Origin of the sequence: Streptomyces hoynatensis (genome assembly GCF_003626535.1) — a bacterium.
GTDB lineage: Bacteria > Actinomycetota > Actinomycetes > Streptomycetales > Streptomycetaceae > Streptomyces > Streptomyces hoynatensis.
Map to the genome: position 1 here is coordinate 1 of NZ_RBAL01000024.1, position 56,709 is coordinate 56,709.

The 56,709-nt window shown below is 73.5% G+C and carries 47 protein-coding genes and 2 pseudogenes; 27 read left to right on the forward strand and 22 right to left on the reverse strand.

Translation table 11 applies throughout. From position 1 onward, the window contains the following. A pseudogene (locus D7294_RS27415) lies at nucleotides 1-102 on the forward strand (IS5/IS1182 family transposase); the annotation flags it as partial. A 1,159-nt stretch (nucleotides 103-1,261) separates the two neighbouring features. Next, nucleotides 1,262-2,044 carry a hypothetical protein gene (locus tag D7294_RS32090; RefSeq protein ID WP_158674704.1) on the forward strand — a complete coding sequence of 261 codons (783 nt, stop codon included), beginning with the start codon at nucleotides 1,262-1,264 and terminating at the stop codon, nucleotides 2,042-2,044. Nucleotides 2,045-2,212: 168 nt separating this feature from the next. Here the strand turns inward: D7294_RS32090 and D7294_RS34110 are convergent, their stop codons facing one another. Both D7294_RS34110 and D7294_RS27420 read right to left on the reverse strand, forming a co-directional pair. Beyond that, nucleotides 2,213-2,344, reverse strand: a complete 132-nt coding sequence (locus tag D7294_RS34110) for a DUF7848 domain-containing protein (protein ID WP_479681734.1) — start codon at nucleotides 2,342-2,344, stop codon at nucleotides 2,213-2,215. Nucleotides 2,345-2,813: 469 nt separating this feature from the next. After that, nucleotides 2,814-3,299: a hypothetical protein gene (locus tag D7294_RS27420; RefSeq protein ID WP_338325698.1), complete on the reverse strand. Its 486-nt coding sequence runs from the start codon at nucleotides 3,297-3,299 to the stop codon at nucleotides 2,814-2,816. 262 nt (nucleotides 3,300-3,561) lie between these two features. Between D7294_RS27420 and D7294_RS27425 the strand changes: the two genes are divergently transcribed. After that, a complete protein-coding gene (locus D7294_RS27425) occupies nucleotides 3,562-3,801 on the forward strand; it encodes a ribbon-helix-helix protein, CopG family (protein WP_120684556.1) in 240 nt (79 codons plus the stop codon). Then, entirely contained in the window at nucleotides 3,798-4,232 is a 435-nt protein-coding gene (locus D7294_RS27430) for a PIN domain-containing protein (RefSeq protein WP_120684492.1), read from the forward strand. Before D7294_RS27425 ends, D7294_RS27430 begins: the two co-directional genes overlap by 4 nt. Before the next feature lie 632 nt (nucleotides 4,233-4,864). Here the strand turns inward: D7294_RS27430 and D7294_RS27435 are convergent. The 3 genes from D7294_RS27435 to D7294_RS27445 form a co-directional block, all read right to left on the reverse strand. Then, nucleotides 4,865-5,224 carry a hypothetical protein gene (locus D7294_RS27435; RefSeq protein ID WP_120684493.1) on the reverse strand — a complete coding sequence of 120 codons (360 nt, stop codon included), beginning with the start codon at nucleotides 5,222-5,224 and terminating at the stop codon, nucleotides 4,865-4,867. Then, a complete protein-coding gene (locus D7294_RS27440) occupies nucleotides 5,224-5,805 on the reverse strand; it encodes a DUF6232 family protein (protein WP_120684494.1) in 582 nt (193 codons plus the stop codon). Before D7294_RS27440 ends, D7294_RS27435 begins: the two co-directional genes overlap by 1 nt. Nucleotides 5,806-6,134: 329 nt before the next feature. After that, entirely contained in the window at nucleotides 6,135-7,709 is a 1,575-nt protein-coding gene (locus D7294_RS27445; protein WP_120684495.1) for an MFS transporter, read from the reverse strand. 116 nt (nucleotides 7,710-7,825) lie between these two features. Between D7294_RS27445 and D7294_RS27450 the strand changes: the two genes are divergently transcribed. Together D7294_RS27450 and D7294_RS27455 are read left to right on the forward strand one after the other, a co-directional pair. Then, on the forward strand, nucleotides 7,826-8,746 hold the full coding sequence (locus D7294_RS27450) for a TetR/AcrR family transcriptional regulator C-terminal domain-containing protein (RefSeq protein WP_120684496.1): 921 nt from the start codon (nucleotides 7,826-7,828) through the stop codon (nucleotides 8,744-8,746). A gap of 126 nt (nucleotides 8,747-8,872) precedes the next feature. Further along, nucleotides 8,873-9,055 carry a superinfection immunity protein gene (locus tag D7294_RS27455; RefSeq protein ID WP_120684497.1) on the forward strand — a complete coding sequence of 61 codons (183 nt, stop codon included), beginning with the start codon at nucleotides 8,873-8,875 and terminating at the stop codon, nucleotides 9,053-9,055. A 122-nt stretch (nucleotides 9,056-9,177) separates the two neighbouring features. Here D7294_RS27455 and D7294_RS34055 read toward each other — a convergent pair. Further along, nucleotides 9,178-9,636, reverse strand: a pseudogene (locus D7294_RS34055) (alpha/beta hydrolase family protein); the annotation flags it as partial. Between the two features lie 107 nt (nucleotides 9,637-9,743). Here D7294_RS34055 and D7294_RS33490 point away from each other — a divergent pair. The 4 genes from D7294_RS33490 to D7294_RS27485 all read left to right on the forward strand — a co-directional run bounded on the left by D7294_RS33490 (nucleotide 9,744) and on the right by D7294_RS27485 (nucleotide 13,448). Beyond that, entirely contained in the window at nucleotides 9,744-10,310 is a 567-nt protein-coding gene (locus D7294_RS33490; RefSeq protein WP_241562666.1) for a histidine kinase, read from the forward strand. Between the two features lie 268 nt (nucleotides 10,311-10,578). Continuing rightward, nucleotides 10,579-11,256: an LPXTG cell wall anchor domain-containing protein gene (locus D7294_RS27475; RefSeq protein ID WP_120684498.1), complete on the forward strand. Its 678-nt coding sequence runs from the start codon at nucleotides 10,579-10,581 to the stop codon at nucleotides 11,254-11,256. A 258-nt stretch (nucleotides 11,257-11,514) separates the two neighbouring features. Then, nucleotides 11,515-12,195 carry a response regulator transcription factor gene (locus tag D7294_RS27480; RefSeq protein ID WP_120684499.1) on the forward strand — a complete coding sequence of 227 codons (681 nt, stop codon included), beginning with the start codon at nucleotides 11,515-11,517 and terminating at the stop codon, nucleotides 12,193-12,195. Nucleotides 12,196-12,203: 8 nt separating this feature from the next. Beyond that, nucleotides 12,204-13,448 (forward strand): sensor histidine kinase, encoded by a 1,245-nt coding sequence (locus tag D7294_RS27485; protein ID WP_241562667.1) that lies wholly within the window; start codon nucleotides 12,204-12,206, stop codon nucleotides 13,446-13,448. Here the strand turns inward: D7294_RS27485 and D7294_RS27490 are convergent. The 4 genes from D7294_RS27490 to D7294_RS27505 all read right to left on the reverse strand — a co-directional run bounded on the left by D7294_RS27490 (nucleotide 13,429) and on the right by D7294_RS27505 (nucleotide 18,683). After that, on the reverse strand, nucleotides 13,429-15,072 hold the full coding sequence (locus tag D7294_RS27490) for an aromatic amino acid lyase (RefSeq protein WP_174248458.1): 1,644 nt from the start codon (nucleotides 15,070-15,072) through the stop codon (nucleotides 13,429-13,431). The genes D7294_RS27485 and D7294_RS27490 overlap by 20 nt on opposite strands. Nucleotides 15,073-15,095: 23 nt before the next feature. Beyond that, a complete protein-coding gene (locus tag D7294_RS27495; RefSeq protein ID WP_120684501.1) occupies nucleotides 15,096-16,631 on the reverse strand; it encodes a class I adenylate-forming enzyme family protein in 1,536 nt (511 codons plus the stop codon). Continuing rightward, on the reverse strand, nucleotides 16,624-18,168 hold the full coding sequence (locus D7294_RS27500) for an NAD(P)-binding domain-containing protein (protein WP_120684502.1): 1,545 nt from the start codon (nucleotides 18,166-18,168) through the stop codon (nucleotides 16,624-16,626). The genes D7294_RS27495 and D7294_RS27500 overlap by 8 nt, the downstream gene beginning before the upstream one ends. 230 nt (nucleotides 18,169-18,398) lie before the next feature. Continuing rightward, nucleotides 18,399-18,683: a hypothetical protein gene (locus tag D7294_RS27505; RefSeq protein WP_120684503.1), complete on the reverse strand. Its 285-nt coding sequence runs from the start codon at nucleotides 18,681-18,683 to the stop codon at nucleotides 18,399-18,401. A gap of 882 nt (nucleotides 18,684-19,565) precedes the next feature. Here D7294_RS27505 and D7294_RS27510 point away from each other — a divergent pair. Then, nucleotides 19,566-21,650, forward strand: a complete 2,085-nt coding sequence (locus D7294_RS27510; protein WP_120684504.1) for a type I restriction-modification system subunit M/S — start codon at nucleotides 19,566-19,568, stop codon at nucleotides 21,648-21,650. A 103-nt stretch (nucleotides 21,651-21,753) separates the two neighbouring features. On the opposite strand, the gene D7294_RS27515 is transcribed toward D7294_RS27510, so the two are convergent. After that, nucleotides 21,754-22,158, reverse strand: coding sequence for a DUF5997 family protein (locus D7294_RS27515; protein WP_120684505.1), 405 nt, complete (start codon nucleotides 22,156-22,158; stop codon nucleotides 21,754-21,756). A gap of 190 nt (nucleotides 22,159-22,348) precedes the next feature. Between D7294_RS27515 and D7294_RS27520 the strand changes: the two genes are divergently transcribed. Then, nucleotides 22,349-23,185 carry a LysR substrate-binding domain-containing protein gene (locus D7294_RS27520; RefSeq protein ID WP_120684506.1) on the forward strand — a complete coding sequence of 279 codons (837 nt, stop codon included), beginning with the start codon at nucleotides 22,349-22,351 and terminating at the stop codon, nucleotides 23,183-23,185. A gap of 157 nt (nucleotides 23,186-23,342) precedes the next feature. On the opposite strand, the gene D7294_RS27525 is transcribed toward D7294_RS27520, so the two are convergent. From D7294_RS27525 to D7294_RS27535, 3 genes are all read right to left on the reverse strand, one after another. Further along, nucleotides 23,343-24,269 (reverse strand): formylglycine-generating enzyme family protein, encoded by a 927-nt coding sequence (locus D7294_RS27525; RefSeq protein ID WP_120684507.1) that lies wholly within the window; start codon nucleotides 24,267-24,269, stop codon nucleotides 23,343-23,345. 477 nt (nucleotides 24,270-24,746) lie between these two features. Then, complete coding sequence (locus tag D7294_RS27530; protein ID WP_174248459.1) at nucleotides 24,747-26,168, reverse strand: alkaline phosphatase family protein; 1,422 nt, start codon at nucleotides 26,166-26,168, stop codon at nucleotides 24,747-24,749. A gap of 467 nt (nucleotides 26,169-26,635) precedes the next feature. Further along, on the reverse strand, nucleotides 26,636-28,708 hold the full coding sequence (locus D7294_RS27535) for a S9 family peptidase (RefSeq protein WP_120684509.1): 2,073 nt from the start codon (nucleotides 28,706-28,708) through the stop codon (nucleotides 26,636-26,638). Between the two features lie 197 nt (nucleotides 28,709-28,905). Between D7294_RS27535 and D7294_RS27540 the strand changes: the two genes are divergently transcribed. Then, nucleotides 28,906-29,211 carry a hypothetical protein gene (locus D7294_RS27540; protein ID WP_120684510.1) on the forward strand — a complete coding sequence of 102 codons (306 nt, stop codon included), beginning with the start codon at nucleotides 28,906-28,908 and terminating at the stop codon, nucleotides 29,209-29,211. Nucleotides 29,212-29,590: 379 nt separating this feature from the next. Further along, a complete protein-coding gene (locus D7294_RS27545) occupies nucleotides 29,591-29,956 on the forward strand; it encodes a PH domain-containing protein (protein WP_120684511.1) in 366 nt (121 codons plus the stop codon). 226 nt (nucleotides 29,957-30,182) lie between these two features. On the opposite strand, the gene D7294_RS27550 is transcribed toward D7294_RS27545, so the two are convergent. Continuing rightward, a complete protein-coding gene (locus tag D7294_RS27550; protein WP_120684512.1) occupies nucleotides 30,183-31,202 on the reverse strand; it encodes a glutathione S-transferase family protein in 1,020 nt (339 codons plus the stop codon). Nucleotides 31,203-31,615: 413 nt separating this feature from the next. Between D7294_RS27550 and D7294_RS27555 the strand changes: the two genes are divergently transcribed. From D7294_RS27555 to D7294_RS27565, 3 genes are all read left to right on the forward strand, one after another. Further along, nucleotides 31,616-33,364, forward strand: coding sequence for a multicopper oxidase family protein (locus D7294_RS27555; protein ID WP_120684513.1), 1,749 nt, complete (start codon nucleotides 31,616-31,618; stop codon nucleotides 33,362-33,364). A 252-nt stretch (nucleotides 33,365-33,616) separates the two neighbouring features. Next, nucleotides 33,617-34,276, forward strand: a complete 660-nt coding sequence (locus tag D7294_RS27560; RefSeq protein WP_120684514.1) for a sensor domain-containing protein — start codon at nucleotides 33,617-33,619, stop codon at nucleotides 34,274-34,276. A gap of 411 nt (nucleotides 34,277-34,687) precedes the next feature. Beyond that, nucleotides 34,688-35,266 carry a hypothetical protein gene (locus D7294_RS27565; RefSeq protein ID WP_120684515.1) on the forward strand — a complete coding sequence of 193 codons (579 nt, stop codon included), beginning with the start codon at nucleotides 34,688-34,690 and terminating at the stop codon, nucleotides 35,264-35,266. Nucleotides 35,267-35,492: 226 nt separating this feature from the next. Here D7294_RS27565 and D7294_RS27570 read toward each other — a convergent pair whose 3' ends face one another. Next, nucleotides 35,493-36,521 carry an aldo/keto reductase gene (locus D7294_RS27570; RefSeq protein WP_120684516.1) on the reverse strand — a complete coding sequence of 343 codons (1,029 nt, stop codon included), beginning with the start codon at nucleotides 36,519-36,521 and terminating at the stop codon, nucleotides 35,493-35,495. 141 nt (nucleotides 36,522-36,662) lie between these two features. Here D7294_RS27570 and D7294_RS27575 point away from each other — a divergent pair, with 141 nt between their 5' ends. Both D7294_RS27575 and D7294_RS27580 read left to right on the forward strand, forming a co-directional pair. Further along, entirely contained in the window at nucleotides 36,663-37,232 is a 570-nt protein-coding gene (locus D7294_RS27575; RefSeq protein ID WP_120684517.1) for a TetR/AcrR family transcriptional regulator, read from the forward strand. Between the two features lie 167 nt (nucleotides 37,233-37,399). Beyond that, a complete protein-coding gene (locus D7294_RS27580) occupies nucleotides 37,400-37,885 on the forward strand; it encodes a hypothetical protein (protein WP_120684518.1) in 486 nt (161 codons plus the stop codon). 104 nt (nucleotides 37,886-37,989) lie between these two features. Here D7294_RS27580 and D7294_RS27585 read toward each other — a convergent pair whose 3' ends face one another. Then, nucleotides 37,990-38,781: a VOC family protein gene (locus tag D7294_RS27585; protein ID WP_120684519.1), complete on the reverse strand. Its 792-nt coding sequence runs from the start codon at nucleotides 38,779-38,781 to the stop codon at nucleotides 37,990-37,992. A gap of 227 nt (nucleotides 38,782-39,008) precedes the next feature. Between D7294_RS27585 and D7294_RS27590 the strand changes: the two genes are divergently transcribed. Beyond that, nucleotides 39,009-39,998, forward strand: a complete 990-nt coding sequence (locus D7294_RS27590; RefSeq protein ID WP_422070750.1) for a glycosyltransferase family 2 protein — start codon at nucleotides 39,009-39,011, stop codon at nucleotides 39,996-39,998. Between the two features lie 2 nt (nucleotides 39,999-40,000). Beyond that, entirely contained in the window at nucleotides 40,001-41,368 is a 1,368-nt protein-coding gene (locus D7294_RS27595; RefSeq protein WP_120684521.1) for a polysialyltransferase family glycosyltransferase, read from the forward strand. A 242-nt stretch (nucleotides 41,369-41,610) separates the two neighbouring features. Here the strand turns inward: D7294_RS27595 and D7294_RS27600 are convergent, their stop codons facing one another. Together D7294_RS27600 and D7294_RS27605 are read right to left on the reverse strand one after the other, a co-directional pair. Next, the gene (locus tag D7294_RS27600; protein WP_120684522.1) at nucleotides 41,611-42,693 is read right to left on the reverse strand and encodes an acyltransferase; all 1,083 of its coding nucleotides are present in this window, start codon (nucleotides 42,691-42,693) and stop codon (nucleotides 41,611-41,613) included. A gap of 146 nt (nucleotides 42,694-42,839) precedes the next feature. Next, nucleotides 42,840-43,772 carry a SanA/YdcF family protein gene (locus D7294_RS27605; protein WP_338325699.1) on the reverse strand — a complete coding sequence of 311 codons (933 nt, stop codon included), beginning with the start codon at nucleotides 43,770-43,772 and terminating at the stop codon, nucleotides 42,840-42,842. A gap of 152 nt (nucleotides 43,773-43,924) precedes the next feature. Between D7294_RS27605 and D7294_RS27610 the strand changes: the two genes are divergently transcribed. From D7294_RS27610 to D7294_RS27635, 6 genes are all read left to right on the forward strand, one after another. Continuing rightward, the gene (locus tag D7294_RS27610) at nucleotides 43,925-44,659 is read left to right on the forward strand and encodes a sulfite exporter TauE/SafE family protein (RefSeq protein ID WP_241562668.1); all 735 of its coding nucleotides are present in this window, start codon (nucleotides 43,925-43,927) and stop codon (nucleotides 44,657-44,659) included. 73 nt (nucleotides 44,660-44,732) lie between these two features. Further along, entirely contained in the window at nucleotides 44,733-46,250 is a 1,518-nt protein-coding gene (locus D7294_RS27615; RefSeq protein WP_120684524.1) for an ATP-dependent DNA ligase, read from the forward strand. A 291-nt stretch (nucleotides 46,251-46,541) separates the two neighbouring features. Further along, nucleotides 46,542-47,012, forward strand: a complete 471-nt coding sequence (locus D7294_RS27620) for a hypothetical protein (protein WP_120684525.1) — start codon at nucleotides 46,542-46,544, stop codon at nucleotides 47,010-47,012. A gap of 90 nt (nucleotides 47,013-47,102) precedes the next feature. After that, nucleotides 47,103-48,212 (forward strand): L,D-transpeptidase family protein, encoded by a 1,110-nt coding sequence (locus tag D7294_RS27625; RefSeq protein ID WP_120684526.1) that lies wholly within the window; start codon nucleotides 47,103-47,105, stop codon nucleotides 48,210-48,212. Nucleotides 48,213-48,273: 61 nt separating this feature from the next. Continuing rightward, complete coding sequence (locus D7294_RS27630) at nucleotides 48,274-49,257, forward strand: ketopantoate reductase family protein (RefSeq protein ID WP_120684527.1); 984 nt, start codon at nucleotides 48,274-48,276, stop codon at nucleotides 49,255-49,257. Between the two features lie 122 nt (nucleotides 49,258-49,379). After that, nucleotides 49,380-50,669, forward strand: coding sequence for a GNAT family N-acetyltransferase (locus tag D7294_RS27635; RefSeq protein WP_158674705.1), 1,290 nt, complete (start codon nucleotides 49,380-49,382; stop codon nucleotides 50,667-50,669). Nucleotides 50,670-50,770: 101 nt separating this feature from the next. Here D7294_RS27635 and D7294_RS27640 read toward each other — a convergent pair whose 3' ends face one another. The 3 genes from D7294_RS27640 to D7294_RS27650 form a co-directional block, all read right to left on the reverse strand. Continuing rightward, nucleotides 50,771-51,649, reverse strand: coding sequence for a class I SAM-dependent methyltransferase (locus tag D7294_RS27640; RefSeq protein ID WP_120684529.1), 879 nt, complete (start codon nucleotides 51,647-51,649; stop codon nucleotides 50,771-50,773). Beyond that, the gene (locus tag D7294_RS27645) at nucleotides 51,646-55,398 is read right to left on the reverse strand and encodes a substrate-binding domain-containing protein (protein ID WP_120684530.1); all 3,753 of its coding nucleotides are present in this window, start codon (nucleotides 55,396-55,398) and stop codon (nucleotides 51,646-51,648) included. Before D7294_RS27645 ends, D7294_RS27640 begins: the two co-directional genes overlap by 4 nt. Before the next feature lie 180 nt (nucleotides 55,399-55,578). Then, nucleotides 55,579-56,550: a pectate lyase family protein gene (locus tag D7294_RS27650; protein WP_120684531.1), complete on the reverse strand. Its 972-nt coding sequence runs from the start codon at nucleotides 56,548-56,550 to the stop codon at nucleotides 55,579-55,581. Nucleotides 56,551-56,709 lie beyond the last annotated feature (159 nt).

Here is a 56,709-nt window from a genome sequence, read left to right on the forward strand (position 1 = left end):
ATGAAGACCTGGAAGATCCTCCGTGACTGCCGCCGCCGTGGCAACGGTGTCTACTGGGCGGCCATCGGCGTCGCCCACATGCACAACCTCGCCCACGGCTGACCCCTTACGAGACAACCTTTAGAGGCCGCTTGGGGCCTGTCTGGGCCGGTGATTCCCAAGCTCAGAGCGCGAGTTCGATTCTCGTCGCCCGCTCCACGACGAAGGCCCAGGTCAGGGACTAGCTCCCCAGCCTGGGCCATTGTGTTGTCCAGACCGATCTATGGTCCCGGCAGCAAATCCGTACCCTGAGCGTCGACGTCGAGCGGCGACCTGACAGTGTCGCTTACGGTCCCGGTGCTGGTAGATCATGGTGGCCTACTGCCTGACCGGCTAGCCTGCATGCTGGGGGACTGCGAGCACGGTTCCGCCCCGCACCATGCAGTGGGTGGCCGACGGGGCGTGAGGTCGATGGCAGACCACCCATCAGCGACGAACGACTCCCGGATGTCGACACTGCGCCGGAACTCAAAGCAGCTCACCACCGATAGAGTGCGAGAACATATCAGGCACTGCTCCCAGGAGGTGACGAGTCTTGTTCGGCCGGCGATCCAGGTTGAGCCACAGGCAGCCCGAGAGCGATTGGGGTGCCAGTATCAGCGACTCGTCAACCCCTAAGCGGCCACCTTCTCGACGCCGCAACGCGGTACTAAATCTCTACGACGCACCCGTCTACCGCGACTGGATCTTCTGGATGACCATCCTGTGGGGCGCGGCTACGGCGTTTTCCTCTCCTCCGGAGGAGGAGCCTGAGAGTATTCCCATCTGGTTGAACACCGTTCTTGCGACAATTGCCATCATGGCATGTCTCGGCGTCTTACCAGCATGGCTTCGTCTCCTACTGCGACGGTGGTGGATCTCAAGGCGTCAAAAGAAGCTGATGGCGGCTCCCTCCCCCTACGCACCATCGCAAGACTCGAACCTCGTTCCTCGGCCGGGAACACCACCACGCCAACTGCCACACCCGAATCTCGCCCGCACCACACCAAGGCAGGTAATGCAGGTGGCGGAGCATGAGCGCGATAAAGCACCTCAAGGGCAAAGCCCTACCACAGGGGCGCACTCTGAGGAGATGCGGGCGGCACCGATTCCAAACACATCGCAGACCACTAATCTCACTGCCGACGTATTTTCGATATCTCGTGCGACGTTCCCCTATCCAATCTCGCGAGTCGTCCGCAGATTGGAACTGGCACATACTTCGCGAGACAAGTACGAGGCCATGCTCGATGCCGCGGAGACCCTGGCCATCACCGTGAGCGTGACTACAGCAGCCTTGCTGCGTTTCGAGAGAACAAAACTGCCCCAACCTCCCGGGGCTCCGTTCACGGTGGCAGACGACCTTCTTTCGCAACTGCGGAGCTCATACCTGAATAAAGGTGCGATGTTTGGCACTTGGACAAGCTTCCTCGAAGCGGTGGCCCGCAAAGGGGCAGGTCTGACTCATGCACCTTCCGCACTGCGGGAATTTCTTCGCGGCGCTCATGGATCCCACACCGCCATCGGCTCACTCCATAACTTGCGCAACGAGCGCAACAGAGCTAGCCATGGGGACAGACCGCGGAGCGAGGAGGAGGCGGCTCTCCGAGTAAGCGAGCACTTGCCTTTTCTGCGCAGCGCTCTGGAGATTTTTCAGCCCCTGCAGCAACTGCCGTGGCTGTACATCGCCTCCACTGCGTACTCACCGAAGTTCGGCACGTTCGATGTGACCGCGCTGCACGTCATGGGTGATCATCCAGATTTCGAGCGCAGACGCTTCACGTGGTCACAGCCCGTCGGAAACGGACTGTTCTACGTGCTCACTCCAGAAGGAGCTCTTCCCCTTTCTCCCTTCGTCAGTCGACCCTTCTGCCAGCAGTGCATGCAGCTTGAGATCTGTTACACATATCGCGTAGCAAAACAGAACGACAGCGCTCAGTCAAAAAGCTTTGACCGGGGTCACGAAATCCTTGTTGATGACTTGGGTGCGGAGATTCGCGATTTGCCTGACAAGAGAGGCGCATAGGGGAGAGCAGCGACCGGCGATCAGCGCTTCGTCCGCACGACCATGGATCGGTCAAACTCAAACGATCGCTATGAATGATGCAGTTGCGGGATCAACCGGTCATCATCGTCCAAAAACGTGGCTGGGGGGGGTCTCACGACTGCTAGGCACCGCGCAGACCGCCGGAGGTCATTCCGTCGTGAGCTTGAAGCGACGGTGCGACGTGTTCAGCCGTGTGTGCCGCAAGGCCCACATCTTGACCGGTTCCGGCTCGTTGTCCACGACCTCGGACTCCGCCTGGCAGGTGAGGCGCTGGAACACGGAAGACCGTCCGAGGCGTTCCCTCGGTCGTCTCCTCGGTAAGCGTCCGTTCAGCGGCCTTGATGATCGCCCTCGGAGTCATCGCCTCACCCCTGCTCGGCCGCTCGGTGCCCCGGCATCCTCTCTGTGAAGCTCACGGTCAGCGTGTTGGTAGATCAGCGCTTCATCCGACGCCTGCCCGGCCTGCACCGTCCCCTGCGTGCCAGATACGTGCCAGAACGAGCGGGGAACCACGGTCACCAGCAGTCGCGAAGAGACGCGCGGCGGAACAGACCTAAGCGGCATCCGTGCAGGTCAGAGCCCATATCTGGCCGACCTGCTCCGATGATTCCCAAGCTCAGAGCGCGAGTTCGATTCTCGTCGCCCGCTCCAACGCTTAAGGCCCAGGTCAGGGACATGATCCCCAACCTGGGCCGTTGTGTTGTCCAGACCGATTGACGAGCCGCGTGCCAAATCGCCCGGCGGTGGGTCAGCTTGGCTCCCCGTCCGCGGGCAGCGGAAGCGGTTCGTGGTGATGCCACAACAGGTGTTTGTCGTCATGGCGCAGTTCCGCGTCGCCCCACTCGACGCGTACCACACCCCGTTCGATCGAACAGGCGTAGGCGAGGAGAACCAGCCGGGTGTCCGGGCTGATCCGGAGAAGATCCCGGTGAACCTCAGCCTCCTGAAGCTCCTCCAGCCCCAGATCCAACTCTGCCTGCACGGGCTCCGGGCCGTGCCGGCGAATCAGGTCGGCCCGGAAGCCCGTCGCGCGGCGGAGATGCGCCTCCGTTACGGGCACGTCCTTCTTTGCGTATCGGAGGGGGTAGAGAAGATGGCCTGCGACGATCATGACCGTTCGCCCCTGGAGACGGACAGGGGCTGCCTCCGGCAGATTCTCCAGGCCGGCGGTCAACTCCTCGTATTGCGCGGCGTACAGGCCGTGCCCGTATGCCTCCAGAGTCTCTGTCCCCACTCCCTGGTGTCCGTGCTTGGCCCGCTGGTGGGCTCGGACCAGACATCGCGGTATTTCGCGCGCCAGCGGTTCCGTCAAATCGTTGAAGATCTTGCGCGCCCACGTCACAGCAGGGCCTTGGTCCACATCGGCCTTCCCTCCCGCACACCGACACTGTCAGGGACATACCACTTCATGTATGACTTTGACGGTCGGCGTCGCCAGCGACAAGAGCGCGCCTCTCCGCCTCGAAGCGCAGATATGGTTCAGGTACCATAACCATATGGCCTTGAAGAAGACGACCGTGATGGTCGACGAGGAAGATCTCGCGCTGATCAAGGAAGCCGCCGCGCGCGAGGGCCGGCCCGAGTCGGAGTACTTCCGGGAGGCCTTCCACGTTGCGGCCCTGCGTACCCGGCGCTGGGACGACGACTGGGACATCCCCCGCCTGGACTTCGGCGGTCCGGTCACCGACGAGGACATCAACCGAGCGGTGTCGGACGGCGTGGCGGACGCCGAATGATCGTCGTCGGCGACACGTCCGGCCTGGTCGCCGCGCTCAACACCTCAGACCCCGAGCACAAGTCGGCCCGCACCGCCTTGCGCCAAGCCGCGCTCACCATCGTGTCGCCGCTGGTAATCCTGGAGATCGAACACATCACCACGCGCAACGTCGGCCGCAAGGCGGCGCATACCGTCAACGACTGGTTGTTGGCACAGGAGCGGACCGGCCGGGTTTCCGTTCCCGGGCTGTCCGCCGACGCCCTGCGCAAGGCCCGAAAGGTCCAAGACCGCTACGCGGCCCTGCGACTCGACCTCACCGACGCGGTGAACGTGGTCCTGGCCGAGGCTTACGAGACCGAGGCCATCCTGACCCTCGACCGCCGCGACTTCAGGTCCATCGCCCCACTCACCGGCAACCACGCCTTCCGGCTGCTGCCCGACGACCTGTAGCTGCCCGAAGCCGCCGTGCCGGACGCGTGCCAGAACGCTCAGGAAACCGCGGTCAATCACGGGCACTGCCAAGCCCACAGAGCACCCGATCGAGGTCGCGTTTACGCAGGTCAGGTCGTACGCCCGGCCGATTCGTACGGTGATTCCCAAGCCCAGAGCGCGAGTTCGATTCTCGTCGCCCGCTCCAACGGTAACGGCCCGGGTCAGGGACATGATCCCCAACCCGGGCCGTTGTGTTGTCAAGGTTCCTTCGTGCTTGCATGCCCGCGGCGATCCGGGATTCCGCCGCCGCGTTCGGCACCGAGATCGTCCTGCCCCTCGGCCGCCGGGGCTTCGGAGCCGTCACTTCGCTCAGCGGTGCTCACGCCTTTCGGCTGCTGCCCGACGGCCTGTGGGGCCGCCCGGTCTCGTATCGGAAGCGTGCCGGAAGCGTGCCGGAACGGGCGGGGAGCCGCGGTCAGTGGGGCCCGGCCGAACCGCCTTCCGGGCGGGCGGCCGAGGCGGCGTTCGTACAGGCCGCGGGCGTATGGCGGCCGTGCGGGCAGGGGGCCGGAGGCGTGTGGACCGGTCGGTCGGCGGTCTTGGATGCCCCTCGTGCGGTCACGGGACGCCGCGGATTCGGCGGTCGGGGGTCACTTTGCGCCCAGGAGTGACAGGACCTTGTTGACGGCCTCGACGATCGGTGCGCCCAGAGCGCCGATGGTCGAGGCGATGCCCGCCACGGCGAGCAGGGCGCGGTGCCGTTCCCTGGGTGGGACGTCCGCCTCGGCGCGCAGGGCCGGCAGCGAGTCGTCGAGAGCCTCGGCGCTGACCGGCGGCACCTGGGCGCGGAGTTCGGCGATCAGGGTGAGGAGTTCGCCCAGGGCCTCCTGGACGGCCGGGGGCAGCTCCTGGGCGGGGGTGACTCGCTTGTCGATGCCGACGTTGCCCGAGCCGCCGTGCATCGTGACGTGGTCGCCGCTGCCGAAGTAGTAGTGCTGGTCTCCGCTCATCAGCTCGCCATCCCCACGTTGCCGGTGCCGCCGTACATGTTGACGTTGTCTCCGAAGTAGTAGTGCTTGGGACTGATCGTGACGGTGTCCACCCGCACCCGGAAGTTCGCCTCCGGGTTTTCGATCGACTCGGAGATCTGCCAAGCGAGTTGGCGAAGTTGGTCCGGTCGCCGGCCTGCCACCACGGCGGTGGAGGCGCCGGAGGTCTCGACGGCCAGGACGAAGCGTGCGGGCGCGGCGAGCACTCCCACCATGTCCACGAAGGAGTAGATCAGCGCCACGACCGCGACGAACGTGACCAAGGCGATGAGGTCGGCGGAGCCATTGTCCTGGCTGCTTCCGAAGCCGCCGGACTGGTCGATCACCGCGGCGAGCAGCCCCAGGAAGAGCCCCAGCGCCGCGATGATCAGCAGCCGTCTCATGAAGCGCGTCACGGCCTCCCCGCGCCGGGGGTGGAGGGTCAGCGTGTAGACCCGGGTGATGTTGTGCAGCGGGTAGTAGGCGCCTCCGACCCAGAGCAACCGTTTACTGACTCGCAGGTCGACGCCGATGAACGGCCCTGCCGAGGCCGCGGGGGCCACGTCGGGGTACCGACCGGCGGCGGGCGGAGGGCCGGCCGGTGGCGGTGGAGGACCGCCGGGCGGCGGGGGCGGGGCGGCCGGCGGGGGCGGGATCCTGGATGCCGATTCGGAGTCGGTCGACCCGTCCCAGGGCCGCCCCGCGGAGTCTGCTGAGGTCACGCGAGCCCCCTCCGGTCAGTTCTGCCGCGTGAAGTCCATCCACCTGATCGAGCTCGCTGAGGTGAGCAGTTTCGCCAGGAAATTGTGCGGTGAGTTGACGCTTCGTCACATGGTTTATGCCGTGCCGGTTCGGGGCCAGGCGACTCGGGTTCGCTTTCCCGGGGAGACAGTCAGTGCACGCCTGTGGCGGCGCGTTCTCCCGACCCGTTTTCCTGCAAGGGCTTGGAGGGGCCAGCGCCCCTCAGCATGGTGAGGGAGAAGGTGCCCGCTCCTGCCATGCCGGCCGCGGCCCCGGCCGCCGCGAGGCTCATCCCGTGCGTGAAGGCGTCCCGGGCGGCGCTCAGCACCGCGTGCGCGGTCCCGGCCGACAAGCGGTCCGCCACCGCGATCGCGCCGCCCAGCGTCTCGCCGAGGGGTTCGGCCTGCGGCCCGCCGGCGAGCCCGCCGGCCGGGAGGGCGTCGGCCATGTCCCGGTGGTAGACGGCCGCGCCGATGGAACCGAGGAGGGCCATGCCCAGGGCTCCCCCGAGTTCCTGGCCCGATTCGAGCACGGCCGCGGCCGAGCCCGCGCGGTGCGGCGGGGCGGCGCCCAGGGCCAGTTCGTTGGCGAGCGTCATGGCGGCGACCAGGCCGCCCGCGTAGCAGCACGCTCCGGCGAGGGCGAACCAGAGGGGCGAGTCGGTGCGCACCTGGCTCAGCCACAGGAACCCGAAGGCGGAGAGGAAGAAGCCGCCGCCCATGACGTAGGCGCGATCGACGCGCTGGGCGAGCACCGCGCCGGCCGGGGCGGTGACGGCCACCCCCACGACGGGAATCAGGCTCCACAGCGCGGCGTCGAGCGGGCTCAGGCCGAGCACCGACTGGAGGTACTGGGTGAGGAAGACGGCCATGCCGACCGTGGCGAACATCGCGAGGAGGTTCGCCAACGCCGGGCCCCCGAAAGCGCGTTGACGCAGCAGGCCGAGGTCGATCAGGGGGTGCGCGAGGCCCTTCTGGCGGCGCAGGAACACGGCGCCGAGGAGGAGTCCCAGGACGATGCCGAGGGCGGGCAGCGACTCGTAGCCGTGCCGGGCCCACTCCTTGATGCCGTAGATCGTCAGGAGGACGGCGGCGAGGGAAAGCGCGGCGCTCGGCAGGTCGAAGCGGCCGGGCTCGGCCGACCTGAACTCCGGCACCAGGAAGGGCACCAACGCCAACAGCAGCAGCATCGCGGGCAGGTTGATCAGGAAGACCGAGCCCCACCAGAAGTGTTCGAGCAGCAGGCCGCTGACCACGGGGCCGAGCGAGATGCCCGCGGTCATGACGGTCGTCCACAGGGTCACCGCCTGCCCGCGCTGCCTGGCGTCGCGGAACAGGTTGCGGATCAGCGCGAGGGTGGACGGCATCAGCGCGGCACCGCCGAGACCCAGCAGGCCGCGCACCGCGATGAGTTGCTCGGCCGAGCGGGCGTAGGCGGCGGCGACCGAGGCCGCGGCGAAGACGGCCGCGCCGGCCAGCACCAGCCGGCGCCGGCCGATCCGGTCGCCGAGCGCGCCCATGGGGATGAGCAGCCCGGCGAGGACGAAGCCGTACATGTCGAGAATCCACAGCTGCTGTGTGGCGCCGGGCTCCAGGTCCCGGCTGATGGAGGGGGCGGCGAAGTAGAGGACCGAGACGTCCATGGACACGAGGAGCAGGGGAAGCATCAGCACCCCGAGGGCTGTCCATTCCTTGCGGCCCGCGTGGGGGCCGGGTGCGTTCTCCATGACTCCGCAGGAAACCGCCGCCCCGCTTACGCCGCTCACAGGTGCCTAGTGCACCCCGCCCTGTACCCGCGTCAAGCAGGCATGACACGCGCCGGGTGCGCTAGTACGGTGCGGGCATGGCCGCCGATCCGCCCTACCTCCGCATCGCCGACGACATCCGCCGTCGCATCGCCTCGGGTGAGCTCGCTCCCGGCGACCGCGTCCCGTCCACCCGGCGCCTCACCCGGGAGTGGGGCGTCGCGATGGCGACCGCGACCAAGGCGCTCGCCAGGCTGAACCAGGAGGGGCTGGTGCGCGCGGTGCCCGGCGTCGGAACGGTGGTCACGGAGTCGGGTCCCGACCGGCGCCGGCCCTCGGGCGGGCGCCTCACCCGCGAACGCCTCGTCCGCGTCGCGCTCGCCCTGGCGGACGCGGAGGGGCTCGAGGCGCTCTCCATGCGGCGGCTGGCGAACGAGTTGGGCCTGTCCACCATGGCGCTCTACCGCCACGTCCCCAGCAGGGGCGAACTGGTCCGGCTGATGTCGGAGGCGGTGTTCGGCGCGGCGCCGCCCGAGCCCCGCACCCCCGGCTGGCGTGACCGACTGGCGGCGGAGGCACGGTGGTTGTGGGATCTGTACCGGCGGCATCCCTGGCTGGCACGGGCCATGGCCTCCCTCACCCGGCCGGTGGCCGCGCCCCACGCGATGCGGTACACCGAGCGGGTGCTCGGCGCCCTCAGCGGTCTGGGGCTGACGACGCACCAGATGCTCCACATCCACCTCTCGCTCCTCGGCTATGTCCAAGGCATCGCGATGGCCGTGGAGAGGGAGACGCAGGCCCGGCAGGACACCGGCATGACCGCCGAAGAGTGGCTCGCGTCCCACGAGCCGCGGGCGGAGGCGATCCAGACCGCCGAGTCCTTCCCGGTCCTGTCCGCGCTCTTCGCGCGGGACGCGTTCGACCTCGAACTCGGCGCGCTCTTCGCCTTCGGCCTGGACAGCATGCTGGACGGGTTCGCCTCCCTGATCGCGCGGTCCCGGGCGGCACCCGCCGGGTGAGGGCCCGGGATGCGGACGGGAGTCTCGCAGGGTGAGCACGTACGGCGCTTTCCGTGCCTTCCCCCTTACGGAAGGTAAGCCGCGCGGATACGCTGGGCCGGGGGCGGCGCATCTCAGGGGGCGCACATGGAGATCAGGACGTTCTTGGTACTCGGGGCCGTGCTCTACTTCGTGCCGACGGCCGTCGCGTTCGCTCGCGGCGTCCGCAACGCGGGCTCGGTCCTTGTCGTCAACCTGTTCCTGGGGTGGACCTTCCTGGGGTGGGTGGTGGCCCTCGCCATGGCCGCACGGTCGGTGGAGCGGTCCTAACGTCGAGCCGTGCCGTTCCGCCCACCACCCGTTCGCGTCGGCTGCGGGCCTGCCGCGGGACGGAACGGCCGGGAACCGCGGCCCGGGGCGGGCCCGTTGGCACGCCGGTGGCCGGACGGTTCTCACGGTGCCACGGGGAGTCCCGCGCAGCCGCGGTCGATCCGGCTCGCGACCACCGCGCCGTCGACGGGCCTCCCCAGGTCGGTGTACCGGACCGGGTTCGCGTCGTAGGCGCCGATCGGGCCGAGCACGGCGGCCCGCACCTCCGCCGCGGAGGTGCCCAGGCCGTACGCCTCGTCGTGGGAGGCGATCCACGCCGCCGGCCGCGCGAACCGGCTCTCGGCGGCGTCGGCACGCCCGTCGTCGAACGCGGCCAGGGTGAACTCCGGGCTCGCGACGCTGTCCAGGAACATCCGTTCCACCCGGTCGGGGAACTCGCTGCGGTACACCGCGCCGAGCCAGGTGCCCCAGGAGATGTCGAGGAAGCTGATCCGCCGCTCGCCCAGTGCGCTCCGCACCCGGTCCAGGTCCCGGGCCACGTTTCCGGTGGTCAGTTCGCCGAGGAAGGCCGGATCGGATGCCCCGCAGGCCCGGTCGCGGCCACCTGCGCCTCGGCGGGTCTCCCTCGCGGCGCCGGCCGCGCTCCTGCTGCTCGCGACCGGATGGAGCCTGCGCGAGGCGCGCCCCGATGCTCGAACCGGCCGATGCCCTCCGGGCGCCCGCCGCCGGGCCGGGGAACGGCAGCCTCGATCCGGCGGCCGGGGAAGGGGCCGGTGAGGGGGCCCGGGAAGGGGCCGGTGAGGAGGCCGGGGAGGGGGCCGGTGAGAGGGAGCGCGACCAGCGGGCGGCCCTCGCGGTGGCCGCACAACGCGGGCGGATCAGCCGGGAGTTGCACGATGTCGTCGCGCACGGCCTGTCCGTCATGGTGATCCAGGCGCAGGGCGGGGCCGCCGCGCTCCACAGCCGGCCCGCCGATCCCCGGGCCGCGCTGGAGGCGGTCGTGACGATCGGCCGCGACGGCGGACGGCGGCGGGCGGGCCGGGAAGGTGGCGGCGGAAAGGGCGTCGAAAGAAACGGCGTCTGCGCGGCCCTGCGCGCCGGGGCGAGTGGCTTCCTGCTGAAGGACACCCTCGCGCCCGACCTGCTCTCCGCCGTCCGCGTGGTGGTCCGCGGCGACGAGGTGGTGGCGCCGAGCGTGACCCGCCGGCTGCTCGAAGGGCACGTACGCGCCGGGGCGGCCGACGAGCCGCGGTGAGCCCCGGTGAGCCCCGGTGAGCCCCGGTGAGCCCCGGCGGACGCCCCGGCGCGCGGGGGCGTCCGGCGCGCGGGGGCGTCCGGCGCGCGGGGGCGTTCGGCGCCCTTATCCGCCGCTTATTCGGATTGTTATCGCGAATCTTCGGACAACCGGCGCCCATCGGGACCGATGCGACGGAAGGCCGCTTGCCAACTCGCCCGGTCTGGCTGAAAGCTGACCCTCCCCTCCGCGTTGTTCCGTCCTTCCTTGGCCGAAAGCAGAAGAATCCATGCGCACTCCGCAAGTGCTCGGCGCCGCGGCCGCGGCCGCCGTCGGCATACTCGCCTTCGCTCCCGCCGCCCTGGCGACTCCGCCCGGGGACAACGGCACGGTGAAGATCCACGACGCGACCACCGACGAGGAGTTGCCCAGGAACGAACCGCATGTGTGCACGTTCTACCTCCAGAGCTTCGGCTTCGACGCCGGGCAGGAGGTCAGCTGGACGATCACCGAGGTGCCGCCGACCGGGAGCGGCGACACGGTGGCGGAGAGCGGCGCCCTGGTGCTGGACGGGGAGGGACAGGGCCGCTCCGACGACCTCGCCCTGCCCCCCGGCCACTACAGGCTGACCTGGCAGTTCGAGGGCGAGAACGGGGCCGCCAAGCACAAGGTGTTCTGGTCGGACTGCGCGGACGGGGAGGAGCCCCCGGCGGAAGGGGAGGAGCCCCCCGCCGAGGACGCGCCGGGCGACGAGGAGACCGGAGGCGAGGAGGCCGGCGGGACCACCCCGGACGGCGAGGCGGAGGAGCCCGTCGCGGAGGAGACCGCGGCGGCGGAGCCGGGCGGCGACCTCGCCGAGACCGGCGCCGGCCTCCCGGCGACGCCGATGGTCGCCGGCGCCGCCGTCCTGCTCGCCGCCGGCGGCTACCTGGTGGTGCGCCGCCGGCAGGCGGCCTCGCGCCGCTGAGCCGCCGCCCCGCCGGCCCCGGGCCCACCCCGAGCCGGCCGGCGGGGCGCTACCCCACCCGCTCGGCCGGTGACGGGCGGGGGCGCAGCGGCACGGCGCCCCCGCCCACGCGATACCCCCCGCCCGCGCGGTACGCCCCCGCCCGCCCGTGCCCCGCCCCGCGGCCTTCCCCGCCGCCCCAGGACGCGTTCCCCTCCCGCAACCGCCGTGGCTGCTGGGGTGGTTGACAGTGGCCGTGGGGGCGAGGGGAATAAGAGCATGACACTGGGACGCGCGCGGGAGCCCTGGCGGCTGCTGCTGGTCGAGGACGATCCCGAGCTGGTGGCCATGCTCTCCGAGGCGCTGCGGGAGGAGGGGTACGCGGTCGACGTCGCGGCCGACGGGCAGCGGGGGCTGCATCTCGCGCTGACCAGGCAGTACGACGTGCTCCTCGTCGATCGGCGGCTGCCGGTGGTGGACGGCCTCGACCTGGTGGGCCGGCTGCGGGCGCGCGCGGTCAGGACGCCGGTGCTGCTGCTGACCGCGATGGGCACCGTGCACGACCGGGTCGACGGGCTGGACGCAGGCGCCGACGACTACCTGGCCAAGCCGTTCGACCTGGACGAGCTCGGCGCCCGGCTGCGGGCGTTGTGCCGGCGGGCGCGGGACGTCACCGACGTCCTGCGGATCGGTTCAGGTCACCTGTACGTCGGCCGCCGCGAGGTCGAGCTGGCCGACGGCGAGCGCGTGGCCCTCGCGGCGCGGGAGTTCTCGCTGCTGTGGGTGCTCGCCTCGCGGCCCGGCACCGTGTACTCGCGGGCCGCGCTGCGCCGGATGGTGTTCCAGGAGGCGCCCGCGCCCTCCATCGTCGATACCTACGTCTACTATCTGCGCCGCAAGCTCGGCCGGCAGGTGGTGCACACCGTCCGCGGACTCGGCTACCGGCTGGGGGCGTTATGAGACCTTCGGTGGAGGCGGAACGGGCGGCGGTGCGCCGGGCCCGGCTGCGGATCGCCGTGTTCACCAGCGCGATCATCACGCTGCTCGTCGCGGTCGTCGGCGGGGTGGCCGGCACGGTGATGACCCACGCGCAGCACGAGCAGGTGTGGCGGGAGCTGCGCTACGACGCGGCGCGCGGCGGGCTGTCGAGCCCGTCGGGGTGCACCTGGCTGTACGCGCCCGGCGTGACCCCGCTGACGTACGCCCCCGCAGGCTTCCCGTTGCGCGCCGACCTGGAGCGCGTGCGCCGGACCCACGAGGCCGCGGAGCGCACCGTGCGGCGGGACGGCACGGTCTACCTGGTGCGTACGCAGATCAGGGTGGACGGGACGCTGGTGCAGGCGGTGTTCGACATGCGCTTCCAGCTGGCCGACCGCAGGCACCTGTGGTACGCGCTGGGCGTCGCCGAGGTCGTGGGGCTGATCGCGGCGGCCGCCGCGGGGGCGGTCCTCGGGCGGCTTGCGGTGTCCCCGCTGGCCGAGGCGCTGGCCCGGCAGCGCCGGTTCGTCACGGACGCGAGCCACGAACTGCGCACCCCCGTCACCCAGGTGTACACGCGGGCGCAGCTGCTGTCGCGGCAGGCGGCGGCCCAGGAGCTGCCGGCCCAGCACCGGGACGGGCTGTCGCGGCTGGTCGGCTCGGCCGGGCGGCTCGGCGAGGTGCTCGACGACCTGCTGCTGTCCGCGAGCCTGGCGGCGGGCCCGGCCCGCCCGCCGGAACGCCGGCCGGTCGACCTCCTGGCGCTGGCCCGTTCCGTGGTCGAGGAGGAGGCGGACCGGACGCGGGACGGCGGCCTGACGGTCGTGGTGGACGGTCCGCCGCCTCCGCTGCTCGTCGACGGCATCGAGTCCGCGCTGCGCCGCGCCGTCGGCGAGCTGCTGTCCAACGCGATCCGCCACACCCCGGCCGGCGGGCGGATCGAGGTCGCCCTCGCGCGGGCCGGGGGCGCGGTCGAGTTGACCGTCACGGACACCGGGCCCGGCTTCGACGCCGCCGAGGCGAGCCGGCTGTTCGAGCGGTTCCACTCGGGCGGCTCCAGCGGCAGGTACGGTCTTGGGCTCGCGCTGCTGCGGGAGGTCATCACGCACCACGGCGGCACGGTGGCCGCCGCCGGCCGCCCGGGGCGCGGGGCCAGGTTCACCGTCCGGCTCCCGGAGAGCGGTGCCCCCTCGGCCCCGGTCCTGGCCCGCCGGGTCAGGGCAGTGCGGACGTGACCAGCAGGCGTGCCGCGGCGCGCACATCCGCGTCCAGGGGGCGGTCGGGGTCGACCGGGGGGATCGCGTCGGCGAGGGCGTCCAGGAGCGCGCCGCAGCGGGGCGCGGTGGGGCGCCTGGCCCCGACGTGGACGGCCTGGCGCAGGCCGAGGGCCAGCGAGCCGCACAGCAGGCCGAGCAACTCGGCCATGTCGTAGGCGCGCAGGGCGGCCTGGGTGCCGAAGGGGACGACGTCCTGGTTGTGCAGGTTCGTCGGCAGGCTCTGCATCCCGGCCGGCGTCGCGGCGCGGCGGATCTCCGCGACGAACGCGGTGGTCGCCAGTTGCACGCCCTGCAGGCCGTGCTGGACGCCGGGGGTGGTGGCCAGCATCGGCGGCAGTCCGCCGTTGCGCGCCGGGTCCACCAGGAGGTCCAGCTGGCGTTCCGCGAGGTTGCCCAGCTGGGCGGTGACGGAGGCGAGCAGGTCGGCGGCGAACGCGTCGGGCTGGCCGAAGAAGTTCCCGCCGTGCACCACCTTCCCCTCCCCCGCCTCCGGCGCCTCGCCCGGTGCGCCTGTCTCCCCCGTTGCGCCTGCCTCCCCCGTCGCGCCTGCCTCGCCCGTTACGCCTGCCTCGCCCGTCGCGCCTGCCTCGCCCGTTACGCCTGCCTCGCCCGTTACGCCCGGGAAGAACAGCGGGTTGTCGCTGACGCCGCCGAGGTCCGCGGCGACCACGCCGTCGACGTAACGCAGCGCGTCCTCGGCCGCGCCGAGGAGCTGGGGGGCGCAGCGGATGCTGTACGGCTCCTGAAGCGGCCGGGTGCCGGAGGGCGTGGTGCCGGCGAGGGTACGCCGCATGCGCGCGCCCACCTCGATCGCGCCGGGGTGGCCGTAGGCGCGCAGCAGGTCGGCGTCGAGGAAGCCGGGATCGCAGCCGAGGAGGTCGGCCAGCAGGCAGGTGAGCGCGGCCAGCGAGCGGTGCGCGGCGCGGACGGCGTCCCGGGCCAGTGCCGTGGCCGCGGTGGTGACGGAGGTGCCGTTGACGAGGGCGAGCGCGTCGCGCCCGTCCAGGGAGAGCGGGCGCAGCCCGGCGGCGGTCAGCGCCTCGGCGGCCGGCATCCGGACGCCGTCCAGGTAGGCGTGTCCCCGGCCGCGCAGCGCCTGCGTGGCGTAGGCGAGCGGGATCAGGTCGCCGCTGGCGCCGACGGAGCCGTAGCGGGGCACGGCGGGCGAGAAGGTGGTGGCGAACATCGCGGCGAGCCGCTCGACGACCTCGACGGAGACGCCGGAGAGGCCCTGGGCGAGGGACCAGGTGCGCAACAGCAGGGCGGCGCGGGCGATTTCCTGCGGCAGGTCGGGGCCCTGTCCCGCGCCCAGGTGCGCCAGGGTGTTGTCGCACTGGTCGGCCTCGTCCGCGCGGCCCGCGTAGCCGACGAGCGCGCCGAACCCCGTGGTGGCGCCGTAGATGCTGCGCCCCTCGCCGCCCTCGCCGCCCCCGCCCTGCCGGAGGGCGCGGAAGCGGCGGCGGCCCCGGTCGACGCGCGCGCGGACCTCGTCGTCCACGGCGACGGCCAGCGGGGCCGCCGCGCGGCCCAGGGCGGCGGCCTCCAGGGGGCCGGTGAGCGAGACGGTGTCCTTGGTCAGCACACGGCCAACGTAGGCGGGGAATCTCAGAGCGCTCTGAAATCCGTGCCGGCGGCCGGGCGGGCGACGCCCGCGGGCGGGGCGGGGGCTCGTCCGCCGCCCTCGGCGAGCCGCCGCTTGTCGGGCTTTCCCGCGGGCGTGAGCGGCACCTGGTCGATGAGGGTGAGGCGGGCGGGCGCGCAGGCCGCGCCGAGGTGCGCCGTCACCAGCTCGCGCAGTTCGCCCAGGCCGGGGGCGCGGCCCGCGGCGGGCACCACGAAGGCGTGCACCGCCTCCCCGGTGTCCTCGTCGGGGACGGCGGCCACGTACGCCTCGGCCACCGCGGGGTGAGTGGCGAGCACCCGCTCGATGGGGCCGGCGTAGTGCACGTTGGCGTTGACGATGACCACGTCGCGGACGCGGCCGGTGAGCCACAGCCGGCCCTCGGCGTCGAGGTGGCCGAGGTCGCGGGTGCGGACCCAGCCGTCGGTGAATACCTCGGCGGTGAGGCCGGGTTCGCGCCAGTAGCCCGCGCTCTGCGCCGGGGTCCTGACGAAGAGCTCGCCGTCGGCCCCGGGCGGGAGGGGGCGGCCCGCGGGGTCCCTGACCTCCAGGTCGACGGGCGGCACGCCCAGCGAACCCGGCTCGTCCGCCGGGGTGGCCATGGAGATGGTGCCGGTCTCGGTCTGCCCGTACCCGTGGAAGACGACCGGCCCGAGCACCTCCGCGGCCTCGCGCAGCCGCCCCGGCGCCAGCGGGGAACCTGACAGCATCAGCGCGCGCAGCCCGCCGAGGTCCACGGGGGACTCGCGCTGGCTCGCCACGAGCTTCGTCAGCCGGGCCACGGTGATGACGCTCGCGCTCGCCCGGAGCCGTACGAGGGCCTCGGGGAAGGCCGGCGGGTCGGCGGTGACCAGGACCCCGCCGGCGGCGAGCGTGAGCAGCCCGTACTCCATCATCACCTGGCTCGCCAGGCTGCCGAACACGAGGAACCGGTCCAGGCGGGTGGCGAGTTCGCGGATGGCGGGCGGCCAGTCCCCCGGCCGCAGCGTCCAGGCCGCGGTCATCGCCGCGTAGGTCTGGGCGCAGGCCTTGGGGAGGCCGGTGCTGCCGCTGGTGTGGATGAGCCGGGCCACGTCCCCCGGCCGCGCCGTGATCACCGGCCGCGCGCCGTCGTCCGCGCACGCCAGCAACTCGCCGAGGGCGAGCACGGACCTGGCACGTGCGGGGGGCGGGGCGCCGGCTCTCTCCGGCAGGCCGTCGGGGCGGTCGGTGACCACGAACGCGACGTCCGCGAGCAGTTGGTCCTGCTGAGCGGCGGTCAGGCCGGGCCGCAGCCCGACGACGCGGGCGCCGGCGACGTGGGCCGCGATGACGGCGGCGAACGCGTCGGGGCTCACCCCGAGCAGCAGCGCGACGCCGTCACCGGGCCGGACGCCGTGCCGCCGCAGGCCGCGCGTGACCCGCCGCACGGCCCCGAGGAGTTCCGCGCCGGACACGGTCCGGCCGGCGTGCTCGAACACCGGGCGGTCGCCCGCCGCGTCGAGCAGATCGAGCACGCCGCCGGGGAACTGCTCAGCCAAGGGTGGCTCGCAGGAACTCGACGAGCGGCTGCCGGTGGACCTCGGGGATGTCCCAGTCGTTCTCCAGGTTCTCCGCGAGGTGGTGGGTGCCGGCCAGGACGCCGTCGCGGTAGTGGCGGACCACGGGGTGGAGGTAGGTGGAGTCCATGGCGTGCTCGACGTCGTTCTCGGTCACGCGCGGGACGTTGACGTCGAACGGGTCGACCGCGTCGTGGCCCGAGCCGTACTCCAGGTCGACGACGAACCGGTGTGCGGCGGCGCCGAGGCCGCCGTCGGTGACGTAGTCGAGCGGGACCTCCTCCAGGTAACGGGCCTGGTCACCGTCCACCTCGACCACGTCGCCGAGGACCCCGAACTGCTGCCAGAGGCCCGAGGAGCGGTTGACGCGGGCGATGAGGGCGTCGGCGATCGCCTCGGGTTCCGCGGCCAGCCGCTCGGCCGGCCAGGGCGTGTCGTGATGGCGGGAGCCGAGGATGCGGTGCAGGGCACGGGCGCCGTAGCGGTAGCCGTGGATGAAGCCGTTGGTCCCCTTCTTGAAGTCGCGCTGCTGGGTCAGCGTGCCGGCGAAGTACAGGCCCGGCACGTTCACCGACTCGTAGGCGGAGGTCTGCCCGGGGAACCGGTCGTCGATGACGAGCGCGGGGCGGCAGGTCTCGTCGAAGATCGTGGTGTCGAGACGGAAGCCGGTGCACAGGATGATGCGGTCGTAGTGGAGCACCCGGAGCCGTTCCGTGGTCCTGGCGTAACGGAACTCGACCCGGAACCCGCCGCCGGCGGTCTTCTCGATGTTCTCCACGGTGCCGTCCAGGACCGCGTTCTGCGATTTGAGCTGGTAGCTGTCCAAGAAGTTGTTGTTCACCGCGCGCAGATGACCGACGAAGTGTGTCTGCCAGGCCATCTTGACCGAGTGCGGGCCCGCGACGTGGATGACCGCGGCCTTCTCCATGAGGGAGTCGGCGGTCTCGAACGCGGAGTTGCCCTTGCCGACGACCAGCACCCGCTGGTTGGTGAAGGACGCCGGGTCGGTGGCGAACTCGTCGTAGCGCTCGGCGAGTTCGATGCCCGGAATGTCCGGCACCCGGAGCCGGGAGACGCCGGTCGCCACGACGACGCGCCGGGCCTGCCAGGTCCGTCCCGAGTCGTCGAGAACGGAGAACCCGTCGTCCGTCCGGGAGATCCGGACGACCTCGGTCCCGTACTCGGCGCGGATGCCCGAGCGCTCGGCGAAGTCGGCCAGATAGCGGACGAAGTCGTCGGCGGCGGGGAAGTAGCGCTCGCTGTACCGGGCGAAGCGCAGTTCCGGGTCGTCGGTGAGCAGTGAGTTCCAGTCCATGCGGAGGTTGAGCTCCGGATCGGTGAATCCGGTGTTCACCTTGTTGATCGAGATCAGCTGGCGATGCCTGGGGTACGTGGTGAAGAACGTCCCCGGCCCGTTTCCCCGTTCCAGGACGACGTAGTCGCGTCCCTCGCGTTCCAGCAGAGCGGCGAGCTGAAGTCCGGCCGGTCCGGCCCCGATGATCAGGTAATCGCGCACCATGAACCGGACGGTAGCGGCGCGATATCAGAAGCCTCTGAGAACCGCACACGCCCCCACAGGCACCGGCCGGCGCCGGGCCGGGCGGGGGCCAGCGGCACGGGGTGTTGCCGGGGCGAGCCGGCGGCGGCGTTTGCCGACCGGGTGCCGACGTAGGCGTCAATGCCCGCCGCGGCTTCCTGCCGAGGTGCGCCGGCGAGCTTCCGACGCAATTGCACGAGGAGCGCCAACGGTCAGGCTTCGTCCAAATTCATCAACACAGCGCCGGCCACTCGTGCGTCGGGCGGCTCGGCGACGCCCCCTTCGATCATCGCCGCGACTCGATCGGGCAACCGCGCCACCGAATCGCCCATGATGTCCGGCAACCCGGGGTAGCCAGGAAGCCCAAGCTCCTCACTGACCCGACTCCATTGCCGCACTGCGTCGCGCTCGGCCAGGTCCAGCCGTTCGGGCCCTCCCGGCGGGAACAGATCCGAATCCGCGGACCATTCCGGGGAGGAACGAGCACCGTAATCCACCCCCGGCACACTCATCGGGCTTGGCGACGGCCCGGAGAGTTCGGCAGAGGGACGGCGCATACGGCACCGGGGGCGTGCGGCGTGATTCGGCCGACCCACGCAAAGAAATGCCGCAGCTCGGGCAAAAGTTGAAGCGGTCGGAGACTTCCTCACCACACCCGCACGATGACATCGCCGCGTCCCCTTCACGATCCTCAGCCGCAGCAGCCGCGCCCGAGCCCACCACCTCTCACCCCTCAACCTTCGGATGTGCCGTACACCCCTGTGCGAGGTGTTCCGGGCGGGCCAAACGGCGCGACACCTCCTCCTGAGAGCGGCCGAGACCGCGGCGCGAGCCGCACGACCGTTCCGCGCGGACGAGTGCCGCCGCCGGCCGGCAACCCGACCTGCCACGTCGGCGTGTACGCACCGGCGGACTGTGACCTGCCGCACACCTTACGGCGTTTCGCCCGCCGCCCGGCGGGCCCCTCTCGGCCCACCCCCTGTCCCCAAGCAGCGCGATCGACATCGTGAGACCGCGCAGCAACACTGCGCGCTTCCCGCGCCGCCGCCAGAGCGGAAGCTCACCCACATCGGGATGCCATCGATCGCTGCTAAGTTCTGCCCACCACCTTCCCTACGACGCCGACTGCGGCTCCCACGACGCGAGTTGCCGAGTCGAGGGGAGTAGGGCGGTGGATTGCGCAGCATCACTGCGCGCATGACGCCTTGGATGCGAAGACAGGGGGCACCACGAAGTGAAGTCGTTAATCGAACTGCTTGCCAAAGCGATGCAGAGCACGGGGACAACGCTGCGACTGTGCCTGCTGATGCTGGCTGCCGCAGCGGCGTACGCCATCAGCCAGCTGCAGTAGGCCGGCCCGAAGCGAGGAGATCAGAACCATGGAGACGGAAAGCCAGGCCGCGCACGCCGCACACGTCGTCGACCGGCTGTGGCGTGCGTACGCGCCCTACCAGCGGGGCCGGAACACGTCCGACGACGTCGCGTCCATGCTCGCCATCCTGGTACTTGCAGGCTTCGTCGAGTCGGCGGGTGAGTCGGGGGACACGTTCGTCACGTTGTGGAGGCGAGCCGTCGAGGAGGCCCGCATCGGTCTCTCGCCGCTGAAGGACCTGCGCACCGCGCTGAAGAGCGCCGGCCGGCATCCCCGCTTCCCCGTGCGCAACGCGCGCTACTTCGACGCCGGGGTCCTCGGCCTCGACGAGGGACCGGAGGACGCGCCCTGGATGGCCGCATTCCTCACGGCGTTGTGGAGGCCTCCGACGGTGACCGAGGCCGGGTTGCCCGAGGTGTGCGAACTCCTTCTCGAGCGCCACGCTCAGGAGGGCACTTCCTCCGCCGGCGAGTTTTACACGCCGCGAGCCGTCGCGCGTTTGATCACCGCGTTGGCGTCCCCGCGCCCCGGAGACCGGATGCTCGATCCGGCGTGCGGGTCCGGCAGTCTGCTCGCGGCCGCTGCGCAGCGCACGCGCCGCGCCGGCCGCGTGGATGGCGACTCGTACGAGGCGTACGCCACGGACCGCGGCAATCCTCGGCTGGCGATGATGAACCTGGCCATCCACGGCGTCGAAGGACCGGTCGTACACGCCGCGGACCCGGTGTCGTTGTTCCGGAGCCGGGGCGGCAGCCCTGCCGACCGGGTGGTAAGCAACCCACCGTTCAACCAGCGCATCGAGGAGGTGGACATCGTTCGCTGGCCCTTCGGGGTGCCACCTCGGTCCAACGCCAATTTCGCCTGGCTCCAGCTCGCGTGGGCCCGGCTGAGCACAGACGGGATCGCCGTATTGATCATGCCGCCGCGAGCCGCCTGGTCCGAGGGCAGCGAGGCGGCAATCCGGGCAAACATGATCAGGAATGGCACGCTCCTCAGCATCATTTCTCTGCCGGCACATCTTTTCGCTCATACCGCGATACCCGTGCACGTCTGGGTGCTGGCCCGCGACAAGTCCCACCACCTCCCGGCCGACGCGAGGCGTTCCGTTCTCTTCATCGACGCCAGTCGGCTCGGCACACGTGCGCCGCGGCAACGAAACACGCTGACCGCGGCGGATGTGGAGCGCATCAGCGGGCGGCTGCACGCATGGCGGCGATCTCCCCGGTCGACGCCCGACGAGCCAGGGTTTTCCCGGTCGGTCTCGCACGAAGAGATCCTCCGAAACGAGGCAAGTCTTGACCCCAGGCTGTATGTCGACGCCGAGTCTGCCGGGCCGAGGACGGCGCCGGAAATGAGTCGCCTGCTCGACGAGCTGATTCGACACGACCAGACGGCGTCAGGTTCGAGCGCCGACCTCTGGCAAAGCCTCGACAAGTGCGCCCAGTTGGTCCGCGACGCAGTCGGCCTTCCGCGCCTGCCGCTCCGGAGGATCGTCGAGGGCCCCGTGGGTGGGGATGCCGACGACCAGACGCCGGGTGAATTCCTGGCGGGGCCTTCCGGGAGCCTTATCCGTGCCGAAGAATACGTGGATTCCGGAGGCATTCCCGTGGTCATGCCCAAGGACCTGACGGGCGATGACTTCAGCACGGAGAGCATCAGATACATCACCGAAGAGAAGGCCCATGGGCTGGGCCGCTACCGCCTGAGGCCCGGCGATGTGGTGCTGGCACGCCGCGGCGAGCTGGGGCGGTGTGCCGTCGTCCGGGAGGAACAGGTCGGCTGGGTCTGCGGTACCGGCTGCTTCGTGCTTCGGCCCCCGGCATGGCTCAACGCGCACTACCTCGTGGCGTACCTCCGTGGCCGGGAGGCACGCACGTGGCTTGAGGCCCACTCCACGGGGAGCATGACCATGAAAACGATCTCTCTCAAGGTGCTGGGGGAATTGCCGGTCGCGCTGCCTGATCTCGGCACACAGCAGGCGATCGCCCGGGCGATGAAGCAGCTGGACGAACGCGAGCGGCTGCTGCGAGAGCAGCTGGCCCTCACTCGCGAGATCCGCGGCGGCGCAGTCCACGGGCTCTTTTCGGGCTGACGCTCGCCGCGCGATTCTGCCTCGCCCGGTTCGGGCCCGAGGAACTCGGTGGCAACCACGGGCGAGGCGAGGCGGCGTAGTCGGCGGGGCGTCGCGGGGCGCGTCAGGGCCGGGGGTGGTGTGGGTCCGCCGCGCGGGCGGCCTTCTTTTCCTTGAGGCGCGCCGCTTCCTTTCTGACCTCGGCCTGGGTGGCGCGTTCCTGCTGGAGCCACTCGGGGAGTTCCCGTTTCAGCGCGTCGATCTGCTCCGTGGTGAGGGCCTCGGTGACTCCGCCGCGGGCGAGGCCCGCGATGGAGACGCCGAGCCGCGCCGCGACCACCTGCCGGGGGTGCGGGCCGTTGCGCCGCAGGTTCAGCAGCCACTCGGGGGGATCGGCCTGCAGCGCGCTCAGCTCGCTACGCGAGACGAGACCCTCCTGAAACTCGGCGGGGGTGGCCGGGAGGTACACGCCCAGCTTCTTGGCCGCCGTCGCGGGCTTCATCGTCTGGTCGGTCCGGTGCGAGGTCATGGGCCAAGGGTAACGAGCGCGCCCGAAGCCGACCGAAGCCGATCCGATGTGGCCCGAAGCGCTCTGAAGCGGTCTGAAGCGGAACTGTGGCGTCCGATCTGGTCCGATGCCGTCCGAGGCGGCGCGGGGCGGTCCGAGGGGGAACGGTGCCGTCCGAGGCGGTCGGATGCGGAGCGGATAGCCTGGCGAGGTGACAGACGCGGAGCAGCCCCCGTCGTTCCGGCTCGCCTACGTCCCGGGCGTGACGCCGGCGAAGTGGGTGCGGATCTGGGGCGAGCGGCTGCCCGGGGTTCCGCTGCACCTGCTGCGGACCACGGCGGCCGAGGCCCCGGGCCTGCTGCGGGACCGCGGGGCGGATGCGGGCCTCCTCAGGCTGCCGGCCGACCGGGCGGACCTCGCGGCGATCCCGCTCTACACCGAGACGACGGTGGTCGTGGTGCCGAAGGACCACGTGGTGGCGGCCGCCGACGAGGTGTCCGCCGGGGACCTCGCCGACGAGGTCCTGCTGCACCCCCTCGACGACACCCTCGACTGGGAACGCCCGCCGGGACGCGCCGCCCTCGAACGGCCCGCGACGACCGCGGATGCGATCGAGCTGGTGGCGGCGGGGGTGGGGCTGCTCGTCGTCCCGCAGTCGCTGGCCCGGCTGCACCACCGCAGGGATCTCACCTACCGGCCGCTGGCCGGGGCCCCCGAGTCGACCGTCGCCCTCTCCTGGCCGGAGGAGGAAACCACCGACCTGGTCGAGGAGTTCATCGGCATCGTCCGCGGCCGGACCGCGAACAGCTCCCGGGGCCGGCAGGCGTCGCCGCGGCCGAAGCTCAAGGCGAGGGAGAAGGCGAGGGCCAAGCGCGAGCGCGCGGAAGGAGGCGCGGGGCGGGGCGGCGCCGCGACGGGGAACGCGTCCGGGACGTCGGGCGGCAAGGCGTCCGGCAGGACGGGGGGCGCTGCGGGCGGCGGGAGTCCGCGGCGCCGATCCGGCGGAGCCGGGGGCGGCGGACGCGGCAAGCCCCGCCGCCGCTCGTAATTGCCCACGGGGCGCATCCGTGGCGCGGGGCGTGCGCCGGGTACGCGGTGGGGCGCAGGCGGGGGCGCGTGCGCTGCGGTGAGACGCAGTTGCGGTCGGTGGTGGCCGGGGGCGCGCAGCGGCGTGCCGGCGCGTTCGGCGGCGCTCGTGGCGCCGGTCAGGCGGCCACGCGGAAGCCGATGTTTCCGGTGGAGGAGTCAGGGGTGTTCGAACTGCGGGCGGCCACCCGGTAACGGTTGCAGTAGGAGTCGTGGCAGAGGTAGGAGCCGCCCCGCATCACGCGGGCAGCACCGGGCGTGAACCAGTCCGCGCACCACTCCCAGACGTTGCCGACCACGTTGTACAGGCCGTGGCCGTTGGGGCGGAAGGACTTCACCGGGGCCGTTCCCAGATAGCCGTCCTCGCCGGTGTTGTGGGTGGGGAACTCCCCCTGCCAGATGTTGCACATGTGGCGTCCGTGGGGGGTCAGCTCGTCGCCCCACGGGTAACGCCGCTGCTCCAGGCCGCCGCGTGCCGCGTACTCCCACTCGGCCTCGGTGGGCAGGCGGGTGCCCGACCAGGCGCAGTACGCCTGGGCATCGTTCCAGGAGACGTGGACGACGGGGTGGTTGGCGCGGGTGGCCGAGGAGGAGCCGGGGCCTTCCGGCTGCCGCCAGGTCGCGTCCGCGACCGCCCGCCACCAGGGAACGTTCGGCACCGGCTCGGAGGCGGCGGCGAGTTCCGGGGGCAGCAGGCCCTGGAAGACGAAGGAGAAGCCGAAGCGCTCGGCCTCGGTGACGTAGCCGGTGGCCTTCACGAACGTCGCGAACTGGGCGTTGGTGACCGTGGTGGCCGCGATGCGGAAGGGGGCGACGTCGACGGGGCGGACCGGGCCCTCGCCGTCCTCCGGGAAGCCCTCGGCGTCGTCCGTGCCCATGAGGAACCGCCCGCCCGGGAGGTCGAGCAGCCCGCCGGGCGCCCGGCGGGCGGGGGCCGGCCGGCGCGGGGGCGGGGGCGCGAGGGAGACGGGGACGGGGCCGGGCGTGCACGTGTCGTGGACGTGCGGGCCCTCACCGTGGCCGGGGGTGCAGCAGGAGGAGGTCATCGGGGCTCCCGGAGTGGTGGGGCCTGCCCGGAACGCGGGGCTCGCGGGTCCGGGGCCGTGCGGGGGGCGTCGGGGTGGACGGGTGCCGGAGTGGACGGGGGGTGCGGTGGCTTGGGGTGGTTTGGGGTGGGTGGGGTTGAGGCGTTCGGATTCGGTGGGGTCCGGGGTCGGGCGATGCGGGCGGGGAGGGGCCGGTGGCCGGGTGGCCGGCGGCGTCGGGAACGCCCTCGTTTCGCCGTGTCGCCTGGTACAGGCTATGCCCCGGCCGGTGGCGGGGGACAAGAGGTCCTTGGAGTCCAGGTGCGGGCGGGGCGCGCGGGTGCGGGGCTGGGCCGGGCGCGGTCGGGAGAGCGGCGGCGCCCAGGCTCGGGCGGCGGCAGCGCGCAAGTGCGCAAGTGCGGCGGCGCCCAGGCTCGGGCGGGGGTGCGGTGGGGCCCGGGCCTGGGCGGGGGTGGTTGCGGGTGGGCGGGGTCCGGGTCAGCGGCGGGGACGCCGGCCGGGCTCCTGGTGGGGTGGGGTCTGGCCGGTGGAGGGGAGGGTGGGGGCGGGGAGGGTGGCGACGTCCCGTTGGGCCTGCTCCAGCTGCTCGGCGGTGTCGTCCGGCAGCCGCGGCGGGCGCTCGGCGGGAGCCTGCTCGAAGCCGAAGGCCGAGGTGAGGTCGCCGAACGTGCCGCGCCGCCACGCGCTGATGTTGGGCTCCTCGACGCCGGTCCACCGCTCCAGGAACCGGAGCACCGAGGTGTGGTCGAACGCCTCCCCCGCGGCCCAGCCGCCGACCGTCCAGGGGGAGATGATCAGGCACGGGACGCGGAAGCCGCCGCCGATGGGCAGGCCGCCGACGAACTCGTCCGGCGTGCCGGGCTCGGGGACGGGCGGCGGGACGTGGTCGAACAGGCCGTCGTTCTCGTCGTAGTTGAGGATGAACGCGGTCTTGGCCCACACCTCCGGGTTGGCGGCGATGGCCTCGAGCTTCCCGGCCACGTAGTCGGCGCCGGCGGCCGGCAGGTAGTCGGGGTGCTCCGACTGGTGGCTGGTCGGGATCAGCCAGGAGACGGCGGGAAGACGGTCGTTGCGCGCGTCCTCCTCGAAGGTGCCCGCCGGGCGTTCGACCATGGCCCGCTCGAAGAGCGGGTCGCCGGGCCGGGCGTCACGGAACTGCCGGAACTGTTCGAGCAGGTTGCAGCCGTAGTCGTCGGCCTCCTGATAGACCTGCCAGCTGATGCCCGCCGCCTGCAGCCGCTCGGCGTAGGTGGTCCAGGTGTAGGGGGTGGGGGCGGTGTTGCTGGTGACCGGGCCGCCGCGGGTGCCGGAGGGGTCGATGGTGCCGGTCATCCAGTAGAGGCGGTTGGGCCAGGTGGGGCCGAGGACCGAGCAGAAGTAGTTGTCGCAGATGGTGAAGTTCTCGGCCAGGGCGAACTGGAACGGGATGTCCTCGCGCGTGTGGTAGCCCATCACGTACGGGCCGTTCTCCCCGTCGGCCGCGCGGTGGGCGGGCAGCCAGCGGTCCATCCTGCCGTTGTTCCACGCCTCGTGCTGGACGGCCCAGGCGTGGCTCGTGGAGGGGATGGCCTGGGCGCTGGTGGTGTGCGTGTCGAGGTGGAACGGGAGCAGGTGGCCCTCCGGATTCTCCTCGTCCGGCTGGTGGAAGACGGAACGGCCGGTGGACAGGGTCAGGGCGTCGGGGTCGGCGAAGCCCCGGACGCCCTTGAGGGTGCCGAAGTAGTGGTCGAACGAGCGGTTCTCCTGCATGAGGAGGACGACGTGCTCGATGTCGGCGAGTGAGCCGCCGCGGCGTGGGCCGGCGGCGACGGCCCGCTGCAGGCTGGGCGGCAGCAGCGAGAGTGCGGCGGAGCCGGCGGCGACACCGGCCGCCGCACCGAGGAGTCGCCTTCGGGACATGCCTGTGCCCGGCATGGGTGGGGTCCTTCCGTGGGGGTGCTGGGGGCCTCGGCAGGCCGCCGGGGACTTTTCCCGCGCGGGCACAACGCGAGAGAACCGCTCGGCAACGGGGCGGCGGAGCGCAGTGGGGGGATCGGTGAACGGGGGATCGGGCGCGGGCAATACGCGCCACCTTCGCGCGCCTGCGCCCGCCCTCGCGCGCCTGCGCCTGTTCGCGCCACCCCGGGGGAGCACGCGCTCCTCCTCCCGCCGTCGGAGAGCCGCCGTGAGCCGCCGTGAGCCGCGGGGTTGTGGAAGGCGGGCCTGGCCGGGTCCCGGGCGGCCCGGCTGCTCGGCCGGGCCGCCCGGGTGGGGACGCGCCCGGGCGGGGGCGCGTTCAGGCAGCGACGCGTCAGGGCGGAGGCGGGTCCGGGCAGGGACGCGCCCGGGCGGGGGCGCGTGCCGGCCGAGGGCGCGTCCCTGCGGGCTCAGCCGAGGAGGCTGGGGCGTTCCCAGGGGCGGCCGAGGAGGTGGTGGGAAAGGAAGGCGAAGACCGTCTCGTACCAGATCTTGGCGTGGTTCGGGGTCAGGACCCAGTGGTTCTCGTCGGGGTAGTACAGGAACTTGTGCGGGCTTTCGCCGTCCGGGGTGGCGTCCTTGGCGCGCAGGTCGGCCCACAGGCGGAGGGCCTCGCCGAGGGGGACCCGGTAGTCCTTGTCGCCGTGGATCACCAGCATCGGCGTGTGGATGTCGTCGAGGAAGCGGTGCGGCGAGTTGGCCTCCACGATCTCGGGCGTGAACTCCTTGGCGAAGGCGTACGCGTAGTCGCTCACGCGGACGGCGTGCTCCAGCGTCCACAGGGAGGCGTGGGTGACGATCGCGCCGAAGCGGTCGGTGTGGCCCGCGACCCAGTTGGCCATGTAGCCGCCGAAGGAGCCGCCCATGGCACCCACGCGGGAGGCGTCGATGTCGGGCCTGCGCTCGGTCTCGTCCGTGATGGCCATCAGGTCCGTGAAGGGCTTGCCTCCCCACTGGCCCCAGCCGCGGCGGATGAAGTCGATGCCGTACCCCGTGGAGAGCGCCGGGTCGGGCTGCAGGACGGCGTAGCCCCTGGCCACGGCGAGCCACTGGTTCCACCGCCAGGACCATGCGTTGGTCGAGGCCATGGGGCCCCCGTGAATCCACAGCAGCAGCGGCGCCGGGTGCTCGGCAGAGGCGTCGTGCGGCAGCGAGAGCCAGGCGCGCAGCGGGGTCCCGTCCTCGGCGGTGGCGTGCACCTCGGTGAGCGTGCCCGGCAGCGTGGCGGGCCTGCCCAGGGCCTCGGCCGGGCCCGGCAGCGGCTGGTAGGGGCCCTCCCCGTCGAGCGGGACGCGGACCGGGGCGGGCGGGCTGTCCAGGGCCGAGCGCAGGGCGTAGACCCAGCGGCCGTCGGGCGAGACGTGCGGATCGGAGTAGGCGCCGTCGTCCGCGGTCAGGCGGGTGACCTCGCCGGTGGTGGCGTCCACCCGCCACAGCGGGGCGCGTCCCTCGTGGTCGGCGACGAGGACCAGGGCGGAGCCGTCCGGCGTCCAGGCCGGGGTCCCCGGCCAGCGGTCCCACCCGGCCGTCAGGTCCCGGACCTGGCCGCCCGCGAGGGGAACCAGGCGGAGCGAGCAGTCGCCGGGGTCCTCGGGGGTGAACCGGGTGAAGACGGGCACCGCCACCTGCGTACCGTCCGGGGAGATGCGGGGGACGCCGTGCTCGATCGCGGGGTCGTCGACCAGCGTCCTGCGCTCGCCCGTCGCGACGTCCAGGGCCGTCAGGGCGAGGTACTGCGAGCCCTTGGCCTCGGGACGTATCCAGGCGGCGACCACGGTGCGGCCGTCGGGCGAGAGGTCCCAGCCGCCTTCCTCGTGCAGGGCCTTGCCCACGTGGCCGGTGAGGTCGCGCAGCTCGCAGGCCTCCTCCCCCTCCGGGGAGGATTTTTCGGGCAACTCGCCGACGAGGAGGCGGGGGGCGGCCGGGCCGAGGTCGTGGTCCCACAGCCTGACCTGGGTGTCCTCGTGGAGGATCGCGGTGACCTTGGCCTTCTTCCTGGCCTCGCGCAACTCGCCGTCGTGCTCGGGTCCGGTGGCCGAGGGAAGCAGCTCGGAGGCGAGGAGCAGGGTGCCGGAGTCGCTGACGAGCGGCGCGGCCACGCCGCCGGGCAGCTCGGCGAGAACGCGCGCGTCGCCGCCGCCCGCCGGCTGCACCCACAGCGCGGGCGCGTCCAGTTCCTCGGAACTCCCGGGCCGGGGCCTGGCGGAGACGAACAACAGGTCGCCCGAGGGCGTGAAGACGGGAGACGAGGCGGGCTTGTCGCCCCGGGTCAGGCGCCGGGCGGGGCGCTGCCCTTCCGGGTCGACCTCCCACAGCGCCGAGACGTAGCGGGTGCGTTCACTGTCGAGGGTGGCGGCGGCGAGCACCAGGCGGCTGCCGTCCCTGGAAAGGGCGAGGGCGCCGGCGCGCGGCAGGTCGACGAAGGAGTCGAGATCGTGGAAGGGGCTGGTGGCTGAGGGTTCCTCATCTTGTTGATTCGTCATCGAGCCTTCCTGGCGTCGCGGTGAATGGCCGTCGCCTGTCTTCCGGGCGGGCGGTTCTGTCTCCCGGTGAACGCCGGCGGCGCCGGACACGCTCCCGTCGGCCGAATATTCCTTCGAACGGGTGATGCGGGGCGATGCCTCGGGTCGGCCTGCCCAGCGGCCCGTTTCAGGCGGTTCGCTGGGGCAACCCGGAGGTCATGTCCATACACACGAGGAGAGTTGGGCCTTCCACGGCCGCCATCGCGGCGAACGTCCTCGCGGTGCTCGCCGACGTCGCGGCCGCCATCATCGGCCTGTGGATCGTGATGTACCTGCTGGATGCCAACCGCGCCAACGACCTGGTGACGTTCCTGCACGACGCGTCGCGCTGGCTGGCCGGCTGGTCGCATGACCTGTTCACCTTCGACGAGGAGTGGGCGCGGGTGGTCTGCGGCTACGGCCTGGCGGCCGTCGTCTACCTGCTGATCGGGAACCTGCTGGCCACCCGGCTGCGCCGCCTCTAGCGGAGCCGCTCCGCGAGGCGGGCGCTCCCATCCGTGCGGTTCCGCGGGCGTTGCGGGCCGACTCACCCTTTCGGGTTACACCGCCGAGGGCGCGGCAACCTCTGGCCGGTTCCGTGCGGTCTATGGGTACGAGGGGCCGAGACCGTTCGGTTTTCCGGAGCAGAGCAGAGGGGGAGTGAGCGAGAGTGGAGCGGGACAGCGGATCGCCGAAGGCGCCCGCGGGGGCGAGGACCGCCGGGTGCGGGGCGCGCCGATACGCCGAAGGGCCGCGGCGTTTTCCAGAGGGGCGGCACGGTCCGCGTGCTCCGCCCGGGGTGCGGGAGGGACCTGCCCCTCTAGAGTGGCGTAATCGAGAGGGAGCGAGAGCGGGGGCCTGTTCATGGCGCTGTTCGGAAATGCGCACACGGTCGACCCGGTGGCGGCGCAGCAGGAGTACGCGAGGCTGCTCGGGCAGGACGAAAGGGTGTACGCGGCCTATCTGTTGATCCGCGACACGATTCTCTTCACGGATCGCCGGCTGATCCTCGTCGACAAGCAAGGGATAACGGGCAAGAAGGTCGAGTACCACTCCATCCCTTACAAGAGCATCACGCACTTTGCGGTGGAGACGGCCGGGCATTTCGACCTGGACGCCGAGCTCAAGATCTGGATTTCGAGCAACCCGGTGCCGATCGAGAAGACCTTCACGAAGGGAGTGGACATCTACGAAGTGCAGGCGATCCTGACGCAGTTCGTCGCCCGCTAGCAGGCGCCACGCGGCGCAGGGGACGCGGGGCGGCCCCATGGTGGCGGGGACGCGGGGCGGATTCGTGGCGGCGGATTCGTGGCGGCGGACCCGTGGCGGCGGGGCCGTGGCGGTCGGCCGTGCCGGATGGGGTGTCCGCGTGGGCGCCGGGTGCGGGGCCGGGTGTAGGCGCAGGGTGCGGCGAGCGGGGCCGCCGGAGTGGAGGCGGCCCCGGGCCGGGGCGGGCTCAGGGGCGGCCTGCGGGCGGGATGTGCTCGGCCTCGGGAGGCGGGCCGGGCGGGGTGCCGTCGCCGAAGGGGCGGCCGCCGAGCTGATCTCGGTGGTGCGGGGTCAGCCAGCCGGAGAGGTCGGGGCCGGCCGGGACGATCGCCGTCGGGTTGATCCCGGTGTGCACCTGGTAGTAGTGCCGCTTGATGTGGTCGAAGTCGACCGTGTCGCCGAAGCCGGGGGTCTGGTAGAGGTCGCGGGCGTAGGCCCAGAGCACGGGGTCCTCCGTCAGCTTCGAGCGGTTGCACTTGAAGTGGCCGTGATAGACGGGGTCGAAGCGAACGAGGGTGGTGAACAACCGGATGTCGGCCTCGGTGATGGTGTCCCCGACCAGGTAGCGCCGGCCGGCCAGCCGCTCGGACAGCCAGTCCAGGCGGCGGAAGACATCCCGGTACGCCGACTCGTACTCCTGCTGGTCCGTGGCGAAGCCCGCCCGGTACACCCCGTTGTTGACGTCGTGGTAGACGCCCTCGATCACCTCGTCGATCTCGTCCCGCAGGGCCTCGGGGTACAGGTCGGGGGCGCCCTCCCGGTGCAGGGCCGTCCACTCGGTGGCCAGGTCGAGGGTGATCTGGAGGTAGTCGTTGGTGACCAGGCGGCCGCTGGGCACGTCCACGATCGCCGGGACGCTGACGCCGCCGGGGTAGCCGGTCTCGCGCGCGTCGTAGGCCTCGCTCAGGTAGCGGATGCCGAGCACGGGGTCCCGGCCCCCGGGATCGAGCGTGAACCGCCAGCTCCGGTCGTCCTGGAGGGGATCGACGACCGCAAGGGACAGGGCCGCCTCCAGGCCGAGCAGGCGCCGGGAGATCAGGGCACGGCTCGCCCACGGGCAGGCGCGGCTGACGACGAGCCGGTAACGCCCCGCCTCGACGGGCCAGCCGTCGGCCCCGTCCGCCGTGATCCGGTCGGTGAAGTGGCTCGGGGATCGCTTGAACTTCTTTCTGCCGTACGCGCTGTTGCCGCTCTGGGCGCTGCTCACGTGGCCCTCCTCCAGGTCGTGTCTCGCCGCGGCCGGCGGTGGGCACGGGACGTCGCTCCGGGCGGCGGCGGGTGCGGGACCGGCCGTGGCTTTCCGGCGTGCCGGCTCTCGTGCCCGGCGCCCGCTTCCTCTCCGCGCACCCGCCGCGCCCTCCCTGCGCCGGTTCCCGTGTGAGGGCTCCCCGGTTTCCGGGTTCGGGTGTGCCCCCCGCCGCCCGGCCCTTCGCTCCGACTGTCCCGTTGTCCGTTCCGTTGGCCGTTCCCGGTTAGCCAGCCTTTCCCCCGGCCGGGTCGCTCATGCGGCGCGCCGAGGCGTTCGGCAACCACTCGAAAGATCGAAAACGGTGCCCTCCGTCCGCAGGAACCCGGCCCGTGCGCAGGAGGGAACCTCACCTTGAATGCCATTCATAATCCATGCTAAGAAGAAATTTTCTCCGCTCGGGAGCGGCGGTCGCCGGGGGCGCGCTCCTGCTGGGCGGCGGAGCCGCGGCCCGCGTGGCGGCAGCCGCCCGCCTTACGCGGCGTGCGGCACCCATCGCCGACGCGGGCGCCTTCCCCCGCTTCGTCAACCCGCTCCCCCGCCCGGCCCGGGTCGACCTGACGAGCGGCGGCACGGCGAACCTGGTCATGGCGCAGACGACGCAGGACCTGATCGGCGGCGGGCTCGGCCTCAGCACGCCGGTGTGGGGGATCGGGCTGCACAAGGCGCTCGCCGACGGGATCGAGGAGAGCGTCCCGGTGGCCTCGCCGGGGCCGACGCTCGTGGCCCGGGCGGACACCCCGGTGGTGCTCACCTGGCAGAACGCCCTTCCGGCCCGGCACCTGCTTCCGGTGGACGTGTCGCGCCACTGGGCGTTCAGCGACACGGGATACACCATCGCGGAGAACGGGGTTCCGGCCATCGTTCACCTGCACGGCGGGCACACCGAGGCCCGAAGTGACGGGCACCCCGAGGCGTGGTATACGGCCACGGGCACCGTGGGGAGCCTCTACCAGGGCCCGCGGTTCACGCACGAAAACAGCCAGGAGGCCGCCACCCTCTGGTACCACGACCACACGATGGGGATCACGCGGCTCAACGTGTACGCCGGCCTCGCCGGTTTCTATCTGCTGCGGGACGAGCGCGAGTTGGCGCACATCGCGGCGAACCGGCTGCCGAGCGGGCCGTACGAGATCGAGCTGATGGTCCAGGACCGGACGTTCCGGCCGGACGGGCGGCTCGCCTACCCGGCGGCGGACGCGCAGTGGCCGGGGCAGGTCGGCACCCACTCGCAGTTCTTCGGCGAGGTCGTCCTGGTCAACGGCAAGGCGTGGCCCTACCTGGAGGTGGAGCCGCGGCAGTACCGCGTGCGCCTGCTGAACGGGGCGAACTCGCGGTTCTTCCGGCTGTCGGTGAACGGGCGCTGGCCGTTTCCGGTCTGGGTCATCGGCGGGGACGGCGGGTTCCTGGAGCGCCCGCAGCTCCTGGACCGGCCGCTGCTGATCGCCCCGGCCGAACGGATCGATCTGGTCCTGGACTTCAGGGAGGTCGCCGGCGGCACCTTCGACGTGGGCAACGACGCGGCGGCGCCGTTCCCGCACGGGCCTGCGGTCACCTCGCCCACGGACCGGGTGATGCAGTTCCGCGTCAACCAGCCCTACGACCGCTCGGTGCCCGAGCCCACGCTGCCGTCCGCGCTGCGCGAGAGCGCCTACCAGGTGCCGGGCACGCCCGTGCGCACCCGCAGGCTGCTGCTGGCGCAGACCATCCACGAGGACGGCCGGGCGGTGCCGATGCTCGGCACCTGCGAGCGCGGCGTCCTGGGGTGGTCCGACCCGGTCACGGAGGCCCCGGGCTACGGCGACACCGAGACCTGGGAGCTCTACAACGCCACGGACCAGACGCACGCGGTGCACCTGCACCTGGTGCAGTTCGAGGTGCTCGGCGAGGCGCCGTTCGAGGCGGAGCAGGACCCGGAGACCAAGGCGTTGTCGCGGGTGAGTCTGGGGAGTTTCCGGCGTCCCAACGGGGCGGAGGCGGCGCCGAAGGACACCGTCCGGGTCCCCCCGCACCACATGCTGCGCCTCAGGGCCCACTTCGACCGGCGCGGCGAGTATGTCTGGCACTGCCACCTGCTGGAGCACGAGGACCACGACATGATGCGCAAGTTCGTCGTTGCCTGAGGCCGGCGCCCGCGGCGGCGGGCGTTCCGGGCGGCGGGCGTTCCGGCAGCGGGCGTTTTCGGTCTGCGGGCGTTCCGGTCGGCGGGGTTCGGTGGCGGGGTTCGGTGGCGGGAGGAGGCGAGGGCCCTGTGCGGGGTGGTGCCAGGTACACCCCCGATACGGGGCGAAGGCCCGCTGACGCGCCCCGCCCCCGGACGGGAGTCTGTGGGTGTGCCCGGAAGGCGGGCCGAACCGAGCGGAGGAGTGATCGGAATGAGGATTCGTGACCGGGTGGCCGCCGCCGCTCAGGGCCTGGGGACCGGCATCGGCTCGCTGTTCGCCGGCAGCATGCTGTTCACCGCGTCGGCCCTCTCGATCGGCCTGATCCCGGTGGGCATCGGCGCCCTCACCACGCCGACGGTGCTGCGGGGGGTTCGTGCCTACGCGAACCGGCACCGTGCGCTGGCCACCGAGTGGGGCGGGGTGCCGGTCACCGCGGACTACCGGCCGGTGCCCGCCCGCGACGGGCTGATCGGCCGCTGCGCCACCACGTTTGCGCTGCTGCGCGACCCGGCGACCTGGCGGGACCTGCGGTGGCTGCTCGCCGACATGACCGCGGGGGTGCTTGCCCCGATGCTCTCGGCGGCGCTGATCCTGCAGGGGGTGTTCGGGTATGTGCTGATGGCCGGGGTGTGGCGGCCGATCCACCAGGCCGGGGGCACCCACTGGTACACCTTCGTCCCGGTGGACTCCCAGGGCACGGCCACGCTCGCGGCGCTGGTCGGAACGGCCCTGATCGCGATCGGCATCGCGATCGCCCCCGTGATGCGGCGGGTGAGCGCGGCGCTCACCCGGGCCGGTCTCGACGCGCGCCCCGCCTCCCCGACGAACCCGGTTCAGGCGCCGGTGCACTCGGCGCTCGCCGCGCGCTGAGCGCGCGCCACCGGCCGGGCGCCCCCGCCTTGCGCGGGCGCCACCCGCCGGGCGCTCCCGGACCGTTGCGGGCCACGGGCCGGGCGTACGGGGGCAGGCGTGCGGGGGCCGGGGCGTACAGGGGCGGAGGGTGGGCGAGGGAAAACGGCGGTGGGCGGTCCCGGAACCGGGGCCGCCCACCGCCGTTTCCCCGGCACCGCCGTTTCGCCGGCCGGGGGCGATTTTCGCGGGCCGGGCGCAGGGCCTGGGCCTGGGTTCACACGGGCGCACCGTTTCTCCACAGGCTTGTGCGCCACCGCGTCTGGCGGACGCGCGTAGACATCCGCCACCATCCTCGTGCACCACCTGCACAGCCGACTGACAGGCAACGCCGCCCCGGCCCGGGGCGGCCCGAGCAGGAAGGTCCCCGAGATGAGACTGCGCACCGTTCTCACCGCGCTGGCCGCAAGTGCCGTACTCCTCGTCGCCCCAGGAGCCGGGCTCTCCGCCGCCTCCACCGCCGCCACGGCCGAGGCCGCGGCGCCGGCCGCACTCCCGGCCGCGGCACCGGCGGCCGGGCCCGCCGACTACGCCCCGCTGGTCACGAAGATCAGCCACTCCCAGGCCACCCAGATGTTCCGGGCGGTCGGCATCACCTGGTCGTCCTCCGGCGGCTGTTCCGACCGGAACAATGCCACCTGCACCTCCTTCGAGCAGCTGAACCTCGCCACGGCGCAGGGCGCGCAGACCCTGCGCACGGCGAGTGGCTGCGCCCTCAACATCACCGGCGGCACCGAGACCGGGCACGCCAGCGGCACGTACAGCCACTGGAACGGCTACAAGCTCGACTTCTCGCTCGGCAGCTGCATCAACTCCTACGTCACCAGCGCCTTCACCTACATCGGGCTCCGCAGCGACGGCGCCCGGATGTACGAGTCGGCGGCGGGCAACGTCTACGCGCTCGAGGGCAACCACTGGGACGTCGTCTTCTACAACTGCGGCGGCTGCTGACCGCGGCGAGGCCGGGTCGGCGGGGGCGGCGCGCCGCGCCGTTCCCGCCGACCCGGCCTCGGACGGCCGGCGCGCGGCGCGCGGACGTTGCGCGGCGGGAGCCGGGCGCCCGGCGCGGGGCGTGCCGGACGCGGCCGGCCGGGCCGGTGCGCGGGCGGGACGGGCGCGTGGCGAGCCCGGTGTGTGGGTGGGGCCAGGCCGGGCGGGCCGGGCGGGCCGGGTGGGGTCAGGGGTGGTCGGGTGTGGAGAGGGTGTCCAGGGCGGTGAGGGCGTCGGGGGGCAGGTCGAGGCTCAGGGCCCGGAGGTTTTCGGTGAGTTGGGCGGTGGAGCGGGGGCCGATGATGACGGAGGTGACGCCGGGCCGCCGCCCGGCCCAGGCGAGGGCGACGGACGCCGGGGTGGTGCCCAGTTCCCTGGCGACCGCGGCGACCCCGTCGGCGATGCGGAAGTTGCGCTCGGTGAAGAAGTTCTGCGCCCAGTTCCTGGCGCCCGCCAGGCCGGAGCGGAAGAGCCGGCCGAAGCGCGAGTCGGGCTCCGGGTCGGTCCCGGGGGCGTACCTGCCGGTGAGCAGCCCGCTGCCGAGCGGCGAGTACACCAGCGTGCCGAGTCCGTGCCGCTCGCAGGTCGGCAGGATCTCCTCCTCGATGCCGCGGTCCAGCAGCGAGTAGGGCGGCTGGAGGGCGACGAACCGGGTGCCGCCGACCCGCTCGGCCGCCCACTGGGCCTCGACGATCTGGGCGGCGGTGAAGTTGGAACAGCCGAGGTAACGCACCTTTCCGGCGCGCACGAACCCGTCGAGGGTGGCCATCGTCTCCTCGATCGGGGTCTCCGCGTCCCACTGGTGGCACTGGTAGAGGTCGACGTGGTCGGTGCCAAGCCGCCGCAGGCTGGCGTCCAGCGCGCGGGTGAGGTGGGCCCGGGAGAGCCCGCGGTCGTTGGGGCCCGGCCCCTGCGGGAGGAACGCCTTCGTGGCGAGGACCACCTCCTCGCGGCGGCCCTTGAGCGCGCGCCCGAGGATGCGTTCGGACTCGCCGTCCGTGTAGCCGTTGGCGGTGTCGACGATGTTGTGCCCGGCGTCGAGGAAGGCGTGCACGAGGCGCGTGGCCTCCGCCTCGTCGCAGCAGCCGACCCCCGCGGTTCCCGGCGGGCCGAAGTTCATGGTGCCGAGGCAGGCGGGGGACACCTTGAGGCCCGAGTCGCCGAGCCTTCGGTATGCGGGGCGGGGCGCGTCGGCCGTGCTGTCTGCGGGGCTCATGGGCGTTGCCTCCTCCCCCGGCCTTCCCCCCGGTGCGGGGGGAGCCGGCGGCTTGAATCGGATCAAGCGTTCCGGTTGGCTCGGCAAGGCACGATACGGAACAATCGTTCCGGTCGTCAATCGGTCAGGCAGGGAGGCTCGGTGACCCAGGAGGCACGGCCGCTGCGCGCAGACGCGAGGCGCAATCGCGCCCGGGTGCTCGACGCGGCCGAGGCGGTCCTCGCGGCGCAGGGGGTCGGGGCCTCGATGCGGGCCATCGCGCGGGAGGCGAACCTCGGACTCGGCACGATCTACCGGCACTTCCCCACCCGGGAGGCGCTGTTCCAGGCGATCCTGGCGAACCGCGCGCGGCGGATGATCGCGCACGCGGCCGCGCTGCGCGAGGCTCCGGACCCGGGAGAGGCGTTCTTCGGCTTCTTCGCGGCGCTGGTGGCGGAGTCCGCGCGGAAGAAGGCGATGGTGGACGTGCTGGCCGCGGCGGGGATCGACCCGAAGGCGGGGGCCTCCTCGGTCGCGGAGGCGATGCGGGAGGCGATCGCGGCGCTGCTCGGCCGGGCGCAGCGCGCGGGGGCGGTCAGAGCGGACCTGGGCATGGCGGAACTGCTGGCCATCCTGGGCGGCCTGTGCCTGGGCGCGGAACGCGACCCCTGGCCGGACGAGGTGCGCGCCCGCGTTCTGGCCATCACCTTCGACGGTTTCCGCCCGCGCTGAGGAACCCGGGCCGCAGGGGCGCCCGCCTCGTCCCGGCGCGGGGCGCGGGAGCCGGGCGCGGGAGCGTACGCCGCGCCCGGGCGCCGGGGCAGGGGCGCACGCGCCGCAGGGGCGAAAGGGCAGAAAACGCCGTGCGCGCCCCCCGGCGCGGAACCTACCGTGTCCCCGTGGACGTGACCTTCACCAAGGCCGCAGGCCGCCGCTACCTCATGCGGGTGGTGCGGGAACGCGGTCCGGAACTGGCCCCGAGACAGGGCCCCGGCTACGACGACCACCTGCCGCACGACGCGGTCCACTTCCTGGTCGAGGCCGAGGCGGGGCTGACCCGCGGCGTGTTCGGCCGGATCGCCGCCGGGGGCCTCAACGTGTTCTGGCCGGCCGACCCGGCCCTGCGCCGCCGGGAGTTCCGCCGCGAGGCCAGGCGCCGGCTCACCGCGGCGGACCACGCGCAGATGGCGCGCTCCGAGTCGCTGGCCGGCGCCTGCCGGGCGCTGTGGGAACTCAGGGCGGGCCACCGCGCCTCGGCGCCCGCCCCCCTGGCCGGGGAGGACGCGCGGCTGGCCGAACGCATCGTGGCCAGGCTCGACGCCTTCGCCGCCCGCTGGCACCCCCTGCCGGAAAACTCCGGCATCACCCTCACCTGGCCCCGGTGACCGCCCCCCGCGCCCACGCCCCGGCGCGTCCGCCGCGTACGCGCCCTCGCCTGCCGGCCGCCCCGCCGCCTGCGTGAACCCACGGGCCCCGGCGCGCGGGGGCGTCAGGGGGCGGGGGCGAGGACAACGAAATCCGCCGCGTAGGGGTCGAGGCAGACGGCCAGGCGGCCCACGCCCTCGGCGTCCTCGGGGCCGAGCTGCACGCTGCCCCCGCCGCGGGCGACGCGGGTCACCGTCTCGTCGCAGTTCGCGACGGCGAAGACCGGGTGCCAGTACGGGCGGCCCCCGGTGCGGGCGAGGCTGTCCGCCGGGAGCTGCATCATCCCGCCCTGCATCCGCTCCTGTCCCGCGCCGGCCGGGCTGATCAGCGCGTACGCCCCCGTGCCGCCCGGGAGCGGAATGTCGTGGATCTGCCAGCCGAACAGCTCGCCGTAGAAGCGCCTGGCCGCCTCGCCGTCGGTGGTGTACAGCTCGACCCAGCTCAGCGAGCCCGGCTGGTCGACCAGTTCGAGGCCCAGGCTCCGGCCCGGCTGCCACACCGCGAACTCGGCGCCGAGCGGGTCGGTGAACTGCCCCATCCTGCCCCAGCCTCCCGCGTCCACCGGGGCGACCCTGACGCTGCCGCCGAGCCGCTCGACGGCCTCGGCGCTCGCCCGCGCGTCCGGCACCCGGAAGTAGATCATCCAGGCGGACCGCGCGCCCCGTTCGGTCAGCGGGCCGAGGGCGGCGACCGTCGCGCCCTCCAGCTGGAAGACGCCGTAGCCGGTGGCGTCCGGTCCCGAGGAGCGGAAGTCCCAGCCGAAGACCGACCGGTAGAAGGCGGCGCCGGCGCTGACCTCGGGGCAGCCGAGATCCAGCCAGCAGGGGGAGCCGGGGAGGAAGTCGGTGGTGATCATGGTGCTGCTCCTCGCGGTTCCTCGGGGGCCCGGGCCGCGGCCCCCAGGCCAGCGTGACACCGGGCGCCCCGCCCCGCCTCCCGGGACCGGGCGCCGCGCTCGCCCGCCGGCAAGCGCCGGATCACGGAGCGTACGTTCAGCGTTCACCCTCAGGTCACTCGCTCGTACCCTGTACTGATCACCCGCTGTTTACCCTCGCGTTCATCCCGATCGCCGTCTCTGGACCCCTGGTGCCTGACAAGCAGAACGCCCCGAAGCTCTCCGTGATCGTCGCCTGCCACAACGTGCAGGACTATGCGCTCAACACGCTGCGCAGCCTGGTCAGAAACGCCGGTCCCGCCACCGAGTTCCTGCTGGTCGACGACCACTCCACCGACGCCACCGCCGAGCTCATCGGCCGGGCCCTGCCGGGGCTGCCCGGCGGGCGCCTGCTCGCGCACGAGACGAACCGGGGCATCTCCGCCGCCCGCAACACCGGCATCGAGGCGGCCAGGGGCGAGTACCTGACGTTCCTGGACGGCGACGACTGGTACGCGCCCGGCTACCTGGACCGGCTGGTGGCGGCGATCGACCGGCTGGGCGTCGACTTCGTGCGCACCGACCACGTCCAGGCGACCGGCAGGAACCGCGAGGTGGTGCGGGCCCCGGCCAGGCGGCGGGAGGCGGTGCTCGACCCCCGCGAGGGCATCCTCCCCGCGAACGCGAAGACGATGGTGGACTACCCCTTCGTCTGGGCCGGGATCTACCATCGCCGCGTCTTCGACGAGGGGCTCCGCTTCGACGAGCGGCTGCGCACCGCCGAGGACCGGGTGTTCGGCTGGCAGTTGCACCTGCGGGCGCGTTCCTTCGCCGCGGTGGGACTGTTCGGGGTCTTCTACCGGCGCGGGGTGGGCACCTCGCTCACGCAGATCACGGACGCCCGCCAGCTCGACTTCCTCCCTGCGCACGAGCAGATCATGGCGGAGGTGCGCGCCGACCGGGACGCGGAGCGCCTGCTGCCCAAGATCGTGCGGACCTACTGCGCGATGATCGCCTTCCACGTGGGCAACGCCTCGCGCTACGAGGCGCAGGCCGCGCGCCGGCTGCGGCAGGAGGCGGCGGCGGCGCTGCGGCGGATGCCGGCCGGGCTCCTCGACCAGACGCTCACCGCCATGGGAGACCGCGGCCGGGTGCTGCGGCGGCTGGTGGGACGCACGACCCGGAAGGCGGCGGCCTGAGCATGAGCGAGCGGCGCACGCAGATCTTCGAGGTCTCCACGCTGTACGGGGCGGCCACCCTCGCCGCCGCCGTGGACGCCGGGCAGTTCGGCCCGGCCGAGGAGGCCAGGCGGCTGCTCCTGGTGTGCAACAACGCCGGGATTCCGGAAACCTCCGCGCAGGTGGAGGAGATGGCCGGCTGGGACCGGGTGGCGGCCCGTTTCGACCGGGTGCTGAGCTGGAACGAGACCATCTCCCCGTACCACCCGAGCCAGTGGGCGCCCCAGGAGGGCGACGAGGTGCTGTGGCAGCGGCTGCTGCGCGAGGCGTGGGGGATCGGGGAGGGGCCCTTCGACCTGGTGGTGGAGTCGGCCCACGCCAAGCCCGCGGCGACGCTGGCCGCGATCTTCGCCGACGCCGACATCCACGTCTACGCCGACGGCCTGATGGTCTACGGGCCCACCCGGGAGCGGCTGCCGTGGCCCACCGGCTGCCGGGTGCGGCGGCTGCTGCACCCGGACCTGGTGCCCGGGCTGCGCCCGCTGCTGCTGGCCGAGTACGACACGCCGGCCGAGGTGGTGCCGGCCGAGGCGTTCCGCGCCGTCCTGGACGAGATCACCGCGCAGTACGGCCGCGCCGAGGAGGACGCGCCGGTGGCGGGGGGCGAGGGCACGGCCGTGCTGCTCGGCCAGTACCTCGCGGCGCTGAACCTGATCAGCGCGCGCGAGGAGGAGGAGCTGCACGAGCGGATGCTGCGGGGGGCGGCGGCGGCCGGGTGCCGCACGATCGTCTTCAAGCCGCACCCCACCGCGCCCGCCCAGTACTCGAAGGCGCTGGAGAAGGCGGCGGCGGACGAGGGGGTGAGCCTCACCGTCCTGGACTCGCCGATGCTCGCCGAGACGCTCTTCGCGCGGGTGGCGCCGCAGCTGGTGGTGGGCTGCTTCTCCACGGCGCTGCTGACGGCCTCCGCGCTCTACGGGCTGCCGATCGCGCGGGTGGGGACCGGCCTCCTGCTGGAGCGGATCGTGCCCTACCAGAACAGCAACCGGGTGCCGCTGACCCTCGTCGACGCCCTGGTGCCCGATCTCCTGGAGCGGCGGGGCGGCGAGGTGGTCACGCGACGGCCGGAGGCGGCCGCGGAGCTGGCGCCGCTGCTGCGGGCCGTGGGCTACTGCATGCAGCCGAAGCTGCACCCGGGCCTGCGGCCGGAGGCCGAGTCCTGGCTGGGCGCGCACGGGCAGGCCGAGGCCGCCCGCTACTTCAAGCGGGGGCGGCTGACCGCGCTCGCGCTGCCCGGCGGGTTCGCGGCGAACCTCACCCGGCAACTGCCCGGCGGCCGGACGGCCCTGCGCATCGCCCGGAACGTCAAGCGCCGCGCCACCCGCAGGTAGCCGCCGCCCCGGCGCCCGGCCAGGGCAGGCACCCGGCCGCGCCTGCCCACGGACGGAAGCGGCCCCGGTCGGCTGCCGCGGTCGACGGCGGGCGGGCGCGGCCAGCGACGGGCGGGCGCGTGCGATCAACGGCAGGCGCGTGCGATCAACGACGGACTGCCGCGGTCAACGACGGGCGGGCGCAAGGCCGTTGCGGAGAAGGCGCGGAGAAGGCGCGGGGAGGGCGCGGGGGCGGCGCGGGTTCAGCCGAGGATGCGGCGCAGGCCCAGGCGGCCCCACAGGAGGCTGACGCCGTAGGACAGCACGACGGTGACCGCGAGCATCCCCACCAGCAGCGCCAGGCAGGCCGGGCCGCTCAGGTCGGCCGAGACCAGCGGGCGCACCAGTTCCTCGACGAAGAACACGTGCACCAGGTACGCGCCGAGCGCCGCGGACGCGACCCGCTGGACGGTGGGGCGCAGGCGCCGGGGCACCTCGATCCGCACCAGGGGCAGGGCCACGCACAGCGTCAGGGCGCCGACGAAGAGGTGGGCGTTGGGTATGACGTAGTGGATCTGCGTGTCGTACCAGAGGATTCCGGCCACGGCGAGCGGGGCGAGGGCGAGCAGCAGCCGGCGCCACCCGGGAGCGAGCCGCCCGGGCAGCGAGAGCAGCAGGGCGCCGCCGACGGCGTAGACGACGGCGTAGGTGGAGAAGCCCCAGCCCACGGCCGGCGTCCCGCGGTCGGTCAGCTCCCCGAGCGTGGTCAGGGCGGTGGGCAGCGCGGCCACCCCGAGCAGCAACAGGCCCATTCCCCAGGGCCGTTGCCCCTGCCTGATCAGCACGACGAAGCCGAGCAGGGCCACGATGACCAGGTACGGGTACATGAACCACAGGTGGTACGCGGGCTGGACGGTGCCGAAGCCGGCGTCCACCGCCAGGTCGGTCATCGGCTTCTCGTTCGTGCCGCGCAGCCAGGCCCAGGCGAGGTAGGCGGCGGTCCAGACGAAGAGCGGGACGAGATTGCGGGTCAGCCGCCGCCACAGCCGCGCGCCGTCGCGGGGCGGGGCCCCGACGAGGACGGCCCAGCCGGCGATGGCGAAGAAGACGGGGACGGCGAAGGAGCCCGCCGCGTCGCCCGCCATCCCGACCCAGTAGGCGCCGGCACCGTTGGCCTCGCGGGTGTCCACGGCGTGGATGAAGGTGGCCGAGACGTGGCTGAGGATCACCGAGCAGGAGGCGACCAGCCGCAACAGGTCGACGTCGAACCTGTGCTCACGCCGCTGCGGCGCTCGGGGCGGCGAGGCGGGGGCGCCGGCGGGCGGGGCTTCCGTGGAAGTGGCCATGGTTCCGTTCGCGGTCCGGGGGGTGTCGTGCACTTGTAGCCCGGCACCCCCAACGCCATATCGCGAACAGACGTCCGAGGGGTGAACTCCACGCGTCCACCGCAGGTTTCCCGGCCGCGTGGACGCCGCACCGCGCCCGGCCCGCCTCACCCCGCCTCGTCCGCCCCCTCGGCGCCGCCGTCCAGGATCTCCCGCAGGCCGCTCTCCGGCGGCCCGTCGAACTGCGGTTCCGGCGTGAACGCCGCGTCCCAGGCCGCCGTGAAGGAGGCCGCCATCTCGCGCAGCCCGCTGTAGATCCACAGCGGGCTGCGCCACTCGTGGACGCCCACGCCCCACGCCTCGATGCCCGCGGCCTCGCACAGCGCGAGCGCCCGGCGCACGTGGAACTCCTGCGAGACCAGCAGCGCGCGGGTCACCCCGAAGACGTCGTGCGCGCGGGCGCAGGAGTTCCAGGTGTTGAAGCCGGCGTAGTCGGCGACCACGTGCGCGGCCGGGACGCCCCGCTCGGCCACCAGGTAACGGCGCATCGCCTCCGGCTCGTTGTAGCCCTCGCGGCTGTTGTCCCCGGTGACCAGGAGGGCGCGGACCCGGCCGTCGTGGTAGAGCTCGGCGGCGGCGTCCAGGCGGTGCGCCAGCCAGCCGCTCGGCTCGCCGTCCGCCCGCAGGCCCGCCCCGAAGACCACGGCCACCGGCGCGTGCGGCGCGTTCTCCACCGTCCGCACCCGGCCCTCCGTGCTCGTGTACACCCAGGCCGAGGGCAGGGTGGCCAGCACCGCGGCCGCCATGCACAGCTGCACGGCCAGCCGCCGGCCGCGCACCGTCCTCGGCAGCCGCGGCCGGGGCAGCCGCAGCCGGGACGGGCGCAGTCCCGGCAGCCGGGGCAGGCGCCGGCGCGGCGGGGGCGGGCCGGAGACGGCGGCGGTGGGCGCGGGGGCGGGGGCGGGGACACCGGAGCCGGGGGTACCCGAGCCGGAGCCGGGAGCACCCGCGCCGGAGCCGGGAGCACCCGCGCCGGAGGCCGGAGAGGCAGAGGCGGAGCCGGGGGCGGGATCGGAGCCGGGGGCCCGTTCGGTCGTCACATCCCTCTCACGGACGGCGACGGGCGCAGAGTTCCCCGCGGGCGCGCGGCGTTCCCCGCGGCCGGGCCGCCCGGCGCGAAACGCCAGGTCCCGCGCCCCGGATGAGAGATGCACCACGGCCGGTTTCGCCCGGGTGGCGTAATCTCGCACGGGTGATCGAGGGGCTGAGCGGCGCGGACTGGACAGTGCTCGCCCTCGGCGCACTCCTCGTCGGACTGGCCAAGACCTCCATCGGCGGGGTCGCCTCCATCAGCGTGGCCCTCTTCGCCGCCGTGCTGCCCGCCAGGGAGTCGAGCGGCGCCCTGCTGCCCCTGCTCATCACCGGCGACCTGATGGCCGTCGGCGCCTACCGCAGGCACGTGGACTGGGCGGCGCTGCTGCGGCTCTTCCCCTCCGTGGCCGCCGGCGTGCTGATCGGCGTCGGCTTCGTCGCCTGGGTGGACGACACGGTGATGCGGCGCACCATCGGCGGGCTGCTGCTCGCGGTCGTCGCGGTGCACCTGTGGCAGCGGCGGCGCCCGGCCCGGGTGGGCTCGGGACGCACCCGCGCCCTGGTCTTCGGGCTGCTCGCGGGCTTCACCACCATGGTGGCCAACGCGGGGGGCGCCGTCATGTCGCTGTACCTGCTGGCCGCCGGGTACCCGAAGCTGCGCTTCCTGGGGACCACCGCCTGGTTCTTCTTCATCGTCAACCTCTTCAAGGTGCCCTTCAGCGCGAGCCTCGGCCTGATCGACGGGGGCTCCCTTGGCCTCAACGCCGCGCTGATCCCCGCCGTGATCGTCGGCGGGCTGCTCGGCCGGATCGGCATCAGGCACGTCGACCAGGCCCGCTTCGAGCGCCTCGTGCTGCTGTTCACCGTCGTCTCCAGCCTCAACCTGCTGCGCTGAACGCCCGCCGCCCAGGCCGTGCCGGGCCGCCGGCCGGGGTGCCCCCGCGCGAGCGCGGGGCGACCATGGGGGCATGCTGCTCGCCGACGTCGCGCTGACCTCGCGGGAGGTGGCGGCCACGGCCGCGCGGTCGGCCAAGGTGGCCGCGCTGGCCCGGCTGTTCGGGGCCACCGGGCCCGCCGAGGCGCCGGTCGTCATCACCTACCTGGCCGGCCGGCTGCCGCAGCGGCGGCTCGGGGTGGGCCCGCGCGCCCTGGCCGAGCGCCCGCCGCCGAGCCCCGCCGCGCGGCTGACCGTGCTGGGCACCGACCTGGCCCTGAGCCGGATCGCCGGGGTCTTCGGCCAGGGCGCGGGAGCGGAACGGCGGCGGCTGCTGCGCGCGTTGCTCGCCGAGGCCACCGCGGAGGAGCAGGACTTCCTGGTGCGGCTGATCGGCGGCGAGCTGCGGCAGGGCGCCCTGGACGCCTTCGCCGTGGAGGGCCTGGCCGCCGCCTCGGGGGCCGCGCCCGAGGAGGTGCGGCGCGCGGTGATGCTGGGCGGCTCGCTCGGCGCGGTGGCCCGCGCCCTGCTCGCGGACGGGCCCGCGGCGCTGGCGGAGTTCACGCTGACCGTGGGCAGGCCGGTGCTGCCGATGCTGGCGCAGAGCGCGAAGGACCTCGGCGAGGCGCTGGAGAGGGCGGGCCCCTGCGCCGTGGAGGAGAAGCTCGACGGCATCAGGGCGCAGGTGCACCGGGAGGGCGACCGGGTGCGGATCTACACCAGGACCCTGGACGAGATCACCGAACGGCTGCCCGAGGTGCGGGCCGCGGCGCTGGAACTCGCGGCGGAACGGGCCGTGCTGGACGGGGAGCTGATCGCGCTGGACGAGGCGGGGCGGCCCCGGCCGTTCCAGGAGACCTCGGGCCGGGTCGGCTCGCTCCAGGGGACGCTGCCGCTCACCCCGGTCTTCTTCGACGCGCTGCTGATCGGCGACCGCGACCTGCTGGAGGCGCCCACCGCGGAGCGGCACGCCGCGCTGGCCGCGATCGCCCCGGGCCCGCGGCGGGTCAGGCGGGTGCTCGTCGAGGACCCGGCCGACGCGGCGGCCAGGCGGGCGGCCGAACGCTTCGCCGCGGAGGTGCTGGCCGCCGGGCACGAGGGCGTGCTGGTGAAGGCGCTGAACGCCCCCTACCGGGCGGGGCGGCGCGGCGCCTCCTGGCTGAAGGTGAAGCCGGTGCACACGCTCGACCTGGTGGTGCTGGCCGCCGAGTGGGGCCACGGGCGGCGCACCGGCAGGCTGTCGAACCTGCACCTGGGCGCCAGGCGGGCGGACGGCTCCTTCGCGATGCTCGGCAAGACCTTCAAGGGGCTCACGGACGCGCTGCTCGACTGGCAGACCGGCCGGCTGCGCGAGCTGGCCGTCGCGGACGACGGCCACGTGGTGCGGGTGCGTCCGGAACTGGTCGTGGAGATCGCCCTCGACGGCGTGCAGCGCTCGACCCGCTACCCCGCGGGCGTCACCCTCCGCTTCGCGCGGGTGCTGCGCTACCGCGAGGACAAGCCCGCCGGCGAGGCGGACACCGTGGAGACGGTCCTCGCGATGCTGCGGTGAGGCCCCGGGCCTCCAGCCCCCGGCCCCGGCTCCGGCCCCGGCTCCGGTCCCGGCCCCGGCCCCGGCGCGCAGGCGTACGGCCGGGGGCGGGACGGGCGCGCACGCCGGGGCGGGCGGGAGGGCGCGTACGCCGGGGCCGCGGGACGGGTGCGCCGGGGCCGGGCGCAGGGGGCGGGTGGGCACGGCCGGGGGAAGGGCCACGGACGGGAAGTGCACACACACGGAAAAGCGGGGCCCAGTCCGGCCGTAAACATACAAAAGGCCAGGCGTGATGTGGGATGCTCCCCGGCTATGAAGTCGCTGGGACTCTTACTCGCGGTCAGCCTCGTCGCACTCGCCGCCGTGATCGGCTATCGGTCGGGCCGGGAGGCCGAACGGAAGGCGGCCTGGGAGCCGATAGCCGACCGGATGGAGGACGCCGGCACCGCGCTCGCCGGGGAATTCCGGGCCCGCGCGGGAAGTTCGGCCGGGCGGGCGGCCCGCGGGGTGCAGTGGATATGCGTGTCGCTCGACCCGCAGGGCCTGCCCCTGGTCGTCGTGGTCACCGACGCCCGCCCCGAGGGCACCGAGGCGGATCAGCTCCTCGCCGACATACGGGACTTCCTCGCCCAGCGCCACGGCGCCGACTTCGCCCGCGGTCACTCGGACATGCTGCTGACCAGCGAGGGAGAGGTGGTGCGCGACCTGCCGGCCGCCACCCTCGACCCGCATCCGAGGGCCGCCGCGGCGGACCCGCGGCGAATCGTGCCTTCATCGTTATGACCTGAAGCGCAACAAATTGGCGTCTCCGCACATGTTTATCAGTGGGGCCCAAAGGCCCCGAGAGGTCAGGTGAACCCCAGGGAGACCCCCATGCGCTTGGTGCCTTTCCGCAGGACGGCCGCCCTCGCGGCCCCCGGCCCCGCACTGCTCACGACCCTGCTCGCGGCCCTGCTCGCGCTGCTGCTCACCGGGTGCGTGGCACAGGCGGACGGCGCCGGCGGCCCGGCCACCTCCCCCGCCGCCGCGGACCGGAGCGCCGAGGCCGAGCGGGACGCGGGGACCGCCGAGGCCGGCGCCGCGGAGACGCCGGAGGCCGAGCGGGTGCTGCTCGACTACGGGGACGAGTCGGACCAGGTGCGCGAGCTCCAGGCGCGGCTGGCGCAGCTCGGCCACTTCGCCGCCAGGCCCACCGGCTACTACGGGGACGTGACGCTCGGCGCCGTCTCCGAGTACCAGCGGGCGGCGGGTCTCGACGTCTCGGGGAAGGTCGACGAGAGCACCTGGGCCGAGCTGACCGGGCAGACCGAGCAGCCGACCGAGGCCGAGCTCTTCCCGCCGCGGCAGGTGATGGGCTACGGGGACGAGTCGGAGCAGGTGCGCGAGCTCCAGGCGCGGCTGGCGCAGCTCGGGCACTTCACGCAGAACCCGACCGGCTACTACGGCGAGGTGACCTCGGCCTCGGTCGCCGCCTTCCAGGAGGCGGCGGGGCTTCAGGCCAGCGGCACCGTCTTCGAGGACACCTGGGAGGCCCTGACCGCGGGGACGGCCCAGCCCACGCACGAGGAGATGTACCCGCCGCTCGACGTGCCCGACGCGGTCCCGGCGCAGGACCTGGACGACCGCTGTCTCACCGGGCGGGTGCTGTGCATCTCGAAGACCTCGCGGACCCTGTCCTGGGTGATCGACGGCGAGGTGCAGATGACCGTGGAGGTCCGCTTCGGCGCCGAGGAGACCCCGACCAGGGAGGGCGTCTTCGAGGTGTACTGGAAGTCCCGCCACCACCACTCCACGCTGTACGACTCGCCCATGCCGTACGCGATGTTCTTCGACGGCGGCCAGGCGGTGCACTACTCCGCCGACTTCGCGGCCAACGGCTACAACGGCGCCTCGCACGGCTGCGTCAACGTGCGCGACGAGGACGCCATCGCCCGGCTCTTCGACGAGGTGCACGAGGGGGACGAGGTCGTCGTGCACTGGTGATTTCCCTAGTGCGGAAACGGTGCCGATTGGCAAACCCAAAGGTAGGTAAAAGAATGCGGGGATGAGGTACATCATCATCGGAGCGGGGGCCGTTGGCGGTGCCATCGGGGGACGCCTGGCGGAGGCCGGGCGCGAGGTGGTACTCGTCGCGCGGGGGGCGCACGCCGCCGCGTTGCGCGAGGGCGGGCTGCGGCTCATGTCGCCCGGCGGAGTGGCCAAGCCGACGGTTCCGGTGGCCGAGGGGCCCCAGGATCTCGAACTGCGACCCGACGACGTGCTGATCCTGGCGGTGAAGACCCAGGACACGGTTGCCGCGCTGGAGACGTGGGCGCCCTACGCCTCGCACCTGCCGCTGCTGTGCGCGCAGAACGGCGTGAAGAACGAGGAGCTGGCGCTGCGCCGCTTCGCCCGGGTGTACGGGGTCTGCGTGTGGCTGCCCGCGCAGCACCTGGAGCCGGGCCGGGTGACCACCTTCGCCGCGCCCCTGACCGGCATGCTGCACCTGGGCACCTACCCGGAGGGCCCGCCGGACCGGACGATCCGCGAGATCGCCGCCGACCTGGAGGACTCGGGCTTCCTGGCGCCCGTGGTGCCCGACGTGCTGCGCTGGAAGTACGCGAAGCTGGTGACGAACCTGGCCAACGCCCTGGAGGCGGTCTGCGGGCAGGCCGGGCCGCACAACCCGCAGCTCGGCGAGCTCTACGGCCAGGTGTTCGCCGAGGGGGCCACGGTGCTCGGCGCCGCGGGCATCCCCTTCGCGAGCGAGGCCGAGCAGGCCGAACTGCGCGGGGACCGGCTGAAGTTGCGCCGGGTGCCGGGCGTCAGGCAGGTGGGCGGCTCCTCCTCGCAGAGCCTGCTGCGCGGCAAGGGCTCGATCGAGACCGACTACCTGAACGGCGAGATCGTGCTGCTCGGCCGCCTGCACCGGGTGCCGACCCCGCTCAACGCGGCGCTCCAGCGGGCCGCCAACACCTTCGCCCGCGAGGGCCGCGAGCCGGGCACCATGTCCCCTGCCGAGCTGAAGGACCTGGCCGCCTCCCTCTGAGCCTCCCCGCCTCCATGGGGTCCCGGCCGTCCCGGCCGGGACCCCCTTGCTCGCCCTCGCTCCCCCGGCACCGGGGAAAGACGGGGTGCTTCCCCGTCCCGCCGCGTTCTACGGTGCCCGGCATGTGGAGGAACACGCGCGCCGGCATCGCGCTCCGGGAAGTCGAGGAACGGGACCACGAGGCCGTGGAGGAGTGGCGGCGTGCCCTGTGCACCGGCTTTCACGAGCCGTACGAGCCCCCGGCCGACGAGAACCAGGCCGCGCTGTGGCGCCGGCACCACTGCGCGCACGCCCGGCCGCTGGGCGCCTGGGAGGGCGACAGGTGCGTCGGCACCCTCTCCGGCATCCCGCTCGAACTGACCGTGCCCGGTGGGGCGTTCGTGCCCGCGGACGGGGTGGTCAACGTCTCGGTGCTGCCCACGCACCGGCGCCGGGGGCTGCTCACCCGGATGCTGGGGCACCACCTGGACCAGGCCAGGCGGCGCGGCGAGGTCGTGGCCCTGCTCACCGCGGCGGAGCACGGCATCTACGGGCGGTTCGGCTTCGGCCTGGCCGCCAGGTGGGGCGGCGCGCGGGTGGACGTGGTGCGCTCCGGCGGACTGCGCCCCGGCGTGGGAGAGCCGGAGCCGGGTGCGGGCGTGTCGCTGATCACGCTGGACGAGCTGGCCGAGCTCGGGCCCGGGCTGCACGAGCGGTTCCGGCGCACGCAGCCGGGCGCGGTCAGCAGGACGCCCCTACAGTGGAGTTACGCGACCGGCCGGGTGGTGCTTCCGCAGCACTCCTTCCGCATCCCCTTCGCCGCCGTGCACCGCGACGCCCGGGGCCGGGTCACCGGCCTGCTGACCTACCGCATCGACCGGGCCTTCTCGCAGGGGGACCCGAACGCGACGCTGACGGTCGTGGACCACCTGGCCGCCGACCGGGCGGCCGCGGCCGCGCTGTGGCGGTACGCCATGGAGATGGACTGGGTGCGGCACCTGGTGATACCGAACCTCGCCGAGGACGACCCGCTTCCGCTGCTGCTGGTCAACCCGCGGGCGTTCCGGCGCGAGGTCCCGGACGTGGCCGACGACCTGTGGCTGCGGGTGCTCGACGGGCCGCGGGCCTTCGCCGCCCGCAGCTACGAGGCGCCGGGCCGCACCGTCCTCGACGTCCGCGACCCCGCAGGCCACGTCGCCGGCCGCTGGGAGCTGCGCACCGGGGAGGACGGCCGCGGCGCCCTGCTGCCCTCCTCGGCCGAGCCCGAACTCGCCCTGGACGCCGGCGCGCTGGGCTCGGTCTACCTCGGCGGCACGACGGTGCCGCAGCTCGCGGCGGCCGGGCTGGTGACGGAGCTGCGGCCGGGCGCCGCGGCCAGGGCCGGGCGGCAGCTGCGCACCACGTTCGCCCCCTGGTGCCCCGACGCGTTCTGACCGCGGGAACGGCCCGCCGCGGCCCGCCGCACCGGCCCGGCCCGCCGCACCGCCGCCGCGCGGCTCAGGCCACTGCGCGGCCCGGCCCGCGGCCCGGCGGCTCAGCCCGCGGCCGGCTTGGCGGCCCGCAGCGAGAACATCAACGGCACCCGCGGGTGCCCCGGCGGGAAGACGTAGGTGCCCTCGGGGGTGCGCCGCAGCACCGGATAGCGCGGGAAGAGGGTCTCGGGGTGCTCGTGCAGGAACTCGATGCGCAGCCCGGCGCGCGCCAGCGAGGTCACCACCTCGCCGAGCGAGTGCGGGAACTCCACGTGGCGGGTCTTCTCCAGGGGCGGGCCGTCGGTGTACGTGTGCGGATAGTCCTCCCGCCGCGGCTCCTCGGCGAAGTAGTCCACCTCGACGCTCCTGCCGTCCTCGCCGAGCAGGTCGCTCAGCGGGTGGAACTCGGCGAGGTACAGCACCCCGCCCGGCGCGAGCAGCCCGGCCACGATCCGCGCCCAGCGCGGCAGTTCCGGCAGCCACACCAGGGCGCCCAGGCCCGTGTAGACGATGTCGAAGCTCTCCCCGGGGAGGGCGTCCTGCGCCTCGTAGACGTCGCCGACCACGAAGCGGGAGCGGTCCGCAAGGCCGGTGTCCCGGGCGAGGGCGCGGGCCTGGGCGATGGCCGGGGCGGAGAAGTCGAGGCCGGTGACCTCGGCGCCCAGCCTGGCCCAGGACAGCGTGTCCTGCCCCATGTGGCACTGGAGGTGCAGCAGCCGCCTGCCCGCCACCTCGCCGAGCTCGGCCCGTTCGAAGGGCCGCAGCGTCGAGGCCCCGGCGCGGAAGCCGGGCAGGTCGTAGAACGCGCTGGCGGCGTGCACCCGCACCCGGTCGTCCCAGTTCTCCCGGTTCAGCTCCCGCCAGTCGCCGGCCGGCCGTTCCCGGCGGGCGCCGCCCCCTGGGCCGTCTCCCCGGCCGTCCCCCGGGCTGTCCTCGGTCATGCCGGGGACCGTACCGTGGCCCCGGCCGGCGCGTCGCGGGGTTTTCCCCCCTCCGCGGCGAGCGCGTCCCGGTAGGCGTGCGGCGCCACCCCGGTCAGCTTGCGGAAGACCCGGGAGAAATAGGCCCGGTCGTGGAAGCCGACCGCCCTGGCGATCGTCTGCACGCTGTCGTCGCTGCGCCGCAGCCGCTCCTTGGCGTGCTTGATGCGCAGCCGGTTCAGGTACTCCCAGAGGGTGAGGCCGAGTTCGCGGTGGAAGAGGCGGCCGAGGTGGTCCTCGCTGACGCCGGCGGCCTGGGCGATCTGCCAGCGCGAGAAGCGGTGCCGGTAGTGCTGCTCGATGTAGGCGAGCGCGTACCGCACGGGCGCCGGGTCGGCGGCGCGCTGGGCCGCGCCGCGCTCGACGAGCCCGGTCAGCACCGCCGCCGTCTCCTCCTCGGTGAGGATGTCCCGGCCGAGCAGCACCAGCTGCGGGTGCGGCTCGGCGCGGCGCACGTCGGCGAACGTGAACCCGGCGTCGCTCAGCATCAGCGCGGGCACCCCAGGCAGCCGTTCCACGAGTTCGAAGCCGTCCATGTCGGGCAGCGCCCGGTCGGTCACCAGCAGCCCGGGCGCGGCCTCCTCGGCGAGGAGGGCGAGCGCGGCCCTGCCGTCCGCGGCGGCGCGCACCTGCCGCCCCGGGAGCAGCGCGGTGAGCAGCCGCCGCAGCCGCTCCCTTGAGGCGGCGGAGCCGTCCACCAGCACGGCCGGGGCGGCCAGGTGCGAGGGGCGCAGCGCGTGCAGCGCCCGGTTGAGGTCCGCGGGTCCGCCCTGCGGCGCGGCCCCGGCACCCGCCGCGGCGAGGCCGTACAGCAGGAACGGGGTGTGCCGCAGCGCGGGGTGGTCGTGCAGGCGGCGCGCGGTGGACCACTCGTGGGCGGTGGCCTGCTCCGCGTCCCAGACCACGGCGGCCGGGGGGTGGGCGGCCAGCACGGTGGCGACGTCCTCGTCGGGGTGCGGGCGGTGCGGGCGCAGCCCGCGGTCGCGGGCGAGCGCGGCCAGCTCGGGCGGGGTGCCGTCCACCGTCAGCAGCGTGTCCCCCGGGGGCGCGGCGGCGCCCGGCGCCTTGGGGGGCGGCTCGGCCGGGGTGGGCAGCGGCAGGTCGAGGCGGAAGCCGCTGCCGCCGGGGCCGCGGTGCGGGACGACCGAGCCGCCGTGCAGCACGGCGAGCCTGCGGGCGATGGCGAGGCCGAGGCCGCCGGAGGCGAAGGGCTGGAACAGCTGCTCGTCCTCGCCGCGCGGCAGGGCGAGCGCGGGGCTGGTGACCGTGACGCTCAGCCAGGGCGGGACCGGCTCCGCGGTCAGCTCGGCGCGGTGCCCCGCGGCGGCCAGCAGGTTGTGCACGATCTGCCGCAGCCTCGCCGGGTCGGCCCGCACGGCGGGCAGCCGCCGCGGGAGCCGCAGGCGGTGGCCCTGCGCCACCTCGGCAAGCAGCGGGCGCGGGTCGAGCAGGTGCCGGGAGAGGTCGAGGCCGTCGATCTCGGAGCGGGACAGGTCGAGCAGGTCGTCGATCAGCCGCAGCAGCCCGCCGGCCGCCTCGTGCGCGGGCTCTCCGGGGCGGGTGTGCCGCAGGATCGCCTCGACGGGGGTGCGCAGCTCGTCGGTCGCGTTGCTCAGCAGCCTGGTCTTGAACCGGCTGGCCTGCTCGGCGGCGTCGCGGGCCCGGCGCACCTCCTGGAAGAGCCGCACCCCCTTCAGCGCGGCGCTGATCTGGTCGCCGAGCGCGCGGTAGAGCGCGCCCTGCCGGGCGGCGGCCCGAGCAGGGCCGGCCTCGAAGACGACGTAGCCGAGCTGTTCCCCGCCGATGTGGAGGGGTTCGAGAACGGCGGTGAACCGGGGCACGGCGCAGGGCGGTTCCCCGGGCCGGTCCCCCGCCGGCCGGTCCGTGCCGTCCGGTTCCCGCGCGGGCAGCGGCACCTCGCCCGGCACCGTGCCCGCGCCCGCGCCCGCGCCCCCGGACGGTCCGGGGCCGGGGCCCGGGCCGAGGACGAGGCGGTGGCCGCGGACGCCGAGGCCGGGCAGGTGCCGGGCGAGCGCCTCGTCGATGGCGCCGGTGTCGACGACGGTGGTGAGGGCGGTGGCCAGCTCCCGCAGCCGCCGCGCCTCCTGGTCCTTGCTCCAGTGCTCGTATTCGAGCAGCCGGTGCGCCTTGTCGGCGACCATCAGCCTGGCCTGCCCCAGGAGGCGTTCCGCGCGCCGCCCCGGCGGGGTGCGGGCGCGCAGCCGGAGCAGGGCACGGTCCCAGGCGGCGGCGTCCTCGAAGCTCTGGATGCGGCCGCCGAGGTGGCGTTCCAGCGCGTGGAGGAAGGCGGTGCCCCCGGCGTCGGCGAGGTCGGCCCGGAACGCCCCGCGCACCTCCACGGGCAGCGGCGCCCCCTCGGCCTCGGGCTCGGGCTCGGCTCCGGCCTCGGCCTCCCGTCCGGCCTCGGTCCCGCGTCCGGCCTCGGCTCCGGCCTCTGGCTCGCGTCCGGCCTCGGGCCCGCGTGCGGTGACGGCCTCGGTGACGGCCGCGGCGGCGGCTTCCGCTCCGGCCTCGGCACCGGCACCGGAATCGGCGCCGGTGTGGTGCGCGGAGCCAGGCGCGGCGTCGGTGGCGCGCACGCGGGAGGGGGCGGGCGCGTGGGCCGCGGAGGGGCGCGGGCCGGCGTCCGGGAGCGGGTGCGGGACGGGGTGCGCCGGCGCGTGCGGTTCCGGGCGGGCGGCCGGGGCGTGTTCGGGGCGCGCCGGGCCGGGCGCGGCGGGGGCGTCCGGGGCGCCCTGGGCGACCAGCGGGGAATGGCAGCCGCAGGAGCGGCGGATGACCAGCGTGCCGGGCACGACGCGGCGCGAGGGCGGGCGCGGTTGCCCGCCGGGGGCGCCCTCCCGGCCGCGAAGCCTGGCGAGCAGGGTGTCCACGGCGAGCGCGCCGAGTTCGGCGAAGGGCAGGGCCACCGAGGTCAGCGGCGGATCGCTCACCCTGGCCTCGAGCGAGTCGTTGAAGCTGATGAGGGCGACGTCCTCGGGCACCCGCACCCCGCGCTCGGTCAGCAGCCGCAGCGCGTCGGCGGCCAGCGCGTCGCTGCAGGCCACCACGGCGTCGAAGTCGCGCCCCGGGCGCAGGCCCCGCACGTCGAGCAGCACCCGCATCGCCGAGGCGCCCGCGCCGTTGGCGTAGTCGAGGGAGGAGGAGACCAGCGCCCGGTCCTGCGGGATGCGGTGCCTGGCCAGGGCGTCCGCGTAGGCGCGGAACCGGTTCAGCGAGACCGGGTTGGCCAGCGGCCCGCGCAGGCAGGCCAGGCGGCGCCGGCCGTGCCGCTCGACGAGGTGGCTGACGGCCTTGCGCATCCCCGCGTAGGAGTCGAGGAGCAGCGTCTCCGACTCGTGGCCCTCCAGGGCGCGGTTGAGGCTGACCACCGGGCCGAGCCGCGCGAGCCGTCCCACGAGGCGGGCCGCGGCCGGTCCCGGCGCCGGGAGGCCGAGGGTGGAGGTCCAGCAGATGACGCCGTCGAGGCCCGCCCCCTCCAGGAGTTCGTAGAGCACGTTCCGCGGGGTGCCCGAGGGGCGTAAGGAATCGCCGGGAAAGCAGACCAGGTTGGCGTCCGCCCGCTCCGCGGCCTCCAACACGCCGGCCCACAGGGTGGCGCCGACGCCGAGGTGGATGTTCGCCGTGAGGAGGCCGAGGGTGGGCCGCCGGGAAGGTCGCCGCGCCGCTTCGGGCCCGCGTTCCGCCATGGGGGGCCGCCTCGCTCGGGGAGAACGCGTCGGAATCGCTGGGGTGCGAGGACGATAGCGCCGCCGCGGCGAGCCGACAAGGCCGTCGGCGCGGGAAACGCGCCGACGGCCCGGGGTGCCCGTACGGGAGGGCGGGCCGGCCCCTGGTGGGGGTCCGGCCCGCCGGTGGCCTGCGGCCGGTCACACGTGACCGACGCCCGCCCCCGCCGTCACGATGGACTTGACGTTCTGGGCCGGGTCGGGGCTGTAGCTGTAGGGAATGTTGGCGACCGAGCCGCCGTCCTCGCCCTCGCCCGAGTTGACGAAGTAGTTGTCGACGGCCTCGATGCTGCCGGGGCCCGAGTCGGCCTCGCCGAGGTGGTACGGGTCTTCCGTGTTCTCGAAGTAGTTGGCCTCGACGAGCACGCCCGCGTCCTCCGTGGAGGCCACGCCGTAGCTCTCGACGCCGTCGTAGTAGTTGTTGTAGACGTGCACCGGGTCGCCGAAGCGGACGCGCGGGTTGCGCTGCACGGTGCCGTCGAACCAGTTGTGGTGGTAGGTGACGTTCAGCTTCCCGATGTCCTCGGAGCCGTTGTCGTCGGAGTGGCCGAGCAGCATGTTCTTGTCGGCGTCGTAGCTGTGGTTCCACGACACCGTGATGTTCGTCGAGGCGCGCTTGATGTCCAGCGACCCGTCGTTCGGGTTGGTGAAGTCGTTGTGGTCGATCCACACGTGGGTCGAGTACTGGACGTTGATGCCGTCGTCGTTGGAGTCGCGGAAGATCAGGTTCTGGATGATGACGTTGTCGGCCTCGCTGATGTTGAGGCCGCTGCCCTCGAAGCCGGAGCTGCTGCCGACGCCGACCACGGACTTGTCCGAGGACACCTTGGTCATGGAGTCCAGCTCGATCATGCCCTGGACCCGGATGTTGAGCGGGCCGTCGCTGGTGGCGGCCTCCTCGAAGTCCTCCGCGTTGGTCACCGTGACGGTCTCGGCATTGCCGCCGCCGGTGGTGCCGGCGCCGAAGCCGGTCGGGCTGCCGGACGCGAGGACGCCGAAGTCCTCGCTCTCCGCCGCCATGCTGTGGGCGGCGCTCACCCCGCCGAGGGCGGCGACCGCGGTCGTCACGGCGACCGCGCTGATCAGCTTGACTCGTGCGCTCGTCCTGCGCATGGGAATCTCCGTCCGGATGTGGGGGGTTGGTGGGGGAGAGTCACCGGTGCCGCGCGGCTTCGGCATGTCCCGATGCTAGGGCGCGCCCTGTGGACGATGACGGGCCGTGCGTGGACTATTGCGCGCTGTCCGCCCCCGCCGGGGCCGGGGGCGCGGCCG

Coding starts and splice junctions, on each gene's coding strand:
- D7294_RS27530 (WP_174248459.1), bottom strand. CDS start 26,168: ATGTCCCGAAGGCGACTCCTCGGTGCGGCGGCCGGTGTCGCCGCCGGC.
- D7294_RS27480 (WP_120684499.1), top strand. CDS start 11,515: ATGACACTGGGACGCGCGCGGGAGCCCTGGCGGCTGCTGCTGGTCGAG.
- D7294_RS27640 (WP_120684529.1), bottom strand. CDS start 51,649: ATGACCGAGGACAGCCCGGGGGACGGCCGGGGAGACGGCCCAGGGGGC.
- D7294_RS27425 (WP_120684556.1), top strand. CDS start 3,562: ATGGCCTTGAAGAAGACGACCGTGATGGTCGACGAGGAAGATCTCGCG.
- D7294_RS27635 (WP_158674705.1), top strand. CDS start 49,380: ATGTGGAGGAACACGCGCGCCGGCATCGCGCTCCGGGAAGTCGAGGAA.
- D7294_RS27450 (WP_120684496.1), top strand. CDS start 7,826: ATGGCCGCCGATCCGCCCTACCTCCGCATCGCCGACGACATCCGCCGT.
- D7294_RS27435 (WP_120684493.1), bottom strand. CDS start 5,224: ATGAGCGGAGACCAGCACTACTACTTCGGCAGCGGCGACCACGTCACG.
- D7294_RS27545 (WP_120684511.1), top strand. CDS start 29,591: ATGGCGCTGTTCGGAAATGCGCACACGGTCGACCCGGTGGCGGCGCAG.
- D7294_RS27625 (WP_120684526.1), top strand. CDS start 47,103: ATGCGCTTGGTGCCTTTCCGCAGGACGGCCGCCCTCGCGGCCCCCGGC.
- D7294_RS27445 (WP_120684495.1), bottom strand. CDS start 7,709: ATGGAGAACGCACCCGGCCCCCACGCGGGCCGCAAGGAATGGACAGCC.
- D7294_RS33490 (WP_241562666.1), top strand. CDS start 9,744: ATGCTCGAACCGGCCGATGCCCTCCGGGCGCCCGCCGCCGGGCCGGGG.
- D7294_RS27500 (WP_120684502.1), bottom strand. CDS start 18,168: ATGGTGCGCGATTACCTGATCATCGGGGCCGGACCGGCCGGACTTCAG.
- D7294_RS27510 (WP_120684504.1), top strand. CDS start 19,566: ATGGAGACGGAAAGCCAGGCCGCGCACGCCGCACACGTCGTCGACCGG.
- D7294_RS27560 (WP_120684514.1), top strand. CDS start 33,617: ATGAGGATTCGTGACCGGGTGGCCGCCGCCGCTCAGGGCCTGGGGACC.
- D7294_RS27540 (WP_120684510.1), top strand. CDS start 28,906: ATGTCCATACACACGAGGAGAGTTGGGCCTTCCACGGCCGCCATCGCG.
- D7294_RS27535 (WP_120684509.1), bottom strand. CDS start 28,708: ATGACGAATCAACAAGATGAGGAACCCTCAGCCACCAGCCCCTTCCAC.
- D7294_RS27585 (WP_120684519.1), bottom strand. CDS start 38,781: ATGATCACCACCGACTTCCTCCCCGGCTCCCCCTGCTGGCTGGATCTC.
- D7294_RS27555 (WP_120684513.1), top strand. CDS start 31,616: ATGCTAAGAAGAAATTTTCTCCGCTCGGGAGCGGCGGTCGCCGGGGGC.
- D7294_RS27620 (WP_120684525.1), top strand. CDS start 46,542: ATGAAGTCGCTGGGACTCTTACTCGCGGTCAGCCTCGTCGCACTCGCC.
- D7294_RS27615 (WP_120684524.1), top strand. CDS start 44,733: ATGCTGCTCGCCGACGTCGCGCTGACCTCGCGGGAGGTGGCGGCCACG.
- D7294_RS27515 (WP_120684505.1), bottom strand. CDS start 22,158: ATGACCTCGCACCGGACCGACCAGACGATGAAGCCCGCGACGGCGGCC.
- D7294_RS27455 (WP_120684497.1), top strand. CDS start 8,873: ATGGAGATCAGGACGTTCTTGGTACTCGGGGCCGTGCTCTACTTCGTG.
- D7294_RS32090 (WP_158674704.1), top strand. CDS start 1,262: ATGCTCGATGCCGCGGAGACCCTGGCCATCACCGTGAGCGTGACTACA.
- D7294_RS27525 (WP_120684507.1), bottom strand. CDS start 24,269: ATGACCTCCTCCTGCTGCACCCCCGGCCACGGTGAGGGCCCGCACGTC.
- D7294_RS27630 (WP_120684527.1), top strand. CDS start 48,274: ATGAGGTACATCATCATCGGAGCGGGGGCCGTTGGCGGTGCCATCGGG.
- D7294_RS27595 (WP_120684521.1), top strand. CDS start 40,001: ATGAGCGAGCGGCGCACGCAGATCTTCGAGGTCTCCACGCTGTACGGG.
- D7294_RS27475 (WP_120684498.1), top strand. CDS start 10,579: ATGCGCACTCCGCAAGTGCTCGGCGCCGCGGCCGCGGCCGCCGTCGGC.
- D7294_RS27565 (WP_120684515.1), top strand. CDS start 34,688: ATGAGACTGCGCACCGTTCTCACCGCGCTGGCCGCAAGTGCCGTACTC.
- D7294_RS27600 (WP_120684522.1), bottom strand. CDS start 42,693: ATGGCCACTTCCACGGAAGCCCCGCCCGCCGGCGCCCCCGCCTCGCCG.
- D7294_RS27650 (WP_120684531.1), bottom strand. CDS start 56,550: ATGCGCAGGACGAGCGCACGAGTCAAGCTGATCAGCGCGGTCGCCGTG.
- D7294_RS27430 (WP_120684492.1), top strand. CDS start 3,798: ATGATCGTCGTCGGCGACACGTCCGGCCTGGTCGCCGCGCTCAACACC.
- D7294_RS27645 (WP_120684530.1), bottom strand. CDS start 55,398: ATGGCGGAACGCGGGCCCGAAGCGGCGCGGCGACCTTCCCGGCGGCCC.
- D7294_RS27570 (WP_120684516.1), bottom strand. CDS start 36,521: ATGAGCCCCGCAGACAGCACGGCCGACGCGCCCCGCCCCGCATACCGA.